Source organism: Pseudomonas lutea, assembly GCF_000759445.1.
Classification (GTDB): domain Bacteria; phylum Pseudomonadota; class Gammaproteobacteria; order Pseudomonadales; family Pseudomonadaceae; genus Aquipseudomonas; species Aquipseudomonas lutea.
In genome coordinates, this window is record NZ_JRMB01000003.1 from 340,915 (window position 1) to 396,478 (window position 55,564).

Sequence of the window (55,564 nt, forward strand, 5' to 3'; positions counted from 1 at the left end):
GTCCATCACGATGTCGCGGTGGTTGGCCAGGAACAGGTAGGCCACCCCGGACTTGAACTGCTCGACGCCGGTGTAGGTCACACCGTCAGTGGCGCGTTCAATGGTGTGATCGACGTAATGCTCAACCTTGTCCTGCAAGGCGGCGACGGTATCGATACCCGCGAACTGGCGGCGCAGCTTGCGCGCGATGGCGGGTTGCAGGATCCAGCCGAGGGTGCCGGCCAGTCGCGGAAATCGGAAATGCGTGAGGATCGCAAGGAACGCCTTGTCACCCAGCAGCCGGTCAAGCACGGCTTTTACTTCGGTGTCGTCGTACGGTCGGATGGCATCGAATTCGCCCATCATGCTCTCTTGTCGGAAACAGCTAAGGTAAAGGAGGGTCGAGTCCGCTCGCATTGGCCTGGACGAAGGCCCAGAGGCCTGATCCCTGGAAGGCGGCCGCGCAGCAAGACGGCTTCGCTCAAGGTGCAGACAATGCCGATGCCCGGATGTCAGGGATAAAGCTCGACCCGCAAACAAGTCGGCGATTATACGCAAAACTGGGCCCGGAGACTGTGATGCAGGAAATACAGGATTATGAATGCCCTTATTGCGGCGAACCGGTGGAAGCCGTGCTGGACTTGTCGGGTGGCGATCAGGCCTACATTGAAGATTGCCCTGTCTGTTGCAGGCCGATCAATTTCAGCCTGCAAACCGATGGGGAAGACTGGACGCTCGACGTGCGCAGCGAGAACGAGTGATGCGAAAGGTTTATGAGCCCGAGCACCTGATGGAGGGCGAGCTGCTGCAGGCAATGCTTGCCAGCGAAGGTATCGAATCTCACATCACCGGGCGCCATTTGCTCGGCGCCGTCGGGGATCTGCCTGCGTTCGGTTTGCTGGGTCTCACGGTCGACGACGACCGAGCCGAGCAGGCGCGTCAGTTGATCACCGAGTACAATGCCGCTTTTCCGCTGCCCGGCGACGAGCCTGACAGTTACCCCGATGTACTGCTGTGCTGAATCTCCTTTGGTGGCGCTGCATCCGTTTTGATCAAGAGTTGTGCTCAACCCATGTGTGGACGCTATGCCCTGTTTCGTTGGTCACCTGCCTTTGCCGCTTTGCCCGGATTCCCGAGTGACCAGCATGCGCAGTGGAATATTTCTCCAGCCGCTTCGGTCTTGATGGTCAGGGCGGCGGCGGGTCAGAGCGAGGAGGGCGGATCAGGCGTTGGTGAGGAGCCCGGTCGTGAGGTGGCGCGAGCACGCTGGGGGCTGACCCCGCCATGGTTGACCGACATGTCCCGCACACCGGCCCACGCGCGGGCCGAAACCGTGGCCGAACAACCGATGTTCCGCCAGGCTTTTCGTGAACGACGCTGCCTGCTTCCGGCCAACGGCTTTTATGAGTGGCGCGGGACCGTGCGTAAACGACCGTTCTGGTTGACGCCAGCCGAGGGGTCCACCCTGTATTTCGCCGCGATCTGGGAAGCGTACCCCGTCGAGGGCCACACGTACTTGAGCACTGCTGTGATCACCCAATCGGCCATGAGCCAGCGCCGCCCGCTCATCCTCGATGAAGAAGGGCAACGCGCCTGGCTCGACCCGGACTGCCCGTTGATCACGTTGCAGGCAATGCTCGCCGCGCCGCAGCTTCAACTGCGCGAACGACCACTGGCCAATCTGGTGAACGATCCCAAGCTCAATGCGCCGGAATGCCTGACGCCTTTGTAGCTCCCTTTTGCTCGCGTTAAACACGCCGATATTCGCTGCAGGACAGCCCGAATGTTCAGGTGGGGTATTTCTTCGCGAACAAGGTGGAGCGCCACCCCGGTCACTCCCATAGGGACCATGTTTGCTGCGCGACAGCGCGGTGTCTGGACGAGGAGGGGTCTCCTACCGTGATCTGCCAGCGAAGCCTGAGGGCGGCACGAACGATCGCGGAGTTTGTTCGCCCCATTTCGCCTCCCAGACGGCTGGCATCTGGTGCTCAGCCTGCGTATTGCCTAGGATGGCGCGATTGTTTCAATGGAGATACGAAATGCGCAGGATTTTTGCTCTTTGTGGCGTGACAGCAGCTTTGCTGATCGCAGGCTGCCAGGCGGTCAACACCACCACCGGTGACTCGGTGGGTGTCGAGCGCAAGCAATACATGTTCAGCATGCTCTCGACCGATCAGGTCAATCAGATGTACGCCCAGTCGTATCAGCAGACCGTCAGCGAAGCGTCCTCCAAAGGCGTGCTCGACAACAGCAGTGCTGAGGCCAAACGTGTCCAGGCCGTGGCCAAACGGCTTATCGCCCAGGCGCCGAAACTGCGACCCGACGCTGCGCAGTGGCAGTGGGACGTCAACCTCATCAAAAGCGATGAGTTGAACGCCAACTGCGGTCCGGGCGGCAAGATCATCGTGTACAGCGGGCTGATCGACACGCTCAAGCTCAGCGACGACGAGTTGGCTGCGGTCATGGGTCACGAGATCGCCCATGCCTTGCGCGAACACGGGCGTGAAGCCATGTCCAAGGCGTACGGCGTGCAAATGGCGAAGCAGGGCGCCGGTGCGTTACTGGGGCTGGGCCAGGACAGCCTGGCGCTGGCCGACACCGTGGTTGATTACAGCCTGACGCTGCCAAACAGCCGCGCCAACGAAAACGAAGCTGACCTGCTCGGGCTGGAGCTCGCGGCGCGGGCAGGGTACAACCCGAACGCCGCGATCACCCTGTGGCAGAAGATGGAAGCACAAGGCGGCGCGTCGCAGCCAGAATTCATGAGCACCCACCCGGCTTCATCCAACCGGATTGCCTCTTTGCAAGCCGCGATCCCGAAAGTGATGCCGTTGTACCAACAGGCACCAAAGGGCTGATCATCGCCTGATCCCGATAGGTGTGAGCTTGCGCGTTGTTTTTCGGAGCGGGCTGGTGCATGAAACTCTGTAGGAGTGAGCTAGCTCGCGATCATCAACTGTCGTCGCGTATCTGCGGAACGCTTCAAGAGCATCGCGAGCAAGCTCACTCCTACAATGGGTTGCCGTCTGCGGCCTATACCCAGCCGCTGACCTGCATCGCCTTGTAGACGGCAACGATCGCCAGAATGAAAAACGCGCCTGCGGCCAGGCGGCGAATCAAGGTCAGGGGCAGCTTCTCGGCCGCGAAATTACCTGCCAGCACCACCGGTACGTTAGCCAGCAACATGCCCAATGTCGTCCCGATAATCACCAGCCACAGGTAGGAATATTGCGCAGCCAGCATGACCGTGGCGATTTGTGTCTTGTCGCCGATCTCTGCGATGAAGAACGCGATGAGCGTGGTCAGGAAGGGGCCGAACTTGCGTGCGGTATTGGCTTCGTCGTCGTCAAGCTTGTCTGGCACCAGCGTCCACAACGCAGTGGCGGTAAAGCTGGCGGCGAGAATCCAGTGCAGGATGGCGTCGGACAGATAGGTGCTGAACCACGCACCGACGGCGCCGGCTGCGGCATGGTTGGCCAGCGTGGCTGCAACGATACCGGCAATGATTGGCCATGGCTTGCGAAATCGAGCAGCCAGCACGAGCGCGAGGAGTTGGGTCTTGTCACCGATTTCAGCCAGTGCGACGACAGCGGTGGGGACCAACAGGGATTCCAGCATCAGGGTTTTCCTAAGGGGCGGGTCGACACGGCTATGACACGTACAACCTCCCCGCCCCGGGTCAGGATGTTCGTGTCATAGGTCTTGTCAAACCACCGATCCGTCTGAGCGGATCTGGGGTCGCACGCACCATGGTCTGAGGACCAAGTATGTTGATGCGTGCCGGACGAGCGTGGCGCTCGTGGGAGACTACTCCCCTAGGACGGAGCGGATTCTGCCTAGACGTTTGCCTTTCGGCAAGCGCTAATTATCACGCACGTTTAGCGCGGTAAATCCTAAAGCCCTGACCCTCGGCCATCACCGCGCAGGGCCCCAGGTGCGCCTCGATGATCGGCTGATAGCGCAGGAAACTATTCGCCACCAGTCGAAGTTCGCCACCTTTTCGCAGATGTTCTCGCGCTTTTTTCAGCAGATTTTCGGTCGCGGCGTAGTCGGTATGCACGCCGGTATGGAAGGGAGGATTGGTCAGGATCGAGTCCAGATCCTCGGGGGCCGCATCAATGCCGTTACCGGTCAGCACCTCGGCCTCCAGGCCATTGGCTGCAAGGGTGAGGCGGCTGCTGGCGGTGGCGAACGCATCGACATCAAGCATCGTCACGCGCGTTTCGGGGTATCGACGTTTCACTGCCGCACCGAGTAAGCCTGCGCCGCAGCCGAAATCGAGCACGTGGCCGGCGGGGAGTCTGTCGATGTTCTCCAGCAGCAATGCCGAGCCTCTGTCCAGGCGACCATGGCTGAAAACGCCGGGCAGGCTCACTACTTTCAGTGCGCCGCCTTCGATTTCGACGTCGAAGCGTTTGGCCAGGCTGTCGAGCTCAACCTCCTGTGGAGGATTTTCAACGGTGACTTGCCAGAGCTGGCAGTGACGAGCGCTGTCCAGCTTGCGGGTACGGCCCAAGGGGCTGAGCTGGCGGGCGGCGGCTTCGATGCCGCCGCGCTTTTCGCCCACCAGAAACAGTTCTCGGCCCGCCAGGCGCGAAGCCAGCGCGTTAATAAGGTAGTCGGCGAGGTCGCGGGCCTTTGGCAAAAAAAGCACGGCGGCCTCGAAGGGCTCGGCCGGTGCTTCGGTGCCAAAATGCACACGCTCGGCAAAGCGTGTATTGAGTGTGGCGAAGTCGCCGGCATGCCAGCTCCAGCCGCGTGCGTTCGGCAGTGTGCCTAGCAGATCATCGGCCGGGAGGCCGGTCAGCAGCAAAGAGCCTTGAAACAAATCGGCCTGCCGGAGTAACACTTCACTGCGCGGGTCCATCATCGGCTCCTCGAAAAAAAGGGCGAAGTCTAACAGGCCTGCCGGGCCGTGCGCGCCTTGCAAAGCCGCACTCCAGCCGGCGATCGAATGGCTGTCAGCTCACGACCCGAATGGGTTTTCCTGCCTGAAATGCCAAGGCGTTTTCGTTGATCTGGCCGACAATGCGCTGTCGGGCTTCCTGGCTGCCCCATGCGCTGTGCGGCGTGATAATCAAGCGCGGAATATCCCCTGACAGCAGCGGGTTGCCGTTGACCGGTGGCTCGACGGTCAGTACATCGGTGGCCGCACCGGCGAGATGGCCGTTGCGCAGGGCGTCGGCCAGGGCTTGTTCGTTGATCAAGCCGCCACGCGCAGTGTTGATGACGAATGCTTTTGGTTTCAGCAGGCTCAATTCATCGGCGCCAATCATGTCGCGCGTGTGATCGTTGAGCGGGCAGTGCAGGGTCAGGGCATCGACCTGCGGCAGCAGCTCATTCAGGGGTACGCGATCGGGTCGTGCGGGGCGGCCAGGGATCTGGCCCGACAGCACGCGCATGCCGAAGGCTTCGGCCAGCTTCGCGACGGCGCCGCCCAGTTCGCCATGCCCCAGCAGGCCGAGAGTTTTGCCTTCCAGCTCTACGATAGGAAAATCCAGCAGGCAGAACTGCTTCGACTTCTGCCACTGGCCCTGATGAATGGCCTGTTGGTAGTCGGGCAGGCGAGTGGCCATGGCCAGCAGCAGCATTAGCGTGTGCTGAGCAACAGAAGGCGTGCCGTAGCCCTGGCAGTTGCTGACGACCACTCCGTGTTTGCGCGCAGCGTCGAGGTCAATGTTGTTGACCCCGGTTGCGGTGATCAGCACCAGCTTGAGGCTCGGGCAGGCGGCAAACGTGGCGGCATCGATCACGATCTTGTTGGAGATTGCCACTTCGGCGTCCTTCAGACGCTCAGCGACTTGATCCGGTGTGGTGCTGGCGTGCAGCACCAGATCGCTGAACGTCTCACGCCACGGCGAGAGGTCGAGGTCCCCCAGATCCAGAGAGGTGTGATCCAGGAAAACTGCTCGGCATTGACTGGGCATCAGCTGTACCTTTTGCTCGGTGAGTGGGAGGCGTAATGTAACGAGCCTACCAGAGCCTGCCGCTCGCCAATACGCCTGGAGAACCTTCGATGTACTGGACGGAATTTCTAACCGTTGCGCTGATTCACCTGCTGGCGGTCGCCAGCCCCGGCCCGGATTTCGCGGTCGTTGTGCGCGAAAGCGTGACCCACGGGCGCAAGGCCGGCACTTACACGGCCATGGGCGTGGGCACGGCGATATTCCTGCACGTGGGCTATTCGCTATTGGGGATTGGCCTGATCGTTTCGCAGTCCATCGTGCTGTTCAATGCCTTGAAATGGGCCGCCGCCGCATACCTGCTTTACATCGGCTTCAAGGCGTTGCGCGCCAAGCCGGCGAGCGCGTCGGATGCCCCGATCGACATCGCCAAAGGCGAGCGCACCGCCCGAGGTGCCTTTACAGCCGGGTTCGTCACCAATGGGCTCAATCCGAAAGCGACCCTGTTCTTCCTTTCGCTGTTCACCGTTGTGATCAACCCGCACACGCCGATGCTGGTCCAGGCCGGTTATGGCGTTTACCTCGCATTCGCGACCGGCGCATGGTTCTGCATGGTGGCACGCCTGTTCAGCCAACCGCGAGTGCGTGCCGGGTTCGCCCGAATGGGCCACTGGTTTGATCGGGCCATGGGCGGCGTTCTGGTTGCGTTGGGTTTGAAGCTGGCGTTTACGGAAATGCATTGATGTTGGGTTGACGATTTTCTGCACGGCTCCGTTACGTTCGAATGCGATGCCGGAGATTATGAGAATAAATGCAACTCAGCTCAGTTCACTGGACTGAAGCTTGAAAACGGAAACCCGCCGGTAAGGCGGGTTTTTTTTTGCCCAATGCATTTCGGGAAGCCGACGGTTTGATGGTCAGCTCCAAAGTCCGTGTGCGAACGTTCGTCTATAACCCGAGCACCAAAGCGTATGAATTTAAACAGGACGGGGCAGACCGCCCGGCTCTGATCTGGACAGCCGCGGTTAGCCCAGAGAGCAGTTCCACCGTTTTGCCGGCCGATGATTCCAGGGACCCTGAATATTCCGGGGCCGCTATCTCGCCCGTTTCGGAGGAGCTTGGACGTTTCCCGACTTACGACATAGAGGATTTTGAGGACTACATACTCGTCTTTCCGGCGGACTCGGGCCTGCCGCCTGTGTATGTCATGTTCAACAGCCCCAGGTATTTGCCAGGGGTTGTGAGCGGTTTCGGTGGCGATATCGATCCCCAATGGGAGACCAAGGCCTCGGGCGGGCTCGGATCGCCAATACCCGCAGTGGTTGCGGATGCCCTCAGAGGTAACGAGTACGCTCAGTTTCGAAATTTCAAGCGTGCTATCTGGCGGGAGATGTCAAAGCATGCAGAGATTACCCAAGGCATGAGCGAAAGAAATATAAAATTAATCAAACAGGGTAAAGCCCCGATTGCCCCCAATGCGGAGCAAAAAAACGGACGAAGGTGGTATGAAATCCATCACATTTCCTTGATTTCAAAAGGCGGAGATGTCTACGGGATCGATAATTTAGGAATCAACACCCCAGCGCAACACGATAGGATTCATCAAGATATTCGTAAGAATGAGGAACGTCCATGAAAAATCACACGATTGAAGATATGACTGAAGACGAATTTCTGAAATTGGTTAAAAAAGTATGCAGTGGTGATTACAGAACTCAATACCAACATGGTCAAGCGATCGGAGAGTTTCAACGTTTGAGTGAACATCCCGACGGCTCCGATTTGATTTACTACCCCAAACCCGATGCTGATGATTCTCCGGAAGGAATAGTAAAAGAAGTCAAGGCCTGGCGAGCAGCTAATGGTAAAGCTGGTTTCAAGTCGGCGTCTAATTGACTGGCGATCTACAGTAAAACTCGAAATACATCACGTTGTTCCAATCTCACAGGGAGGAGATGTGTACGGCGTTGATAATTTAAGGCTCAACACCCCAGCTAACCACGACGCAATCCACACAGATTTACGTAATGAGGGACGTGACAATGAACGCTGAGACGATTCAAGACATCACCGAAGCAGAGTTTTTAGAGTTCGTTAGAAAAATCTGTGTTATGGACTACAAAACTGAGTATCAGCACACCCAAGCGGTAATGACTTTTGAGGGCCTCGGCGAACACCCCGATGGCTCCGATTTGTTCTACTACCCCAAACCCGATGCTGATAATTCTCCGGAAGGGATAGTAAAAGAAGTCAAGGCCTGGCGAGCAGCTAATGGTAAAGCTGGTTTCAAGTCGGCGTCTGATTGACTACCCATTGGGCATCTTCATATTTATTTAAAAGGAATTTATCAATGGCTCATTACACAGTGTTACTTCAGCAGCTCCCAGGCTCAAGCACTGATTGATCAGCGAGCCCAAGAATCAGCGTTGCGAGAAGCCCGACTGGCGACAGAGCTAGTAGCGGTTACCAGGGAGCCCGTTCCACAAACGCGCTCCGACGCAAGAGGTGAGCCAGAAGATGACCTTGCTGACAGTCAACCGCTTCGCCATTTACTTTTTGTTCCAGGTCCATTGGCGATGGTGGAAGTCGAGCGCGCCACCGTCGTGCTGAAGCAACGGATTGATACTGCTGTGGCTGAATACGCCTCCGCAATCGGGCCTTATCTGACAACGCCGAGCACGTCGGCCAGTCTTGCCACTTGAGGATGTAATGGCCGACTGGCTGCCCCGAAATGACCAAACGCAGATGATCCGTCTGCGTTTGGTCTTGTTTTTATATCCTTTGGCTGACAACCCAATACCGCATGGACGTCGGTGACGTGCGCTGACACGATTCATCCCTTCGGCTGATTTAATCGACGCCCCAAGGCTCTAGAGTGCATAGTTCCAGCCCCCCACTGCACCGTGACAAGGGATTCCTATGCTGCACACCCGCGTGATTCCGCCCGCCGAAGGCGCTTACCAGTACCCTTTGTTGATCAAGCGACTGCTCCTGTCCGGCGCGCGTTACGAAAAGACCCGTGAGATCGTCTACCGGGATCATTCGCGCTTTACCTACCAAATGCTCAACGAGCGCATCTGCAGGCTCGCCGGTGCGCTCACTGCAGCAGGGGTCAAGGCCGGAGACACGGTAGCGGTGATGGACTGGGACAGCCATCGGTACCTGGAATGCATGTTTGCGATCCCGATGATTGGTGCCGTCGTTCACACCGTCAACGTGCGTTTGTCCCCCGAGCAGATCCTGTTCACCATGAACCACGCCGAGGATAAGGTCGTCCTGGTCAACAGCGAATTCGTCCCTCTGTACAACGCCATTGCCGGTCAGCTGACGACGGTGGAAAAAACCGTTCTGCTCACAGACGCCGACGACAAGTCCGCTGACCTGCCTGATCTTTTCGGCGAATACGAGGCCTTGCTGGCTGCGGCGAGTCCGCACTACGAGTTCGAGGACTTCGACGAAAACTCGGTGGCGACCACGTTCTACACCACGGGCACGACCGGAAATCCCAAGGGCGTGTATTTCACCCATCGCCAGTTGGTGCTGCACACCCTGGCGATCGCGACGATTTTGGGCAGCGTGGAGGGCATGCTCGGCGGGGACAAGGTTTATATGCCGATCACGCCCATGTTCCACGTTCACGCGTGGGGCGTGCCCTATGCCGCGACGATGCTCGGGGTCAAGCAGGTCTACCCCGGCCGTTACGATCCCGAATTGCTGGTGGCGCTGTGGCAAAAAGAGAAGGTCACGTTTTCCCACTGCGTGCCGACCATCATGCAGATGGTGCTCAACGCCAGGGCTGCTGAGGGCATGGACTTCACCGGCTGGAACATCATCATCGGCGGCAGCTCGCTCAATCGTTCGCTGTACGAAGCGGCCAAGGCCAGGGGCATTCAGCTGTCGGCGGCTTATGGCATGTCCGAGACCGGGCCTCTGGTCTCGGTGGCGCATATCAACGATGACCTGATGGCCGCAGGTGAAGATGAACGCACCACGTATAGACTCAGGGCCGGGGCACCGGGTGTGCTGGTCGAGGCGGCGATTGTCGATGGCGAAGGTAATTTCCTCCCTTCCGATGGCGAAACCCAGGGTGAGCTGGTATTGCGCGCGCCGTGGTTGAGTGGAGGTTATTTCCGCGAGCCGGAAAAGGGCGCAGAGCTGTGGGCGGGAGGCTGGTTGCACACCGGGGACGTGGCAACGCTGGACAGCATGGGCGGGATCGACATCCGCGACCGCATCAAGGATGTCATCAAAACCGGCGGGGAGTGGGTGTCTTCCCTGCAGCTGGAAGATCTCTGCAGCCGCCATCCCGGAGTGCGTGAAGTCGCGGTGGTGGGCGTGGCCGATCCTCAGTGGGGGGAGCGGCCGTTCGCACTGCTGGTCGTTCGCGAGGGCCATGTTCTTGATGCCCGGACGCTGAAGGAACACCTCAAGCCGTTTGTCGAGCAGGGGCACATCAACAAGTGGGCGATTCCAAGTCAGATCGCCCTTGTTACCGAAATTCCCAAGACCAGTGTCGGCAAGCTCGACAAAAAGCAGATACGCCTGAACATTCTCCAGTGGCAGGCCAGCAACAGCACCTTCCTCTCTACGCTCTGACGCTCCTGCCCGCGGCCATTTTTATCGGCGTCGTCCCATGAAAATGTGCCGCGAAGGCTCTATTCCGGCGTCTTCCTTGCCAATCCTTCTTTTTCGGCCATGCTCCCTACGGGTTGTGAACTGCCAGTGCGCGATCGGCGCGGCAGAAGCGTTGACGCTGTAAATCACACTTTAGAGGGATCAAGCAGTAGCACCTGCTGGCTATAGTCGGCGGTAGGTACCGGAAAAAAGCGCATGGCTCGTTTCGCAGTTGATTGGCTGCCCGACCGGCGTTGACACCAGGCACTGCGGCCCGTCCGCCTGAGTCGTTTCTGAGAGCACCCACTGCCATAAAAATAAAAGCACATGGAGTAGCGTCGATGACATCAGCAAACCTGTTCTGGCGCCGGGCGAAATTGCCCCTGGCCGTCAGCCTCGCTTCCACGCTCGCCGGTCCTGCGTTCGGCGTCAGCTTCAATATCGGGGAAATCGAAGGCAACTTCGACTCGTCGCTCTCTGTAGGGGCTAGCTGGTCCACCGAGAATGCCAACAAGAACCTCATCGGCTCCAACAATGGTGGGCATGGGCTTTCGCAGACGTCAGACGACGGTCACCTGAATTTCAAGAAAGGCGAGACCTTTTCCAAGATCTTCAAGGGCATCCACGATCTCGAGTTGAAGTACGGCGACACTGGCGTGTTCTTGCGAGGCAAGTACTGGTACGACTTTGAACTCAAGGATGAAGGCCGCGAGTTCAAGGACATCAGTGACTCGGGCCGCAAGGAAGGCGCCAAATCTTCAGGTTTCGAACTGCTCGACGCATTCGTGTACCACAACTATTCCATCGCTGATGAGCCGGGTTCGGTGCGTCTCGGCAAGCAAGTCGTCAGTTGGGGTGAAAGTACGTTCATCCAGGGCGGCATCAACAGCATCAACCCGGTCGACGTGTCCGCGTTCCGTCGTCCAGGCTCGGAGATCAAGGAAGGCCTGATCCCGGTCAACATGTTTTACCTGTCGCAAAGTCTGACCGAAAACCTTTCGGCAGAGGGTTTCTACCAGCTGGAATGGGATCAGACTGTCGTCGACAACTGCGGGACTTTCTTCTCGCAGCCGGACGTGATCGCGGATGGCTGCAACAGCAACCTGGCGGTGCTGCGTACCCGCAATAGCCTCAATGGCGCTCTGCCTGCCGCGTTGCGTGGCCCTGTTCAAAGAACGCTGGCAGCGCGCGGCGTGACCTTTGGCAATCCTGACGAGGGTGCGGTGGTCGCTCGCGGCCCTGATCGCGATGCGCGGGACAGTGGCCAGTACGGCCTCGCCATGCACTACAACTTCGAGCCGCTGGACACCGAGTTTGGCGCTTACTACATGAATTACCACAGCCGTCTGCCGATCTTCAGCGGCAAGGGTGGGCCGGCCAGTGCTTACAGCGCAGCGGGCCTGGTCGGAGGTTTGGCAAGCAACGGAGTCCCTCGCGGTGTTGCGGCGAGTCTTGCTCCGACCCTGCTGCCTGTGGTGGTCGCCGGCAACTCTAGTTACTACGTCGAATACCCGGAAGACATCCACCTGTTCGGCCTGAGCTTCTCCACCACCTTGCCCACCGGCACGGCCTGGAGCGGCGAACTCAGCTACCGCCCGAACGCACCGGTGCAGCTGAACACCACCGACATTCTCTTCTCCGGGCTCACGCCGTTGAATCCGAACGTTGCGCTGCTGCAAGGCGCGCCAGGCCAGGATCAGAAAGGCTATCGCCGCAAGGAGATCAGCCAGGCGCAGACAACCTTCACGCACTTCTTCGATCAGGTGATGGGCGCCGAACGGCTGACCGTGGTGGGTGAGGTGGGCTGGACCCACGTCGGTGGTCTGGAAAGCACTTCCAAGCTGCGTTATGGCCGCGACCCGAGTTACGGGCCTGGTCCGCTGCCGGGTGGGCAGTGCACAACCCTCAACGCCAGCACCCTGGGCACTGCCGCGCAGAACAACCTCAGTCGTTACTGCGAGAACGAAGGCTTTACTACCACCGATTCGTGGGGTTATCGCGCCCGTGCCATCTGGGATTACAACAACGTCTTCGCCGGCGTAAACCTGCGCCCGAGTGTGGCGTGGTCCCACGACGTCGACGGCTACTCGCCGGGCCCCGGCGGTAACTTCGAGGAAGGTCGCAAAGCGGTCAGTCTGGGCCTCGACGCCGAGTACCAGAACACTTACACCGCGAACCTTTCTTACACCAACTTCTTCGACGGCAAGTACACCACTGTGGATGACCGCGACTTTGTGGCCCTCAGCTTCGGCATGAACTTCTAAGGACAATTATGAAAATGAAAATCACGAAGGGTCTGTTGCAGGTTGGCGTGCTGGGGCTGTCGTTGCTGGCGACCAGCGTGATGGCAGCGGTGTCTGACGCCGAAGCCGCCAAGCTGGGCACCACGCTGACCCCGATGGGAGCCGAGAAGGCCGGGAACGCTGCCAATACCATTCCGGCCTGGAGCCCGATGCCGACCAATGCGGGTGCCGTGGATGCTAAAGGCTTCCTCGCCAATCCCTACGCGAACGAGAAGCCGCTGTTCACCATCACCGCGCAGAACGTGGACCAGTACAAGGACAAGCTTGCCCCGGGCCAGTACGCGATGTTCAAGCGTTACCCGGACACCTTCAAAATGCCGGTTTACCCTTCCCATCGCGGCGCGACCGTGCCGGCCGAGGTGTTCGCCTCGATAAAGAAGAACGCCACCAACAGTAAGCTGGTCGGCGGCGGCAACGGGCTGGAGAACTTCGAGACTGCGGTGCCGTTTCCGATTCCAAAAGACGGCCTCGAAGTGATCTGGAACCACATCACGCGCTATCGTGGCGGCAGCGTCTCCCGGCTGGTGACCCAGGCGACGCCGCAGACCAACGGCTCGTTCAACCCGGTGTATTTCCACGACGAGTTCGTGTTCCGCGACAAGATGAAGGATTTCGATCCGAAGAATCCGGGCAACATCCTGTTCTACTTCAAGCAGGAAGTGACTGCGCCGGCGCGTCTGGCGGGGTCCGTGCTGCTGGTTCACGAAACTCTTGATCAGGTCAAAGAGCCTCGTGCGGCCTGGGTGTACAACGCCGGTCAACGTCGGGTGCGCCGCGCCCCTCAGGTGTCGTACGACGGGCCGGGTACTGCCGCCGATGGGCTGCGCACCTCCGACAACCTCGACATGTTCAACGGCGCGCCTGACCGCTACGACTGGAAGCTGATCGGCAAGCAGGAGCTGTACATCGCGTCCGACAGCTACAAGCTCGACGATCCGAAGTTGAAATACGCCGACATCATCAAGGCTGGCCATATCAATCAGGATCTGGCGCGCTATGAACTGCGACGCGTGTGGCACGTCACCGCCACGCTGAAAGAAGGCCAACGCCACATCTACGCCAAGCGTGATTTCTTCATCGACGAAGACACCTGGCAGGCGTCGGTCATTGATCACTACGACGGTCGTGGCCAACTGTGGCGCGTGGCGGAAGCTCATGCCGAGAACTACTACGACAAACAAGTGCCGTGGTATGCCCTGGAAACCCTGTACGACCTGCAGTCGGGTCGCTATCTGGCGCTGGGCATGAAGAACGAGGAGAAGAAAGCCTACGACTTCGGTTTCACGGCCACCGCCAGCGACTTCTCGCCCAACGCACTGCGCCAGGACGGCGTGCGCTAAGGGCTGACTGAATGAGCGGAGAGCGTGCAATGTTGATCACAGCTGCAGCGCACTGAAGTCCTCCGCTGTTTCACCCTATGGCTGAACCCCATGGAGCAGAAAGGAAACACCCCAACCGGTCGGGGTGTTTTTTAATCCGCCCACCGCGCTGCCCCTCTACCCCCGCCATCGCAAACACCCGCCCTCAGACATATAAACCGACATTCGCCCTGTTGATTGGATATGTTTTCTTACAGTCTTTCGTCTAACACTGTTCTAAAGGCTGTCCATAGCCGCTAGTCTCCCGACATCTGAACGCCGAACAACAAGCACTCCAACAAGAGCCGGCCATGACTGATCTGTCGCGTTTGCAAGGATTCGCAAATCACGCAGTCACTGCGTTGGAAGGCCGTTTCTTCCGTCCGCCGCTGCCTGAAGGCTACGTATCGAGGCCTCGATTGTGCGAGCGGCTGAGTGCCGGTTTGTCAGGGCGGTTGTTGCTGATCAGTGCGCCGGCCGGGTTCGGCAAAAGCTCGCTGGCGGTGGAGTTTTGCGAGAGTCTGCCCGCTCAGTGGCAGAATCTCTGGCTCGGCCTGAGCCATCGAGACAGCGACCCGGGCCGGTTTCTTGAACGGCTTCTCAGTGGTCTGCAGCAGTTTTTTCCTCAGTTGGGTGGCCAGGCCCTCGGCCTTCTCAAAATGCGTCAGCGCCATCAGCCTTTTGCCTTTGAAGAATGGCTGGACGGTTTGCTGGATGAGCTGGCGATGCACCTGATGTTGAGCAAGCCGCTGTTGCTGGTGCTCGATGACTATCATCTGGTACAGGGCCCGGTCCTGGACCGTTGCTTGCAGTTTCTCCTCAATCACCTGCCTGCGGGCATGAACATTTTAGTCACCAGCCGTCAGCGGCCTGAGTGGCACCTCGCGCGTCTGCGCCTGTCACGTCAATTGCTTGAACTGTCCGAGCAGGATCTGCGGCTGACCGACGATGAATCGCTGGCCGTGCTGGATCAGCAGCGAAATTCTCTGAGCGATGAGGCATTGCGCGCACTGCTTCAACGCAGCGAAGGCTGGGTGGCCGGCTTGCGATTCTGGCTGCTGGCGGCGCACGAGGCCGGCAGCAACGCGCTGACTCAGGAGCTTAATGGCGGCGAGGGACTGATCCGTGACTACCTTCTCGAGGAAGTAATCGACTGTCTACCGGCAGACGTTCAGGCATTTCTTTATGAAACCGCCTGCCTTGAGCGCTTCAGCAGTGCCTTGTGCGATGCAGCGCGGGACAGCCACGACAGCGTCCAGATGTTGGATTACCTGAAAGCGCATCAGGTCTTTTTAGTCCCGCTGGACGAGCACGGTCGCTGGTTCCGCTATCACCACCTGTTCTCCGATTTGCTGCGCGCGCGTGCCGGAAACAACGTGACACCACAGCAACGCAGGGTGCATCTGAACGCCTGCCGCTGGTTTAGCGAACAGGGTTTGCTTGATGAGGCCATCGAGCAGGCGCTGCGTGCAGGGCATCTGGATGTGGCGGCCAATCTGGTGCAGAACCTTTCCGAAGAGCAACTGCTGGCCGAACAGAACGTCGGCATGCTGTTGCGCTGGAAAATGGATTTGCCCGACAGCCTGCTGGTCAGTACGCCGCGTCTGATCGTGCTGTATGCCTGGGCGCTGGGTCTGGCGTGTCAGTTGGATGCGGCCGAGGAGCTGGGCAATCATCTCAGTCGCTTCCTGCCAGCGCCGTCTGCGACGGCTCAAAACTCCATGCTGGCGCAATGGCTGGCGCTGAGCGGCATCATCGCCCGGGGCCGCGGTGACAGCGAAAAAGCCCGTCGATACTGCGGCGAAGCGCTGGCCAGTCTGCCTCCCAGGCGTTATGGCCAACGGCTGCTGTGTCTTTCGACGCTGGCCAATCTGGCCATCGCCGAAGGAGATTCATGGGGCGCCAGGGCGCTGAACCGTGACGCACTGGAGCTGGCGCAGCGGGTGGCGAATCCGCTGTTCGAGGCACTGGCGCACTATGATCGTGCCCGCACCTTGCAGGCTCGGGGCGAGACGCTTCGTTCGATGGAGGAAGTGCGCCAGGGCTTGCGCCGTCTCAACGGTTTGTCCACTCAGCGGCTGTACGCCGTACGCGCCAGGCTGACGTTGTACGAAGGTTATCTGCTGGTGCAGTTTCTTCAGCCAGAAGCGGGGCGCGAGCGGCTTGATGCCGGGCTGGCCGAAGCGCGCGCCTGCCGAGACATCAGTGTGCTGATCGGGCATTGCGTGATTGCCGGCATGGAAGGGCGCGAGGGGCGATATGCGCAGGCTTTCGCCGAGCTGGCCGAGGCCGAACGGCTGATGCACATCTGGGACGTCCCGCCGGTTTACTACCTGGCAATGATTACCTTGGCCAAATGTGAGCTCTGGCTGGCTCAGGGCCGCATCGACCTTGCCGATGCCTGGCTGCTGCGATTGGGCCAAACCTATGGCGGTAACCAACCCGCCGCGGCGCCCGAATGCTCGCCGCAATTGCCGCAACAGATCGAGACGCTTCGGGCCGTTCTCGACCACATTCAAGGGCGCACGGACGAAGCCATCGCACGACTTCAGACACTTCGGCAGTATGCCGAAGGGGTTGGCGCCGGGTTGCTCGGCCTTAATGCCCTCAGCCAACACCTCCTGCTGTTGCTTGACTCATCACGCGCGCCTGAGGCCGAGGCCCTCTTCGTGCAAAGTCTCCAACTCGCAACGGGCGGGGCAGTCTTGCCATTCCAGCGATTGATTAGCCGTCACCCCGAGTGGCTGCGCGAGCAATTGTGCAAACGGCCATCGTGCCGCCTGGTCGACTACCTGCTCCAGCAACTTCCTCTTTCCGCTCACGGCGATGGCCCACTGTGCCTTGGGGTCATCAGTGAGCCGGGAACCTGCCACGGCAGCGACAGCCTGAGCGCCCGGGAGCTTGGCGTGCTGCAGCTGATCGCGCAGGGGTGTTCGAATCAGGAAATCAGCGAGCGCCTGTTTATCTCCTTGCACACCGTCAAAACCCACGCCAGCCACATCAACAGCAAACTCGGCGTGGAACGACGGACTCAGGCAGTGGCACGGGCACAGGAGATGGGATTATTGAATTGAGAATTCGGCATTAAATTGCCGAAGAACTTCGTTTCTCGGTGTTTTTAGGCATTAAATTGCCTTTTTCGTTATTAGGTCCTATTGTTTAGGCATTAAATTGCCGAGCAGCTTTTATGCAGCTGACCCTCCAACTCCACCTGGCAGGCCACTGGCATGACGCGATGCGTATCGATGTCGATAAGCCTGAGGCCGGGCTGGACAGCCCGTGCAGCTTTGCCTACGAGCAGGCGTTTCTGGTGGACCACCTGAATGCCCTTGCGCGTCCGACTTCGCCCTCTGTGAGCGCTCGAGTACCACTGGGCTGGGATCTATTCAGAACTGCTGGATTGCCGGCCTTCCTGCACGACATTATTCCTGCGGGCGCGGCCCGCCGTTTTTTGCTGGCGCGTCTTGCGTTGCCGGGCGGTGAAAATTACCCGGCCGATCTGGTGCTGTTACAGCGCTGTACGCCAGCGCCCGTCGGGCATATGCGCATCAAGGAATCTTTCGAAGCCCTGTCTCAGGCCAGCAGCATCGGTTTTGACCGGGCCGAAGTGGTCGCTCGGGACAGCCGCTTTCTGGAATATGCGTACGAACAAGGCGCAGCCGTGGGGGGGGCAACGGGAGCAGGGGGTGAGGCGCCCAAACTGCTGCTGGTGGAGGACTCAGAAGGGCGGCTGCACCCGGATGCAGCGCTCCCGGACAGCGACGTCCGCCAGCACTGGTTCGTGAAGTTTTCGCGAAATAAGGGCAACGATACCGATCGCACCATTCTTAGAAGCGAGTTTTGCTACTACCAGGCGCTGCAGCGCTTGGGTGAGCGGACCGTACCGTGCGAAGGCATGACGCTTGAAGAAGCCCGCAAGCCCAGCCTGTGGATGCAGCGCTTTGATCGCAGCTTGGTCGGGGGCGGCGTGCAAAGGCTGGCGGTGGAGTCGGTTTACTCCCTGGCAGATATCACCCGTCCCGGTGCATACATGACACACGTTCAGGCGGTGAGTGTGCTGGCTGATGCCTGGTCAGCAAACGGTCAGCAAAAGGATATTCCGCAACTGGTGGTGGAGTACCTGCGCCGCGACCTGGTCAATCAGATTCTGGGGAACAGCGACAACCACGGGCGCAATACGTCGATCCTGCGCGATCAGCAGCGCCTTTCCCTGGCGCCCATTTATGATTTGGCGCCCATGGTCATGGACGATGAAGGCGTAACTCGTACCACCAAATGGCCCAGCCCTATCGAACGCGCCGGTGAAGTGGACTGGCGCGAAGCGTGCCGGGCATTGTCCGCCTGGGTCGACCCGGAGGAACTGTTTGAAGGACTCCGGGATGACTGCCAACGTTTACGGGCATTGCCTGATCTGCTGAGTGAAATCGGATTGCCGCAGAAGACATTCAATCACCCACGCGTCATGCTGGCGCGGCTCGATGCAACCCTCAAGCAGTGGGGTTTGCTGTGAGCGACGATATACGCCAACGCGGACTCATCCTTGATGAGCTTCGGGCCCAGCTTCTGGACGGGACTGTCTCGATGGGCCACGCAGTGAAACGGCTTCGAACCGAAATAACCGGGTTGCGTCAGGAGCAGTTCGCTCAAATGTGCAAGATATCCCTCCGCACTCTGCGCCAGCTGGAGCAGGACGAGGGCAATCCCACCTTACAGACACTCAATGCGGTGTTCACGCCCTTCGGCATGCAGGTCGGCATCATCCCTCTGCGACGCAGGCCTGCGCCTACCGTTCCCTGACGTGGAGGTACGCCGGCGGCGTCGGCCCGCGGATCAGGCTGCGGGCTGACCCGCCCACATGCTGTTGACGTCCAGCAGGCCCCAGTCTTCAGCCAGCTCGAATTTGACGATGCCGTCCTGGACTGCCGGACTGGCCAGATTGATGATCTCAGGCTCAAAGGGCATCCTGGTCCGGGTGGATAAAAACACCTTCACTTTTGGGTGCAACAGGGAGGTTTCGTCCTGTTCGACCACCACGCCCAGGCGTTCGCTTTTCAGCCGAACCAGCGCGCCGACGGGGTAAATTCCCACGGTTTTGACGAAGTGCTGAAAAATCGTCACGTCAAAGTGGCCTTTCCAGGAGGCCATTTCGCGTACGGAGTGCGCTGCGTCCCAGCCCTTTTTATAGGGCCGGTCCGACGTTACGGCGTCATATACGTCACAGATCGCGCCCATCTTGGCGAGCAAACTGATCTCGTCGCCTTTCAGGCCATGGGGATAACCGCTTCCGTCGACCTTTTCGTGATGATGAAGGCACACGTCCATTACCAGTCGCGTCACGCGCTCGCAGCCCTGAAGAATCTCCAGGCCGGCCTGAGGGTGGTGTTTCATGACCTCGTACTCTTCGTAGGTCAGGCGATCCGGCTTATTGAGAATGGCCGAATCGATCATCATTTTGCCGACGTCATGCATTAGCCCGGCGACCCCTGCCTCACGTACCTGGTCTTCATCCAGGTCCATCTGCCGAGCCAGCGCCACCATCAGTGCGCACACCGCCACTGAGTGCATGTAGGTGTACTCATCGGTTGTCTTGAGGCGCGACAGGCTGATGAGCGCGTGGGGGTGACGCATGACGGATGTCGAAATCTCCTCGACCAACAAATCGACATCCTCGGTGTTCATCGCCCGGCCCATACGGGCGTCGCTGAACATTGTCATCACGGCTGCCTTTGCGCGGCCACAGATCAGGCGCGCGCGGGCCATCTCCACTTCCAGGCTGCACGGAGCAGTACTGACAGGGTCGGGACATTCATCCACGACCTGTTCAGCCTGCTGGCTGGCGACGGGGCTTTTGCCCAGTCGGGTGTCGATCCAGACCTCACGGGTCGATGCCTGTATCTGCCGCAGTACGGCATCGTCATCAAGTTCGCGCTCGACGTGCGCGGTCCAGAAAGGATCATTGACGCGAGGACGGCAGAACTCGTGGATGTACATGCCCAGCGTGAGGTCCGATACCGGGATTTTTCTTAGCATAAATTGAGCTCTTGCGCGTAAGGACTGCGCTGCCTTGCTTGAAAGTGAGAGCATATTTTGTGGGTTGCTTTATCACTGCGCTCTCCTGTGCTTGCGCAACGCCAGTATAGGAAAGGACGGGATAAATAAAACCACCCGGTAGCAGGTGGTAATGGCGGCTCACTTGGGTGGATAGTGATGGAAATCAGGGTGTTACTGAAGTAACTCAAGCGGATGAGACTATTCGCCAATCGAAAAATGCGATGAACAGCACATTAAATAGGGCTATATATTTTTCAATTATTAACTAAAGAAAATATTGTTCCGGCCGTGCGCTCTGCGGTTCAGCCCGTGTTAAGGAATTTTTGACCTGGACCGTGCTCTAATCGGCGAAATCATCGGCCTTTGTTGTTGGCCGTAGAAAAGCAAAACAGGAGCTCTCCTTGATGTTTACCTTTCGCCGTTTGATCATTGCTGCCACCGCATTTACCGTGCTTTCTGGCTGCGCAACGCAGAACCCTTATGACAACCAGGGGCAGGCGCAGAACTCGGGTGGCGTGAGCAAGACCGCCAAGTACGGTGGGCTGGGTGCACTGGCGGGCGCCGTTGCCGGTGCTGCCATTGACCATAACCACCGTGGCAAAGGTGCATTGATCGGCGCCGCCGTAGTGGGTGCTGCTTCGGCCGGTTACGGCTATTACGCTGATAAACAGGAAGCCGCGCTGCGCGCCAGCATGGCCAACACCGGCGTTGAAGTTCAGCGTGAAGGCGACAACATCAAACTGGTGATGCCGGGCAACATCACGTTTGCCACCGACTCTTCAGCCATCGCCAGCAGCTTCTACTCGCCGCTCAATAATCTCGCGGGCTCGCTGAAGCAGTACAACCAGAACATGATCGAAATCGTCGGCTACACCGACAGCACCGGCAGCCGCCAGCACAACATGGACCTGTCACAGCAGCGCGCTCAGAGCGTAGCGACGTATCTGACATCCCAAGGGGTTGATGCGGCTCACTTGTCGGTGCGCGGCGCCGGTCCCGACTCGCCCATCGCCAGCAACGCTGACGTCAATGGACGTGCCCAGAACCGTCGCGTCGAGGTCAACCTCAAGCCGATTCCAGGCCAGCAATACCAGCAACAGCAGTAAGTGTTAACGCAGCATCAAAAAACCCCGGCCATTGCGCCGGGGTTTTTGTTTTAAGTGTTAACGGGCCTGACCCGGATACTGCGCGTGCATCTGCGTGAGCAGGGCATCTTTCTCTTCCCACAGCGCGTTGATCCACTGCTGGAATTCCAGGCGATAGGCATCGTCCTGATCGTAGCTTTTGCCAATGAACTGCGGCGGAATCTGCACCTCCTCGAAATGGGCAACCACTTCTCGAACGTTGCCGCACAGCAAGTCCCAGTACCCTGGCCGACCGGCCGGGTAATGAATGGTCACGTTGACGATGGATTCCAGTTGTTCGCCCATGGCGTCCAGCACGAAAGCGATGCCGCCCGCCTTGGGCTTGAGCAGGTGGCGGAAAGGCGAGTTCTGCTGCGCATGTTTGCCTGCGGTAAAACGGGTGCCCTCAACGAAGTTGAAAATGCCCACCGGATTGTTGCGGAACTTCGCGCACGTGCGTCGCGTGGTCGCCAGGTCCTTGCCCTTCTTTTCGGGGTGTTTGGCCAGGTACGCCTTGCTGTATCGCTTCATGAACGGAAAGCCCAGCGCCCACCAGGCGAGTCCGATCACCGGTACCCAGATCAACTCTTGTTTGAGAAAGAATTTGAGCGGGCGAATGCGTCGGTTCAGCACGTACTGGAGCACCATGATGTCGACCCAGCTTTGGTGATTGCTCGTCACCAGGTACGAATGCTGATAATCCAGCTTCTCCAGTCCGCTCAAGTGCCAGCGGGTATGACCGAGCAGGTTCATCCAGGCATTGTTGTTGCTGATCCACGCCTCGTGGATGTGGCTCATCATCCAGTCCGTGACTTTTTGCGCGCCCGGGAAGGGCAGGCAGAGTTTGAAGATGGCCACGATGAACAACGGTGTACAGCAAAGAATCGTGTTGAGCGCCAACAGCAGGGAGGCAATGACGCCGCGCAAAGGGGCGGGCAGGAAATCCATGTAAATCGAACTCCGGGTGGGGTCGGCCACCGGTGGGATCCGGCGGGTTGATTATGGGCAAACGATATTGCAGCGCGGCGTCATTGCGGCAGGGTGGCCGCCTGGATCGCCGTGAGCGCGATGGTATAGACGATATCGTCAACCAGAGCGCCACGCGGCAGATCGTTGACTGGCTTGCGCAAGCCTTGCAGCATCGGACCGAGACTGACGCAATCCGCGCTGCGCTGCACCGCCTTGTAGGTCGTGTTGCCGGTGTTCAGGTCGGGAAACACGAACACGTTGGCGCGACCCGCCACCGGGCTGTCCGGGGCCAGTTGCCGGGCCACGTTTTCGTTGGCTGCGGCGTCGTACTGCAACGGCCCGTCGATCAACAGACCGCGCTGGGTCTCCCGCGCCAGCTGCGTAGCTTCGCGGACTTTTTCCACTTCTTCGCCACTGGCCGAATTACCGCTGGAGTAGCTGATCATCGCCACCCGCGGCGACAGACCGAACGCGACAGCGGAGTCGGCGCTCTGCACGGCAATCTCCGCCAGTTCGGTGGCTGTCGGGTGCGGGTTCATGATGCAGTCGCCATACACCAGCACCTGCTCGGGAAACAGCATGAAGAAGACCGACGACACCAGCGTGCAGCCCGGCGCTGTCTTGATCAGTTGCAGGGCCGGTCGAATGGTATTGGCGGTGGAATGAACAACCCCTGACACCAGCCCGTCCACTTCGTCGAGGGCCAGCATCATGGTGCCGATGACTACCGGGTCTTCCAGTTGCTGTTCAGCCATCGGCGCATTGAGGTTTTTGCTGCGGCGCAGCTCGACCATCGGCGCCACATAACGCTCGCGTATCTGGTCCGGATCGAGAATTTCAAGGCCTTGGGGCAGCTCGATACCGTGGGCCCGGGCGACTGCGTTCACCTCTTCAGGCTTGGCCAGCAGCACGCATCGCGCAATGCCACGGGCCTGACAGATCGCTGCAGCCTGTACGGTCAAAGGCTCGGCACCTTCGGGCAGCACGATCCGCTTGTTAGCCGCTTGGGCGCGCTGTATCAACTGATAGCGGAACACCGCCGGCGACAGGCGCATTTCCCGCGGCGTCCCGCAGCGCTGATGCAGCCAGTTGGCATCCAGATGGCTGGCCACGAAATCGGTGATGATCTCCGCGCGCTCGCGGTCATCGATGGGGATTTCCTTGTTCAGCTGGTTGAGCTGCGTTGCGGTGTCATAGGAGCCCGTGCTCACCGAGAGCACCGGCAGACCTGCCTGCAACGCGCCCCGGCACAGATCCATGATTCTTGGGTCAGGCAGGGTATCGCTGGTCAGCAACAGCCCGGCCAGAGGGACGCCATTGAGCGTCGCCAGACTCACGGCCAGAATGATGTCGTCGCGATCGCCCGGCGTTACCACGAGCACGCCGGGCTTGAGCAGCTGCAGCGTGTTAAGCACCGTACGTGCGCAAATGATGATCTTGGACATCCGGCGCTGTTCATAATCGCCGGCATTGATGACCTGAGCCCCAAGCAGATCCGCCACATCGCGGGTGCGCGGTGCGTTCAGGTCCGCCTGAAACGGAATGCAGCCGAGTAGGCGGAAGTCGCCGCTGCGCAACAGCGGCGAGTGCTCCTTGAGCCGCGCCGAAAAGGTTTCCATGCTTTCATCTGTGCGCACCTTGTTCAGGATCACACCGAGCACTTTAGGGTCCTTCGGTCCGCCAAACATCTGCGCCTGAAGCTCGACGCGTCCGGAGAGCTCGGTCAGCACCTCGTTTTCCGGGGCTGACACCAGGATGACTTCCGCATCCAGCGCCTTGGCCATGTGCAGGTTGACCCGTGCCGCGTAGCTCGCGCTGCGTGTCGGCACCATGCCTTCGACGATCAATACATCCCGACCGATCGAGGCTTCCTGATACAGCTTGATGATCTCTTCGAGCAGCTCGTCGAGCTGGCCCTCGCCAAGTCGGCGCTCGACGTGAGCAAGCCCTAATGGCTTGGGCGGCTTGAGTCCGTGCGTGCGGGCAATCAGCTCGGTCGAGCGCTCCGGGCCCAGATCGCCTGGATGAGGCTGGGCAATCGGCTTGAAAAAACCGACCTTGAGTCCGGCGCGCTCCAGGGTGCGAACCAGCCCCAGGCTGATGGACGTCAAGCCCACACCAAAGTCTGTGGGCGCGATAAAGAAAGTCTGCATGCGGGCTTCTCGAAAATGAGCAGTGCAAAGGGCGTGGCGCTATGAGTTCAGCCATCGGACCGGATAAACCAGGACGCTGTTCAGTCGCAGCGTCTCATCGGGGCACAAGGTTATCGTTAACCGGGCCTGGCGCGCACCAGCCGCAGCGAAAGCATTGACCGATAGTTGCCAGACGCTGCTCGGCATCAAGCACCCAGGGGCGGGATTGCCATGGCGGGTCGTGGCGTAAATGCTGGGTGTGACCGCAGGACAGTTCGACGACCCAATGGCCGTCCAGGTCCTGATGAAACCCGGTAATAGTTGGTTGGGCGGAGGGGGCTTTGAGGGATTCCAATCGGGGCCGTCCGTCTGAGTTGCGTTCGCTTTCGCGCGATTGCTTGGTTAGACTTGTTCGCTCATCTCTATTTGCAAAAGGTCTCGCCCCATGCCGATCGCCGCCAACAAGGCTGTCTCCATTGACTATACCCTGACCAATGACGCTGGTGAGGTCATCGACAGTTCTGCCGGCGGCGCGCCGCTGGTTTACCTGCAAGGCGCAGGCAACATCATCCCGGGTCTGGAAAAGGCGCTGGATGGCAAGGATGTCGGCGACGAACTGAAAGTGTCCATCGAGCCGGAAGACGCCTACGGCGAGTACTCCGCCGAACTGGTCAGCACGCTTAACCGCAGCATGTTCGAAGGTGTCGACGAGCTGGAAGTCGGCATGCAGTTTCACGCTTCCGCGCCCGACGGCCAGATGCAGATCGTGACTATCCGCGATCTGGACGGCGACGATGTGACAGTCGATGGCAACCACCCATTGGCCGGCCAACGCCTGAACTTCGATGTCAAAATCGTTGCCATCCGTGATGCAAGCGAAGAAGAACTGGCCCACGGTCACGTGCATGGCGAAGGTGGTCACCACCACTGATTGTCCTGCTAAGCTGATTGAGCTGGCCAGGCGTCCTCGCGGTCTTGTGAAAACAGCGGTTTTCGCAGTCTGTCAGGGCGCTTTTTTTGGTAAACAGGTTCCAGGGGAGTTTTCATGAGTGTATTTCACGAGCTGAAGTTGAAAGCTCTGGATGGCCAGGAGCTACCCCTCGCGCCGCTAAAGGGCAAAGTGGTTCTGGTGGTGAATGTCGCCTCCAAATGCGGCCTTACGCCTCAATATGCAGCGCTCGAAGTCCTGTACCAGAAATACAAGGACCGAGGCTTCAGCGTTCTCGGGCTTCCGTGCAACCAGTTCGCTGGTCAGGAGCCTGGCACTCAGGAGGAGATTCAGACGTTTTGCTCCCTGAACTATGGCGTAACGTTCCCTTTGGGTGACAAGGTTGATGTCAACGGTCCTCACCGCGATCGTCTGTATCAAATGCTGGCGGGGGAAGGTGCGGAGTTTCCGGGTGATATCACATGGAATTTCGAGAAATTTCTGGTAGGCCAGGACGGCCGGGTGCTTGCCCGTTTCTCTCCTCGCACGACGCCTGATGATCCCAAGGTCATCGCTGCCATCGAAAAAGCACTGCCCTGATCGGGCATTGCGTCCCTCTTTTGAACCTTAATCACCCCAGTCAATAGTGCTTCGTATCTGCGGCAGTTCGGCCCATCCTGTATGACCTTCATCATATTTTCGGACGCCGAGGAAGCCCGCATGCCCGTTCAAGCCCTCTTCAAACCCTTCCATCTGGGCAGCCTTGAGCTGCCGACGCGCGTCGTGATGGCGCCGATGACTCGCTCGTTTTCACCGGGCGGGGTGCCCAATTCAAAGGTGATCGATTACTACCGCCGTCGCGCGGCTGCGGGTGTGGGTTTGATCATCACCGAGGGCACGACGGTAGGGCACAAGGCGTCGAATGGCTACCCCAACGTGCCAAGGTTCTTTGGCGCGGATGCACTCGATGGCTGGCGCAAAGTGGTCGAGGCCGTCCATGAGGAGGGAGGCAAGATAGTGCCTCAGCTCTGGCACGTGGGCGCTGTACGTCGCCTTGGCACCGAGCCCGACGGAGCGGTGCCCGCCTATGGTCCGACCGAGAAGCTCAAGGATGGAAAGGTCGTTGTTCACGGCATGAACAAAGAAGACATCACCGAGGTCATCTCGGCGTTCGCCCAAGCGGCAAAGGATGCCAGGGCCATCGGCATGGACGGGGTGGAAATTCACGGCGCCCATGGCTATCTGGTCGATCAGTTCTTTTGGGAGGGCTCTAATCAGCGCACCGACGAGTATGGGGGTGATCTTGCCCATCGCTCGCGCTTCGCCATTGAGCTGATCCAGGCCGTGCGCGAAGCCGTCGGGCCGGATTACCCGATCATCTTTCGCTATTCGCAATGGAAGCAGCAGGACTACAGCGCACGTCTGGTGCAAACCGTGGAGGAGCTCGACGCGTTCCTCAAGCCGCTGTCTGAGGCGGGCGTCGATATATTCCACTGTTCTACACGGCGTTTCTGGGAGCCCGAATTTGAAGGCTCGGAGCTTAATCTCGCTGGCTGGACGCGCAAGCTCACGGGCAAACCGACCATCACCGTGGGCAGCGTAGGCCTGGATGGAGAGTTTCTGCAGTTCATGGTCAACACCGACAAGGTCGCACAGCCAGCGAGCTTGGAAAATCTGCTCAAGCGTCTGGGCGACGAGGAATTTGATTTGGTAGCGGTGGGCCGGGCGCTGCTGGTCGACCCGGACTGGGCTTTAAAGGTAAGAGAAGGGCGCGAGCACGACATCCTGCCGTTCAGTCGTGAGGCGTTGACTCGACTGGACTGAGGGTCGGTGCCCAACCGGTCCGGTGTTGCTTAAGAGAGTCATCGGCATCGGACCTTGCCGTGGGAGTGAGCGAGATCACTCCCACCTGTATCACGCAGAGCACACGGTGGACGATCAAACGCCCAAAATTACTCCATGCGGAGTCTCGCACGCCACTCGCAGGTAGTTTTCGAAAGCGTCGATAATCCCGGCCCAACCCTGGCGGCTGGCATGCTGGCGGGCGTTGAGCCTAACCCGACGCAAGGTTTCGTCATCCTCCAGCATCCATCGGGCCGCATCAATGAAGCCTTCCTCATCGCCCGGCATCGCCACCGCGCCGTTATGGCCGTGGTGGATGTGCTGCGCCGCTGCGGCCTCGTCGTAGGCCACCACGCCCAGGCCGGACGCCAGGGCCTCCAGCACCACGTTGCCGAACGTCTCGGTCAGACTGGGAAACAGAAAAAGGTCGCACGATGCGTAGTGGGCCGCCAGCGCATCGCCGCGCTGTGTGCCGCAAAAGATGGCATCGGGGAGCTGGCCCTCCAGCATTGACCTGACCGGTCCGTCGCCGACGATCACCAGCTTGAGATTCTTCTCGGGGTAAGTGCTGACCAGAGCGTCGAAGGTGGGCTTCAGCAGGCCGAGATTCTTTTCCGCAGCCAGCCGACCCACGTGCAGCACCGCCGTATCCCCCGTTTCCAGTCCCCAGCTTTCGCGCAGGGCGCTCGAACGTTTCGAGGGGTGAAACAATTGGCAGTCCACACCGCGCGACAGCAATTCAAGGCGTTCAAAGCCCCGTCGTTCAAGCTCGGTCTTCTGGGTAAAGCTGGGCACCAGTGTTGCGCTGGAGCGGTTGTGAAACCATCGCAAATAGGTGGTCATCAGCCGGGTCAGGAAACTCAGCCCGTACTGCCGCGTATATTGCTGGAAATTGGTATGGAAGCCGCTGACGATGGCAATCCCAAGCCGGCGTGCCGCCCGCAGCGCCGAAAGCCCCAGCGGCCCTTCCGTCGCGATATACAGCACGTCGGGGCGATTGCGCTGCCAGCGGCGCAGCAACTTGTGCATCGACGACTGTCCCCACTGCAGCCCCGGATACCCGGGTATGGGCCAGCCGCGGCACAGCATCAAATCGGCTTCCGCCGCGCGTAGCCCATCGTCGTTTTGCCGCGGCCGGATCACCTCGACCCGATGCCCGCGCACGCGCAAGCCATCGCACAGGCGACTGAGCGTGTTGGCCACGCCGTTGATCTCGGGCGCATAGGTCTCGGTGATCAGAGTGATGTGCAGGGATTTACTCATGCCAGCAGTTTCCGAGCACAGCATTGCGCTTGTGTGGCCGTTGGGTGATGGATTTGTGACCGCAAATGACCAACCAGAAGCAATATGGCTTCGCTCGAGCCTGACCATTTGATAAGACGATCCAGAGCGGTCGGGTTCGAGCAAGGCTGCGGGCTACCGGACGTGTCACTCGCCGACGGTGAATGGCACCAGCCGTGACCCACCGATGCGCTCGAAGGCGGCCGGCGCTGGCTCGTAATGGGTCTGCACCGGGTTCAGGCTGATGAGTTGCAGGGGCGAGCGGGGCTCGCTGGGCCTGGCAAGGTTCGCGGCTTCAGCCTTGAGGGTCTGTGAAACGAACGGCTGGGTGGCCTGAGCCAGTGCTTGCATGAAGGCGGGGGCATTGGGTTCCGGCTTCGTGCGCCTGTCCATCAGGGAGGAGCCAGGGCTGGTGATTGTTTTGATCGGAGTGCTCGGTGTGGATTCCATGGGCGTGTAACTCCTCGGGATGGTTATGCCGATTGGTACAAAAGGGTCGGCAAATGCTCGCCCGGAGTGGGCATGTCCATGGTTAAACAGGAAGGCTGTGGGACGTGGCGAATACCGTCGTAGGAATCGTCCTGATTTTTCCCGGGTTGATTAAAAGAGTGTTTCCACCTTTAGCATGCGTCGCCTCAACTTCTGGAGGAAACGCTGTGTCCGAGCAATTCAATGCGCCACCTGCTGCCGACCTGACGGCTTTGCCTACAAGCGGCCCGCCGTTTTATACCGTGTCGCTGATCAAGCTGACGGTGATGATGCTGATCACCTGCGGGCTGTATGGGCTCTACTGGTATTACAAAAACTGGTCGCGTTACAAAGCGTATTCGGCGAAACCGATCTGGCCGGTCCCGCGTGCGATTTTCTCGTTGTTTTTTGTGCCGTCCATGTTTGGCAAAGTGGACGCGTTGCTTAAAGAAAAAGGGCAGCGAGGGGTGCCTTATTGGGGCGCGCTTGCGGCAGCCATGATTCTCCTCGCGCTGGCGCCGTCCCTTGTCGTGTTTGTCCATGGCATCGCAGCAGGCTTGCGAGGTGGCGCTTCGGCAGGCCTAGGACTTATCCCGTTAGGGATATCCGTCATTTCGACGTTCGCACAGTTCCTGATCATGCTCAGAGTGCAGTCGTTCATTAACCAGCTGAACCGCGACGCCGAAGGAAGCTGCAAGTGTGGTTCTACCTTCGGTGAAGGTATATGGGCGATGCTGGGCTTAATGTGCTGGGCAGTTGTGATAATTATCGTTGTGATGATTGAATCTATCAGAATGTATTTCTCCAGCCGTGGCCTTTAGCCAGATGAGCGAGTAGCTACACTGGTAGATCCTGCACTCACACAGAAAAGGCCTCCATCGAGGCCTTTTCTCTGCATCAGCGAATGCGCTCTGCCAGTGTCTCCGCACCGCGTTCCCTCACCCAGAATAACGTCGCGCCCGCCACCGCAGCTGGCATCATCAGGATGTTGACCACCGGGATCAGCAGCACCAGATAAACGATCCCGCCAAAACTCATGCTTTGCCAACGCTTGGCGCGAAGCCAGGCAAGCATGTCCTGCCAGCTCATCTTGTGGTTGTCGGCGGGGTAGTCGATGTACTGGATCGCCATCATCCAGACGCCGAACATCAGCCACAGCGGCGCAGCGATCAAGTTCACCACCGGAATCCACGAGAGGATGAACAGCCCGATGGCACGGGGCAGAAAGTAGCCAAGCTTGCGCATTTCACGGCTCAGGGTGCGCGGGATCATTTCGATTAGTTCGCCCCAGCTGAACGCCGGGAAGTCGTCCGTCCCGCGCAAGACCACTTCTACCTTTTCAGACAGGAATCCGTTGAACGGCGCGGCAATAATGTTGGCGATCATGGTGAAGGTGAAGAACACCATCAAGGCCACAAGCACGACGAATAACGGCCACAGGATGTAGTTCAGAAAGCTGAGCCAGCCGGGAAGGGTGGGCATGAAGGAGTCCACCCACAGCCTGAACTCATGGCCGGCGAAGTAGATCATGGCGCTGAACAGCACCAGATTGATCGCCAGTGGCAGCAGGACGAACAGTCGCAGGCCGGGGCTGAGCACCAGCTTCAGACCTTCGCGCAGGTATTGAGGGCCGGAAAGGGCGGGTGCAGGCATGGGTGCCTCCAGTCAATGATGTCGCGCCGACCTTACCGGCTTTGCCTCGCGGGCGGAAGCACAGCGGGTCCGGCGACACTCACTGAAACACTCCTGCGGCGGCAGGGTCTGAGCATAATCATCGCCGCTGTGAAGCCAGCGCGCATAGCGCTGGCCTATGGGCTGGATTGTGAAACGATATTTCCTTAATCTTCCTCGCCCCGATAAGCTTGCGGGCAAGTTTTGTCGCATCGTGTCTCACGTTGCGAGTGCATTTTCAGGATGAGCGGGTGCCTTACACGGGTGGCCCCGCCAAGCCAACCCTTCCAACCGGTACGCCGGTTCAGTTCAAGTGACTCCGACCACACGTAACGATGGCCGGTCAATAGGAGTGTGTCATGTCTGATGTACGTCATTCGCGAGTGATTATCCTTGGCTCCGGCCCAGCCGGTTACAGCGCTGCGGTCTACGCCGCTCGCGCCAACCTCAAGCCGCTGTTGATCACCGGGATGCAGGCAGGTGGTCAGCTGACGACCACCACCGAAGTCGACAACTGGCCGGGCGACCCCCATGGCCTCACAGGCCCGGCACTGATGGAGCGGATGCGCGAACACGCAGAGCGCTTCGAGACAGAGATCGTTTTCGACCACATCAACGCTGTGGACCTGGCCGGCAAGCCGTTCAGCCTGAAAGGCGACAATGCGACCTACACCTGCGACGCGCTGATCATCGCTACCGGGGCAAGCGCTCGTTACCTCGGCCTGCCTTCCGAAGAAGCGTTCATGGGCAAAGGCGTTTCGGCCTGCGCAACCTGCGACGGTTTCTTCTATCGCAACAAGCCGGTCGCCGTTGTCGGTGGCGGCAACACGGCCGTCGAGGAAGCGCTGTACCTCGCCAATATCGCCAGCAAGGTGACTCTGATTCACCGTCGCGAGACCTTCCGCGCCGAGAAAATCCTCATCGACAAGCTGCATGCGCGCGTGGCCGAAGGCAAGATCGAGCTCAAGCTCAATTCTACTCTCGACGAAGTTCTGGGCGACACCATGGGCGTGACCGGTGCGCGTCTGAAAAACAACGACGGCAGCTATGACGAAGTGAAGGTCGACGGCGTATTTATTGCCATTGGCCATACGCCGAACACGTCGCTATTCGAGGGCCAGTTGGCGCTCAAGGACGGCTACATGGTTGTTCAAGGTGGCCGTGAGGGTAACGCGACGGCTACCAGCGTTGATGGTGTGTTTGCCGCCGGGGATGTGGCAGATCACGTCTACCGTCAAGCCATCACCTCGGCAGGTGCAGGCTGCATGGCTGCACTGGACGTCGAGCGCTACCTGGACGGCTTGGCCAACGTCTCGTTCTGATCAGGCATTCAGGCACAAAAAAACCGGCTCATTGAGCCGGTTTTTTTATGTCCTGCAAGCGCGCTTTTGTAGGGCAGGGCAATCAGACCTTACGCTTGAGAGGCTCGGCCGAGAATTGCACGCCTGCCAGTCCGTTAGCGATCAACGCCCGAATGTTTCCATGGTCCGACCCCCCGGGGGTTGCGAGCACGGCGCGATAATGTTCGCCAAACGCCAGCAGCGCTTCCTCATCGCTCAGGCCTTCCAGCAGTGCCATGCCAAGTGTCTTGCAAGAGCCTTCGTTCTGACCCGCTGCGTTTTCCACCGGGCCGTTGCTGAAGGCCTGAGGCTGGTAATCGTAATGCGCGGCCACAAACGCGAGCGTGTCGGCAAAAAGGTGATTGCCGCTGGCAAGGCTGGCACGCAGTGCGCTCAGGTCAGTCATGCTTCGGTTCCTTGGCGAAAGCGGCCTGTTGCTCCGGGCTGGCTTCTTTCTGGTAGGTGGATTTCCACTCGCTGTAAGGCATGCCGTAAACCACTTCGCGGGCGTCATCAAGTGTGATCTCGATGTGCTTCTCGTCAGCGGCGGCCTTGTACCACTTGGACAGGCAGTTGCGACAAAAACCGGAGAGGTTCATCAGATCGATGTTCTGCACGTCCTTGCGGCTGTCCAGGTGCGCTACCAGACGGCGGAAAGCGGCGGCTTCAAGTTCAAGACGTTGTTGCTCGGTCATGGCGGGCTCTGTAGATGAATAACGTGGGACGATGATAAAAGCGGCAGTAGGGGTGGGCAAGCGCGCCAGAGTGACGGCGCGAAGGCTCAGCGCGCCGCCGCGAGCGTGATCGATACCGATTCGGCGAAACGCAGCGCGTGAGGCTTATCCACCTCGACCTCGGCGTACTGAACCGCTTCATGGCTCATCACAAGGTCAAGCACCTCCTGCGTCAGGCGCTCGAGCAAGGCAAAGCGATTGCTTTCCACGTGCTGGATGATCGCCTTGGTGATGGTGCGGTAATTAAGCGCATGGTCGATATCGTTGTCGCGCACCGCTTCCTGCGCCGCGTACTGGATCGTGAGATTGATCAGCACATCTTGCTTGTTGAGAATCTCATCTTCGTTGATGCCGATAAACGTACGCAGGCACAGGTCTTTGACCCTGATGCGTGCTGTGCCGGGTTCGAGTCTTGCCATGGACTACTTGCTCCGTCCGATCAATTGCAAAAATTCCATTCGGGTGGTGGTCGACTCGCGGAAGGCGCCGAGCATCACCGAAGTGTTCATGGTCGAGTTCTGCTTTTCAACACCGCGCATCATCATGCACATGTGCTGGGCCTCGATCACCACCGCCACGCCTGCTGCCTTGGTGACATCCTGGATGGCATCGGCGATCTGTCGCGTCAGGTTTTCCTGAATTTGCAGGCGCCGCGCGAACATGTCGACGATGCGGGCGATCTTCGACAGCCCCAGGACCTTTCCGGTGGGGATATAGGCAACATGAGCCTTGCCGATGAAGGGCAGCAGGTGATGCTCGCACAGCGAGTACAACTCGATATCCTTGACGATGACCATCTCGTCGCTCTCGGATGCAAACAGTGCACCGTTGACGATCTCTTCCAGGGTTTGCTCGTAGCCATGACAAAGATACTGCATGGCCTTGGCTGCGCGCTTGGGTGTATCCAGCAACCCTTCGCGTTCAGGATCTTCACCCAGGCCGACGAGGATTTCACGGTAATGCTGTGGCAGTGACAGGGTCATCAATGATTCCTCGGGGCGACTTACTTTAGGTGCCGTCCGCCGTTTAAGGTCAGCGTGGTGCCGGTGACGTAGGGGTTATCCAGCAGGTAGCGCACGCTCTGGTAAATCACCTCGGCACCAGGCTCGATTCCGAGGGCCGATTTATCCAGCGTGCGCAGGCGATAGGCTGCATCGTCGTCGGGTTGGAACATCAGCATGGCCGGGGCGATGCCGTTGACCTTGATATGGGGGGCAAACTTTGCTGCGAAGGACAGCGTCAGGTTTTCCAGCCCCGCTTTGCTGGCGCTGTAGGCGACATGCTTGCTGCTGCCTTTGCGGGTGACGTCGTCGCTGATGTGAACAATGTCGGCTTTCTCGCATCGCCGCAGCAAATCGGCGCAATGGAGGTTGATCAGATAAGGCGCCAGCATATGGACGCTGAACATGCGCGTGAACACATCCGCCTCGTCATGTGTGCTCTCGGCCAGCCAGTCTGATGCGTTGTGAACGATCGCCCTGAGGCAGTCTGTACGATCTTTCAGGCGTGCAATGAAATCCAGCACGCTGGCCTCGCAGGAGAAGTCCGCCTGCAGGACGACTGCGCCGAGGTCTTCGAGCTGTCGCACACCTGGGCGGTCGCTGCGGTACGTGATGATGACGGGCTGGCCCTCCGCCAAAAGGCGCTCGGCGCAATACAGGCCGACGCGCTGGCTGGCGCCAGTTATCAGGACAGGAGCAGGGGAGCAGGCCATGATTGTCACGCATCAAAAAAACAGGGAGGGGAGGTCGGTCGAGAAGCGGAGATCGTTGCATTAACTGCCATGAAGTCGCCGTCAGGGTAGACCGTAAGGCAAGTTAACCCAACGGCCGCTTCTTGTACAACCGGCAGATGGCTGTACATGTTTTGTCAGGGGCGATGCCCGGAACGCTGAGCGCCGCACGCGGCAGGCCACTTCGCGCGAGGCCGCTACTGCGTTTCAGCGAGTGGACGCTGATTCCGTACCGTTGACCTGAGCGGGCGCATTGCTGTGCAGCCACCCTGCCAGCAGATGGGTCGACAGCGGGATGAACCAGAACACCATCAGCGGAGTGAGGATGAGTGTGCTGATCATGATGCGCGGCAAGAGCTCCAGTTGGCCAAGCAGCGGACCCAGTACGAAGTTGAATATCAGCGACACCGGGAAAAAGGCCAGCCAGATGGCGACCGCCTGCTTCCACCGGGGCGGGCGCTGGCCTGCGGCACCAAACCAGCCGTCGATACCACTGACGCGGTGTACCGAGTCTTTGGCAAACAGACCGCTGCCGCGCACCAGCCAGGAGCGTCGGGATGCAGAATGCTCCCATGCGTGCATGGTGGCCTCGTCTGCAAAGCGGAAAATAATCTGGAATTCGTCATCCCCTGGCGGCGGTGCAAGCACGCCTGAGCCGAGATAGCCGGGGAAGTCAGTGGCAAGTTGTTCGCCTTCGTGCAGCCAGGCGATCAATTCCTGGTAGCGGCCATGGGCGACGCGACGGGCAACCATCAGCGTGACGGGAGAGGTAGACATTGTGTATCTCCGATAAACAAGTGAGCTTCCCGGGTAGGGAAACCACGTGACACTGCGCCGGGGTGGTGGCACTGCGTCAGCTTCGCTGGAAAAAGCAAGCAAGGATTATTCCTGAATCTTGCGATAAAGCCAGAGGTGTTTGTCGGCGGACAGCGAAAGGCAGCGGAGCCCGATGGGCCAGTAGCCTCAGAGGTGCATAGAAGGATGAATCTTGCGGTGCTCTTGAAGGATGTACTGGCGCAGGCGCTCCGTATCTTCCTTGCTGTTCTGACTCAGGCGATACGCGGCAAGCCCATGTTGGGTCAAGCGCTCAAAGGTACCGCGCAGTGCGATGGGAGCGTCGCCCAACGGCGTGAAAAAGGCAGCAAAGGACTTTGGCGGTTTGGTTTGCTTGCGTATCTCCAGCAGAATGCCCTTGAAGGAAATCTCATGAACCCACAGCGCTGTCGGTGAGCCTTTCTCGGTTTCAAGCGGCACCGGCTCGGGCAGGGTCAGGCGCCAGGGGCGAATCCGCGGGCCTTCTTCGAAGATGCTCGGTGCGCCCAACTCCAGGTGCAGCGCATGAAATTCGTCTTCCACCAAGTGGAGGGGAAAGGTCATTTGCTGATTGTCGAACTGAGCCTGGATCGTGACTTGCTCATGCGCCGCCAGGCGAGTGAGCAGATCCTGGATCTGCACGCCGCCATTCACCACCAGACTGCTGGATTTGTCCCGCAAATTCAGCGTCGGGTTGTGCTGCATCTTCTGGATGAACTCCAGTTCATCAGGCGTGAGGAGATTGTCGCGCTGCATGGCCAGGCTCGATTAACCGGTTATTGAGAAAGCAGACAGATCGTTCGCAGTTTGGTTGCGACCGCTCGTCAGTTGCTGAATGTTACCCCTTCAGGATTCGCATCTCCAGCCGAGCTTGCGCCACTTTGCTGCATAACTCGACCCCTTTGCGCCGGGCTGCATAACGTCGTCGCCGAATGAGCGAAGCCGGCATGGAAGGAGCCTGACTGATGGAGATTGGACAGGTGCTCACTGCTATCGTTGAAAATCATTTCTGGTAGCAGTTCGCTGGCGGTGCCCGATTGCTGCCAGACGGGTGATTCACAAAATCGCAATGCGAAATTCGGGACCCTGCTGCGGCATAATGTCTGAAATTCTTACGTCACAGGATGAACAATGAAGGTCGCGATCATTGCAGGCTCGGTCTACGGCGCGGCGGAAGAAGTGGCTCGGCATGCGCAACAGATCATTAAATATGCAGGGTATGAGGTGTTGTTCAACCCGCGCGCCACGCTTGCCGAGTTGCAGGCGTTTGCGCCAGGCGCTCTTCTGGCGGTGAGTTCAACGACCGGAATGGGCGAGCTGCCGGACAACATCCAGCCGCTCTACCATCAGATCCGTGATGCCCTGCCCGCTGACTGGCGTGGGCTGCCCGGTGGAGTGATCGCATTGGGCGATGCGAGTTACGGCGATACCTTTTGTGCGGGCGGAGAATTGATGCGTGAGCTGTTCGGCGAACTGGGTATACGCGAGGTGCGGGAGATGCTGCGTCTGGATGCCAGCGAAACCGTCACGCCTGAAAGCGATGCCGAGCCTTGGCTTGCCGAGTTCATCAGGCACCTGAACGCCTGATGCCTGACTGATGCTGCTGTATGACGCGGCCGCTTGACGCTCTTGCCATGGCGGCTTGCGACGACCCATTACCAGCGTGAGTATGGGCTCATCCATCCTTGGGCGTTATCGGCCATTATTCAGCGCGCCCCCTATTGATTGTGACCTGACAGCGAGTCGTTGACACTCGCTGACAGTTCGCCCGCTTATGCTGGTACTGACGCCTGACGGGCTCAGGACCCAGGATAGAGCCGGCATCATCATCAGGGGGAGCGACATGAGTGAGTCCATGGATTTCGAAGGCAAGGTAGTGATCGTCACCGGTGCGGGTGGCGGGCTCGGGCGCGCGCATGCCTTGCTGTTTGCGCGACACGGCGCGCGCGTGATCGTAAACGACCTCGGCGGTTCGGCCCACGGCGAAGGTGCCAATGCCTCGGCGGCGGATCGAGTGGTCGCGGAAATCCTCGATGAGGGCGGCGAAGCAGTCGCCAATCACGACTCGGTCACCGATGGCGACAAGATCGTTCAGAATGCGCTCGACACCTATGGCCGGGTGGACGTAGTGGTCAACAACGCAGGCATCCTGCGTGACAAAAGCTTCGCCAAAATGGAAGACACCGACTGGGACCTGGTTTACCGCGTTCACGTCGAAGGCGCCTACAAGGTTACCCGCGCTGCCTGGCCCCATCTGCGAGAACAGAACTATGGACGCATCATCTTCACGTCGTCCACGTCTGGCATCTATGGCAATTTTGGACAGGCCAACTACGGCATGGCCAAGCTTGGCCTCTACGGGTTGACGCGCACGCTCGCCATTGAAGGGCGCAAGAACAACATTCTGGTCAACGCCATCGCTCCGACCGGCGGGACTCGTATGACCGAAGGCTTGATCCCGGCCAGCGTGTTCGATCTGCTGAAGCCTGAGTTGGTCAGCCCGCTGGTGGTTTTTTTGGGCAGCGAGCAGTGCCCTGACAGCGGCGGGTTGTATGAAGTGGGTGGCGGCTGGATGGGCAAGGTCCGCTGGGAGCGTAGCCTGGGTGCCGGCTTTGACCCGCATGCAGGCTTTTCACCGCAAGATGTCGCGGCGCAATGGGCATCCATCAGTGACTTCAGCAACGCTGTGCATCCGGCGGACAGCGCCGAAGCTCTTAAAGAGATGATGGCGAATCTGCAGAGGTTCGGCTGATCAGTCGTTCGAATATACAAAGGCCAACTCGAGAGATCGATTTGGCCTTTTTTGTAGGAGCATTATTTGCGGCGATGTAGGACAGGTCTCTAAATAAGGCAATGATCCCGTCTTTGGCTTTTCAGCCTAAACCCAGCCTTCGATTACCCGACACCTCCTGAGAACAAGCGAATTTCAGGAGGTTTCATGATTGGCAATTTGATTAAGGTACAGGAGCGGTTAAGTGTTTATGTGGCCATACCGGACCAGCGATTCAAAGTCAGGTCCGGCCTCAGCCCCGAGGAGGAAGCGGTCAAGCAGAAGGTGCGTCAGTACTGGGCGGACGAGAACATTCCAGGCATCAAAAAACTGGAGGGGCTGAACATCAGCCTGAGCGGATTTGACCCGCGCAGGACCAGCAACAAAGAGCTGATGGAACTGGGCGTTCTGCTTGCCGAGCGAGGGATAATAGATGGGGATCTTATTGGTGCCATGTCGAGCATTGATGTCGAGTTCGACTCGATGGGGAATGAAATCAACATGGGTAAGGAGGTCAATGTATATGAGTTTTTCAGCAAGCAGCTTAGTCAGTTGCAGGAATCCATCAGAGACGGCAATGAGCATGCTCGAGGCGCCCTGGTTGAGCTAAAAACTTCTTTGTCTGTGGTGATGGCGTTGGAGGAATATATGAAGCGTCCTCGCGAGCGGTCATTGGTCAATATCCGCGCCTAAACGAGGGATAACGTCTGGGGCCATATCCAGCTAGCCCCAGGCGCTTGGTTATTACATGGGAACGACAAAGGCCCCGGTATAGCTGACTGACGTGTTGCTCTGTCGGTTATCGATTACCAGCCGAAATATGCCGGCTCCGAAACGGCCTGAAGGGTCGTACGTCGCTGCAGTGATGGAAGCCCAGCCGCCGTTTTTCAACTGCTGGACGATAACGGGGACTTGTCCTGACGCACCTTTCACGTTGAAATGATGGGAAGTAGTCCCGCACGTCACCTTATACGGCCCGTAGATCACCTTTTCTTGCTGTGCCCCTACGTGACCCGACGAAGTTGACCCGGACTTTTTCGTGCAGAAGTTGAAGGTATTTGCTGCAGGTTGCGCAGTTGCCGCACCGGCGAGCGACGTCAGGCATGCCGCCAGGGTCAGCGTAATCATTTTTTTTGTAAACATCGTGAAGCTCCATTAGTCATTCATTGAGTTATCAGGGTGGGTGTTCTCACCTCACTGTGATGACTAATGTTTAAACAGAAGTTTGAGTAGGAATGTTGCTTAATATGCTGTGGGATTTCTCTGAGCTTCTACATCTACCGAAATAATCGGCGTAGAAACTCTAAAAAACAGCCGCTGCAATCGTGTCCGCTAAATACGGCGACATTTGTTCAAATCAAAGTGCACCCAATGTGGGACCCCCGGATGACGAAAGCAATTCGATTCCATCCCGGCTCTTACTGACATCGCAACAGTAGGACAAGACTCTCGGCGGCCTTCCACCAGGTTTATTTCCTGCAAACCGCGTCGGTTCAACATCGTCAGCCAAGCAATATGTACCGCTTTCGATGCTCAGCAAAGGTCTGAAATGGAGCTCTCGAATGGTTTACGTTGTACTCATCGGCTGGATGCTGGTGGGCGTGGCCGTTCCTAATCGGAGCTGTATCCATGAATGATCTATCTGCTGTAATTCACTCCAACAGTACAGGTGCTGCTCAACAGCACACCGCTACTCAGCACCTTCTCGCCTTTACGACCGCCTGCTCGCAATGCACCTCGGTACTGGAAGACCTCCCTTCGCTTCGGGACGTCGCGTTCGACCGCCTTTCAGGTTTCCTGCGCGGGCGTGTACAGGTGTGGAACCCGGACATTATTTTTCTGAACGGTCCATCCGCGCCCCAAACGGCGCAAGGTTCGTGCTCGCTTACTGATGCACTAATTCAGGCAATGACGTCGGGAGCTAAAGCGTTCGATCCGAAAATCCAGGCTTTGTATTACCACCACGAGAGCGCCGAGGCGCAGCATCGGGTGGCAGAAAAAGACTTCATCACGATCAAGAGTGTTTTTAGTCAGGTCCTGGCGAAGTTTCCCGGGGCCTATCACGGGGCGCTCGCCTTGGCATGGGATAGCCATGAGACGTCACCGGCTGAAGGGAAAAGTGCAGCCCGCCACCAAGTCATCAGCAGGCATCATCAATCGGCACTCAATCACGACATCGAGTTTCAATTCACTGAGCAACGACTCAACAAGGAGGAGAAAAACCGCCTCGTACACGTACTCAGCCATCAACCCACTGGCGGGCTTTTCAAGATATCCCTGCGCCTGCCGGGTGAAATGACAGCACCACTGCTTTCGGTCTTCGCGGTCACACAGGACGAAAATGCTGCAGATGCGCGTCATACGTCCGGCCCATGCTATCTGCTCATGGCCGCAGGCGGGGTTGAACGGTATGAGTCCTTTTCTGAACTCAACAGCCAATTGGCTCGGCGACTGTCCGGCACATCGGGCCAAGACCCGTTGCTGAAAACCCTGTGTTTATCGGACTTGGCGCGGTTGCCTGAAAACCACGTCGTCGGCAACGATGACCTCGATTACGAGCCTTGTGTAGAGCCAATGCTGCACTGCCATGTGGCGGGCCTTCGTAACAAACAGGCCAGGGATTTCGATTTTCTGGTGCAACAGGCCAAAGCGAGCAGCGACAGCTACCCGGCTTTTTTGAAAAAGGTCAGTGAAGTGCAGGTGTGTGCTCATGTCGATGAGGCGATGGGGCATCGATTCAAGAGCCTTTCTGTACGTGCCGAGGACCTTGCTCAGCCGCAATGGCTGAAATACGCAGAGCCTGCGGATCGCGAGCTCTATGCGAAGCTCGATCGCCAATACACCGAGCGCAAGCAGGCCGTTGATGCCCTGATGGACGGGCTGGAATCGCTGGAGGTATTTGCTCGTAATGAGATTGGCCGCTATGTGCGCAAGCATCTGGGTTACTCGGTTGACGTGCAGCAGGTGATGATCAGCTTGTCGGACGAATTCGATATCCAGAGCGGTGCGTTCTCGATCCAAAACTGCAAATCACTGATTGAGTTCGCTATGCTCGGCCTGCCCACAGTTTCAGGCGACGGCGAGGTGATTCTCCCTGCGGTACATGCGAACCCTGCGTTCACATTCGGTTTTGTGAAGACAATGCTCAATGAACTGGATGTCCAGCGCCGCTACCGACAGCAGCTTAGAGCGCGGCTAACCCATGAGCGGACCCTGCGCGCCCTGACCCATAGGCGGGACGCTGCTCTGGCACTTAGCACCATGGCTGCTTTGCTGCAAGGACACCTGGTGGGCGAGCGAAGCCTGGATCTGATTCATGGTGTGCGCGCGGACATTGTCCAAGACGATGTGGTGATGACCCTGGGGAGCCTGAAACTGGCCGTCAATGGCGTACGCTTCAAAGATATTCTGGTATTCCGTAGCCGGGATGCGGCAGGCGACGATCATTACGCGCTCTATGCCCCCGGTGCGCCAGGCGGCCAGGACCTGTTTGGATTCAACTCATGGCGCCAGTTGTCCATTGAAGTCGGCCGCTGGCTGGCGGCCGATGCGGGCGCCCGCTATTTGCTCGACCAAAGCGCCATAACCACTGAGCCTGACCATTCCGACTTCCTGGAAAAAGTGCGTCGCAAGGGCACATTGTGGAGTGAGTCCAGTGTGGTGTTCCACGAGCTGGACGGCGACAACTTCGAGGAGCGCCTCTCAGATGCCACTAGCCACAAAATCGAGCGGGCATTGACGCGCGATGAATCTGCTTTGGTGGGGTTCACTCACGAAACCACCTACGCTAACCGTGGCGCCCTGGCGTTGCTGGAAAATCGGATCAACGAGTTGGACAAGGCTTTCGTACACACAACTCAGGCAATGGTGTCATTTGAACAATTTGCCAGGCGCGAAGGCAGCAAGCTGCTCAACGATTACATCAGCAGCCAGGGCGTGGGCGAACGCGTCGATACCGACACGATCTTCGTGGATCTGGACAACGCCGATTACGTCGCAACCCCGGACTTCACCGAGTACTCCCGGCTCAGGTCCCTGACTAGCTTGTTTATGGAAGGGTTTTCGGATCAGTACGCGTTCACTTCCAAGGCACCTATGTATTCATCGGTGGGACAGGACTTGAGGGCACTGCCCCTTTACTTTGCCCAGCGAGTGGACAAGGCGCTGCGTGAGGCGGCGTTGGGTGAGCGCTACATCCAATGGATCCGGCAGGAGTTTTTGAACTCATCTCACGAGCAGTACCACTATCGCCGAGCACTGTTCGGCAGGCGTCTACAGTTCGATATGCGCCTGGCAGCAATGCGGGAGTTTTTAAAAGGTCATTTATCAACCGCGCAGTACCAGTGGCTAGTGCAGCTCATTGTTTCGCTGGATAAACAGGTGCTCGAGCAAAACAAAGGGCTGCAAGACCGTATCAAGCGCAGTAGCGCAGCTATGTTCCGCTTCGCCGGTTACACCGTACAAGGCGTGTATATGCTTCGCGATTTCAGCTCCCCAGACGGCGACTTCAATTTGTTATATACGCCCGATGCTCCGGACGGCATCAGTTTCAGAAAACTGACTAACTATGTGGAACTCTTGGGTTCGCCTGACATGCGCCGCTATTACTACCTTCGTGTTCCGTACAAGGGACAACCCACTGTCGGGTCTCTCTTTGATGCAATGGACCGCAACCTCCCGGGGCGGTGGATTACCATTGAAAACCCGGAGCATCAGAACACCGATCGGGTCACGGACATCCACGATCTTTACGACGAACAGATCAGTCGGATCGTTGCCGATGTCGATGCCCAGACCAGGAGTACGACGGAGCGCTGGATTGAAAAGACTTATTCTATTGTAAGGTTGCTTGGGGCCGCGCTGCTGATGCCGTTCCCTGGCGCAGCCCTCGCATGGACGGGGCTTCACCTGACCATCGATATGCAACGGGGTTTGCTCGCCTATCACGACGGCGACCGCGCGACCGCGTCCTGGTTTTTTGGGGCCGCAGTCTATGGAGCACTAATGGGAGGCGCCGGCGTCAAGACAGTCGTTACCCACGATAAGGCGCTGATTGTAAAGGTCGGCCAGTGGGCAGTGAAAAAACTGGCCGCCCAGACCGGTTAATGAATAGCGCGCCCGCTGGGCAGCGATTGCAAGCGCTGGGTGAGGCGCAGTTTCTGCACCGGATCTTCACTCAACATTAATGCATGCTCCAGATCGAAGCGTTCGGCCTGCGGGCAATCCAGATGCTGGTACAGGCTGGCGCGAGCGAGATAATCGCTGGTGTTGGCCTGACCCAGTTCCATCACCCGCGTTGCATCCTTGAGTGCCGCGATCAAGTCGTCGTTTAACTGGTGCAAATAGCGCAGGTTTCGCGACAAGCGTTGAAGCATTGCCGCAGGGGTTGCGGTTGTCATGTGCTCGGCCATCAATGGCACGTTCGGGCCGAATTGACGCAGCAGCAACTCCCGGCAGTCCTTTGGGTACAGCCTGCGCCCGCCGCAGGGGTCAAGCGAATGATCGGCACGTGGCACACGCAGCAGAAAGTGCCCCGGGAAATTGACCCCTTCAAGTGGAATATCGAGACGCTTGGCAATGTGAAGTGCAACCAATGCCAGCCCCAGCGGCTGGCCTCGACGCCGCTCAATGATCTTGTGAAGCATCGCCGCTTGAGGCTTGGGTTGAGCGGCATCGTCCTGTTGGAAACCCAGTGCCGCCAGTTGCCGCAGCAAAGGCTGAGCGAGTTCAGTCGCCGGCAGCATGGGAAGCGCAGCGCCGATGCTGCGCTCCAGCGTGGCCAGTTGGTCGTGGAAGGCCTGGAAATCAACCTGTTCATCGTGTTCTGCCGCAATCCACAAGGCCGCTTCAAACGTGGACGGCGGATTCTGCTGCAGACAGGCAAGGCATTGCTGGCGCGGACTCATCGACTTCTCCGGCGGTATCGGGCGACGCGAAAACTTAACCATTGGCTCTGTTTTATCCCCTGACTGGCGCCTTCGTCCAGCGATGATTCGTGGCCGGGGCCCAGTAACTGTCCCTCGTCAGGATGCCGCGGCAGGTGCCTTCCTTTTTTCATCCAGCGCCTATACTCGCCAGTACGAAAAAGGGAGCATTGCCCATGTTCGCTCTCATGCAAAGCTCACGCGTGCAATCACTGCACATGATGGTCGAGCCCGGTACCGGCTTGAAGGCGGTGATCGCGATTCACAGCAGCCGAAAAGGCCCAGCGCTCGGCGGCTGTCGCTACCTGTCCTATCCAACTGAAGAGAGCGCTGTAGAAGACGCCATTCAACTGGCCAGGAACATGAGCTACAAGGCTGTCCTTGCCGGGTTATCTCTGGGCGGAGGGACGGCAGTGATCATGCGTCCGGCTCATGTACCGGACAGGGCTGCCTTGTTTGAGGCCTTCGGGCGTTTTGTCGAAAGCCTGGACGGCCGGTACATCACGGCCATGGACAGCGGTACATCGAGGGAGGATATGGATTGCATTGCGCAATGCACTCGACACGTCACCAGCACCACCGCGGTGGGCGACCCCTCGGCACATACCGCGCTGGGGTTATATACGGGGATTCGCACCACTGCGATGGCCCGGCTGGGCAGCGATAACCTGGAAGGCTTGCGGGTAGCGATACAGGGCTTGGGGCATGTGGGATATGCGCTGGCTGAACAGCTGCATGCGGCGGGCGCCGAGCTCTTGGTTGCAGATCTGGACAGCGGCAAAGTCCAGCTCGCCATGGAGCAATTCGGTGCTAAACCGATTGCCAGTGAGGCGTTGCTCAGCACGCCCTGCGACATTCTCGCGCCCTGCGGGCTGGGCGGGGTCCTGAACAGTCACAGCGTTGCCAAGTTGCGTTGCGCTGCTGTCGCGGGTGGCGCGAATAACCAGCTCAGCTGTGCCGCCATTGCCGATCAGTTGGAAGCGCGCGGCATTCTGTACGCCCCGGACTATGTCATCAACTCCGGAGGCCTCATCTATGTGGCGCTTCAGCACCAGGGGGCAACTGACGGAACGATCACTGCACATCTCTCTCAGATCGGCACACGGCTGACTGAAGTATTTGCCCATGCCCAGGCTGAAAAGCGCTCCCCCGCGCGCGTCGCAGATGCGCTGGCAGAGCGGCTACTCGATCAGGAGTGAACCGCAGCGTCTTGCCCCGCAATCTCAACCCCTGCGATTACTCTGCCTCTTGCTCCGTGGGTGTCAGCTCATTGAGGGCCAAGGCGTTGTTCTTGAAAGCCGCAGCGAAAACCGCGCGGTTTTTGGCCATGAAGATACTGGCATCTTCGGCGTGTTTTTCGGTAAGACCGGCAACATTCTTCATCAACACGTCGGTAAGCAGTTCTGCCAGTTCCAGCATCTGATCATGGGCATCGGCGAGTTTGCGGTCCACGAACGTAGTCTCCAAATCACGCGTACTGCGGTAAAGGGTTTCAACAGCCATTGTCGGCCTCGTCGTCATTTCCAGAGTTGTTAGGGATCAGCTCGCGCGGTTGGCGCACATGGCCGAAAGGTGATGCAAGACAGCACGCGCTGTCTTTTTACTGTCTATTTATACAGTGCGCAGCATAGGTGAATCATTAGAGCTTGGGTAGGGGCCGCCTTCACTTTTTGCCGATCATCCGGTTGCGACATCCGGTCACGTTCCCAGCACAGGCTAATGGCCCTATTAATGCTAGCTACTGTCGAGCCGCGCGCGAGCGGATGTCACGTGCGCGCCCTACGCTTCATCTGAACTGCTCAAGGAATTACGTCGTGAAAACTGGCTCGGCTCAACGTCAGCGCTTTTTGGCATGCGGGTGCGCCGCAAGGCGTCGCTTCACCAACAGTTCTGGCTTATGGACGGGAGGCGCGCGATGGGCAGCGTGAAGTGGGCAGACCGGATGCGGGCTAAGCTCCATGGCGGCGCCAACAGCCTGGGTAACCTTGCGGTTGAGGCGTTTCATTATCTGGCTCTGTTCGGCATCGGCGCGGTCACTGCGTATGCAGCGATAAAGGCATTTATCGGCATGCTTGGGCAGGAGTACATCGCCGTGGATGACATCCTGCTGTTGTTCATCTACCTGGAATTGGGTGCGATGGTCGGCATCTATTTCAAAACCAACCACATGCCCCTGCGGTTCCTTCTCTACATTGGGGTCACAGCGCTTATCCGTTTGCTGATCAGCGACGTCTCGCATCACAAGGCGCCGGACATGGGCATCATTTACGTGTGTGGCGGGGTGCTGTTGCTGGCGTTTTCAATCCTGGTGGTGAGGTACTCGTCGTCGAGGTATCCCTCGGTTCAGGAGAAAGTGGAGTAGGGCGCGCGCGACTGGGCGCATTCCAATGGGCCCGCTTCACGTGCGAGCCCTCTGGGACCGCCTTCCTCAAACCCGAGCAGTCTGCTTCTCGGTAGTTTCGGCCGGCGAGGCGTCGGCGAAGTGGTTGACCTGACGCAACGCTTTGAAACCGACCATCCAGGCACCGACAACCCCCAAGGTACATAGCCCGCCGATGATCGCCGCAGGAACGGCGCCCCAGAGCGCGGCACTGCTGCCGGCGCGGAACTCGCCCAGTTCGTTGGACGAGCCGATGAACAGCATATTCACCGCATTCACCCGTCCGCGCATGTCGTCCGGCGTCGAAAACTGCACCAGCGTGGAGCGGATATAGACGCTGACCATGTCCGCCGCACCGGCGATCATCAGGGCCAGCAGCGACAGCCAGAACAGCGTCGACAGCGCGAACACCAGATTGGCCACTCCAAAGACCGCAACGGCAATGAACATGACCAGGCCGACATGCCGGTCAAAAGGTCGAAAACTCAGGTACAGACCGGTGGCGACCTCGCCGAGGCTCATGGCACTGCGCAGCGCACCCAGCCCCTGCGGACCGAGGTGCAACACTTCATGAGCGTAGATGGGCAATAGCGCTACCACGCCGCCGAGCAGCACGGCGAACAGGTCAAGCGAAATGGTCCCGAGGATGATCGGCCGCGAGCGAATAAAGGCGATGCCTGCGGTGAACCGCTTCCAGGCTGTTGATTCCAGGATCTGCTTCTTGCCGGCATAAAGCACCGGTACACGGATGAGCAACAACACGCCGGCGATAAAGCTGGCCATGCACACCGAGTAGGTGAGCCCGCCGCCACCGGCAGCATACAAACCGCCGCCGACCAGAGGCCCGGCGATGGTAGCGATGCGCATGATCATGCTATTGGTGGCGATCGCCGAGGCGAGTTTTTCACGGGGCACCACCTGTGGCAGCAGGCTCTGCAATGCGGGACCTGTGAAGGCTCGTGCGCAGCCGAACAGCGCCAAAGTGGCGTAAATCAGTCGAGTGTCCTGATGGTGCGTGACCGAAAACAGCATCAGCATCAGGCTGCACACCGCCTGAACCGACCAACTTATGGTCAGGATCAGCTTGCGATCATAACGGTCAATAAGGTCGCCAGCGGGCATCAACAGCAGCAGCATCGGAATGAACTGCGCCAGGCCCACGTAGGCGAGCGAGATCGGGCTGCGGGTCATGTCGTAGACCTGCCAGGCGACGACTACCGCTTGAATCTGCATGGCAAATACAGCCGCGAGACGCGCGGTCAGAAAAGCGAAAAAGCCGGGCAGACGCAGGGCGCTTTTGGCAGACGATTCGGAAGATGAAGCGGGCGGTTCGGAACTCAAGGCGGGGCATCCATCGCAGTAAAAGACGGCTGACTGTTATACACCGGTAAGCGTGTGTATGCCTGTAGCTGTCAGAACTTTAATGGAGTAACGACGTGCAAACGGCAGCCGAAGACCGTCGGCTGCCGAGCCTTTACCGTTAACCTTTCACTGGAACCAGATCGAAATTGTTGTCCTGGTACTGGAACAACAGACAATCTTCGCCGGCTGCGCAGCCGCTTTCATGGACTTGCCTGGCAGGCAGATTATAAAAAGAGCCAGCCGGGTACTCGGTGCGCTTGCCGTCGATGACCGCATAGAAAGTACCGGCCATCACAACGGTGGGGAGTGCCTGGCTGTGGAGGTGCAGACCATTGTCGGTACCGGCCTTGAAGGTCACGAAGGCGGAGTAGAAGCCTTTGCCTTTGCTCAGAATGTCGCCTTCGGTATTGGCATAACCCACGGCGCCTTGAGTTCCTGGAACCTCTTGCCACTTCAACTGAGCGACGCGTAGTGAGACCACCGAGTCGGGCGCATTATTTGCGGCAATAGCCGCTGTAGCGATCACCAACAAGGCGAGACTTGCGCTGGTCATTTTCTTCAGATGTTTCATGGTGGAGCCCTCTATGGTTTGGAATAGTGGGCGATGTTAGGGCGCAGAACGGTGCGCATATACGGCATCAATCAAGCATGACCTGTGCAATAACAGCACAGGCTTCTTCTTGAAGCATGATCAGCTTACCCACCGGGGCACGGCGTAATATTGCTGGGCGTAATCCAGAAAGACTCGCACTTTGGGCGCCACATACCGACTCTGCGGATACAGTGCGTACAACGAGCGCGAACGTAGCGTCCATTGCGGCAGCACGTGCGTCAGGCGGCCGTCCGCCAGAGCATCGTGGACAATGAAGCGGTCGAAGCTGGCGATCCCCACCCCCGCAATCGCGGCGGCTCGAAGCGCCATGGGCGAGTTGGCGCTGAGCCGGGCAGGCATGTTTATCTCAAGCTGCTGAGCATCCGGACCTGTCAACTGCAGCAGATTTGGCTGGGTCAGGCGGCTGTAGACCAGAAGCGGATGCTGGCTCAGCGTTTCAGTCGTCAGCGCCGACACCTGACGCTTTAGATAGGCGGGTGCTGCCACCAGAATGACTTCACTCAAACTGAGTCGCCGAGCCACCAGGCTGGAGTCGGGCAGATAATCCGTCACGCGCAGGCACAGATCGACGCCTTCAGCGAGCAAATCCACAAGTTGATCCGTGCAGGTCAGTTCAATATTCAGATGTGGGTAGAGTTCGACAAATCCTGCCAGCCAGCGCCCCAATTCAAGTTCTCCGAACGCCGTACCCACATTCAAGCGCAAAGTGCCACTGGGCTGCTCGTGATGCTCGGACAGCTGCAACGCCATGCTGTCCATCTGTTCGAGAATGTGCGCGCAATGGCGATAGAAGAGCCCGCCCGCCTCAGTCAGTTGCAGGCGGCGGGTGGTTCGGTGCAGCAGCTGAGTGCCAAACTGGCGTTCGAGGTTTTTGACCTGCCGAGACAATACCGTGTGCGACTGCCCGGTGAGCTGGGCCGCCGCACTGAACCCACCGCTGTCCACCACCCGGCGGAACGCTTGCATCGCGCTGAGGGTGTCCATTCCCTTGGTTCTCCTGATGGGCAGTAAGGTCAGCGGCGAACCAGCAGCACGCCTGATTCCATGTGATGGGTGTAGGGGAATTGATCAAACAGCGCACACCGTTCGACCCTGTGGGTGTCATGCAACTGAGCGATATTGGCGGCCAATGTCTCCGGGTTACAGGAGATATACACAATGCGCTCGAAGCGTCGCGTCAGTTCGCAGGTGTCGGTGTCCATGCCTGCGCGGGGTGGGTCGACGAACACGCTGCCAAAATCGTAGCTTTTCAGATCGATACCCGCCAGACGACGAAACGGGCGCACGTCATTCAGGGCCTCGGTCAGCTCTTCGGCCGACAGACGCACCAATGAGACATTATCCACTGCGTTGTCTGCCAGGTTGCTCAGCGCCGCATTCACCGAAGTCTTGCTGATCTCGGTGGCCAGCACCTTGCGCACCCGCGTGGCGAGTGGCAGCGTGAAGTTGCCGTTGCCGCAATACAGCTCGAGCAAATCATCCTCCCGCTCACCGAGCGCGTCGTAGGCCCAAGTCAGCATTTTCTGGTTCACGGTGCCGTTGGGCTGGGTGAACGCGCCTTCCGGCTGACGATAACGGAAGGTCCGCCCGGCGACTTCAAGCTCTTCGGTGACGTAATCCCGACCGATGACCAGACGCTGTCCCTTTGAACGGCCGATCACGCTGACCTTCAAATCGGCCGCCAACTGCTCGGCTTCGCGTTGCCAGGCGTCATCCAGAGGGCGGTGATAGCACAGGGTAATCATGCCGTCACCGGCCAGCGTGGTCAGGAAGTCCACTTGGAATAGCTTGTGGTTGAGCGTCTTGCTGCCTTCCCAGCGATCCCGCAGCACGGGCATCAGCGCGTTGATCTGCTCGCTGGCGATAGGGAAATCATTGATCAGAATCGGCGTGTGCTTATCGCCCGGCGTGAACATGGCGTAATGGCGCTTGCCGTCATCGCGCCACAAACGAAACTCGGCGCGCAGGCGGTAATGCTCGCGTGGCGAATCGAAGACGTGAGGCTCTGGCGCCTCGAACGGCGCCAGCAGCTCGCGCAGGCGTGCGGTCTTCGCATCGAGTTGAGCGGTGTAGCTCGCGGGGTCGAACGTAGAACTCATGGATAAAAGCCCAGCTTGATCACGAACAGAACCGAGAGCACGACCAGTGCCGGATTCAGCTCGCGGCCGCGACCCGCCAACAGCTTGATCACGGTCCAGGAAATGAAGCCAAAAGCGATGCCATTGGCGATTGAATAAGTGAACGGCATGGCCAGCGCGGTGATCACGACCGGAGCTGCTTCAGTGATGTCGTCCCAGTTGATTTCGGCAAGGCCCGAGGTCATCAACACGGCGACGAACAGCAGGGCAGGTGCGGTGGCAAAGGCCGGGACACTGCCTGCCAGTGGCGCGAAAAACAGGGCCAGCAAAAACAGTACGGCAACCACGATGGCGGTCAAGCCCGTCCGCCCGCCGGCGCTTACGCCTGCAGCCGACTCAATGTAACTGGTGGTGGTCGATGTGCCCAACAAGGAACCGGCCATTGCCGCGGTGCTGTCAGCGATCAGCGCACGTCCCATTTTAGGCATGTGCCCGTCCTTGCCCATCAGGCCGGCGCGCTTGGCGACGCCGATCAAGGTGCCGGAGTTGTCGAACAGATCCACAAACAGGAACGAGAAAATTACGCTGACCAGACCGATGTTCAGCGCGCCCGGGATGTCCAGTTGAAGGAAGGTCGGTGCCAGGGACGGTGGCATCGACATCACGCCGCCAAACGGCGAGTAGCCCAGGCCAATCGACACGATGGTCACCGCCAAAATGCCGATGAGTACGGCGCCGCGCACTTTCAGGGCTTCCAGGCCAACGATCAGGGCAAAGCCCAGTGCCGCGAGGATTGGCGCCGGTTTGGCCAGATCGCCAAGGCCGACCATGGTGGCCGGATTGCTGACCACGATGCCTGCGTTGTGCAGCGCGATCAGCGCCAGAAACAGGCCGATGCCGGCTGCAATGGCCGAGCGCAGCGGCAATGGGATGCTGTTGATGATCCATTCGCGGATGCGGAAGATCGACAGCAGGAAAAACATCACCGCCGAGATGAACACCGCGCCCAGCGCTACCTGCCACGTGTGGCCCATGTGCAGGACCACGGTGTAAGTGAAGAAGGCGTTCAGGCCCATCCCCGGCGCAAGGGCGATCGGGTAGTTGGCGATCAGGCCCATTACGGTGGAACCGATGGCCGCCGCCAGGCAGGTCGCAACGAAAATCGCGCCCTTGTCCATGCCGGTTTCGCCAAGGATGCTCGGGTTCACGAACAGGATGTAGGCCATCGCGAGAAAGGTCGTGATCCCGGCCAGAATTTCGGTGCGCACATTGGTGTTATGTGCCCTGAGTTGAAACAACCGCTCCAGCATTTAAGGCTCCCCGGTGACGCCTCGCGTCATTTATGTAGTCGACTGAAACAGCAAAGCACAGCTCACCGAAACGGCTTGCACAAATTCTGCCAGTTGCAAAAAGCCGCGCATCATACCAGCAGCTCCGGGCGATGGGGCCCGGCGCTTGTCGTCGAATTGCAAAAGTCCGAATCGCCGTTGGCAACAAGAGGGCGACGCTGCGGCAAAACGCCCGTCATAAACCCTGAACGTTTACGAAACCGCACAAGTCGTACCCCTTAAGACGCAGATCACTGCGCTGATCGAGTACCTACCGTGAGGCTTTCCATGAGTGCAACCAATCAAGCGGCCACCGCAGGGCATTCCATCGCTCTGACGTTGAACGGCCAGACCCGACAAGTGGACGTGCAGCCCTGGACCACCCTGCTGGATCTGCTGCGTGAGCAGCTGGATCTGGTCGGCACCAAAAAAGGCTGCGACCACGGCCAATGCGGTGCATGCACCGTGCTGCGCGACGGCAAGCGCATCAATGCCTGCCTGACCCTGGCGATCATGTGTGACGGCGCAGAGCTGACCACGATCGAAGGACTCGCCGATGGCGATACCTTGCACCCGATGCAGCAAGCGTTCATCAAGCACGACGCGTTTCAGTGCGGCTACTGCACGCCGGGGCAGATTTGCTCGGCGGTGGGCCTGGCCAATGAAGGCCGCGCCAGCACCGATGATGAAGTGAAAGAACTCATGAGCGGCAACCTGTGCCGTTGCGGCGCCTACAACAACATCCGTGCGGCAGTGGTCGAAGTGCTGCCCTCCATGGCGGCGGCACCCGATCAAGGAGGGCGCGGCCAATGAATCCTTTTAGTTACAGCAAACCTTCGGACATCGCTCAGGCGGTCAATCTCACTGGCCCCACCAGCCGGTTCATTGCTGGTGGCACCAACCTGCTGGATTTGATGAAGGAAAACGTCGCGCGCCCCGAGCACCTTATCGACATCACGGGCCTGCCGATGAAGGACGTGCGTGCCACGGACAGCGGCGGCGTGATGATCGGCGCGCTGGTGAGCAATGCCGATCTGGCGTGGCACCCACTGATCGAACGTGACTATCCGCTGCTGTCCCAGGCCATTCTGGCCGGTGCTTCGCCGCAGCTGCGCAACATGGCGAGCACCGGGGGCAACCTCCTGCAACGCACTCGCTGCTACTACTTTTACGATACCAATACGCCGTGCAACAAGCGCGAGCCGGGCACCGGGTGCCCCGCCAAAGACGGTTTGAACCGCATCCACGCGATCCTCGGTGCAAGCGACGCTTGTGTCGCCACGCACCCGTCGGACATGTGCGTTGCCCTGGCAGCGCTTGAAGCACGGGTTCACGTTCAAGGCCGTGCCGGTGCCCGGGTGATCGAGTTCGCCGACTTCCACCGCTTGCCCGGTGATGCGCCGGAACGTGACAACCAGCTCGCCGACGATGAGTTGATCACTGCCGTCGAATTGCCCGCACCGCGTTTCCAGCAGCATAGCCACTACCTCAAGATTCGCGACCGCGCTTCTTATGCCTTCGCATTGGTGTCGGTAGCGGCAGCGGTAGAGCTGGACGGCGACGTGATCCGGGATGTGCGCATCGCGCTGGGCGGCGTGGCTCACAAGCCTTGGCGCGATACGGCCGTGGAGCAGTCCCTCAAGGGCCAGCCGGTCTCTCGTGAAAACTTCGTCGCCGCCGCCGACGCGATGCTGCGCAATGCCCAGCCGCTGGCGCACAACGCCTTCAAGATCAAGCTGGCCCGTCGCGCAATCGTACGCGCTCTGAGCGACGCCACCTTGGGAGGAAATGCTTAATGAACGCCAAGATACCTACTTCGGCAACGGGCTCCGCACTCGGGCAACCCATGGACCGCGTCGATGGACGACTGAAAGTGACAGGCCAGGCCCGTTATGCCGGCGAGTACCCGGAAGCCGGCCTGCTGCATGGCAGCGTGGTTTCCAGCAGCATCGCCAGCGGTCGCGTCGTGCGCATCGATGCCTCGCAAGCACTTGCAGTTCCGGGCGTGATCGCGGTCATCGACCACACCAACCGCCCTCATATCGCCAGCTACGACGAAGACTATCAGGACGCAGACGCGGCCGAAGGCTCGCCGTTCCGTCCGTTCTACAACGACCGTGTCCTGTACAGCGGTCAGCCGTTGGCGTTGGTGGTAGCAGAGAGTCTTGAGCTGGCACGCCACGCTGGCTCGCTGGTTCGCATCGAATATGAAACCCAGCCGCACCAGACCGATCTCAGCGTTGGCCAAAGCGACGCACACACAGCTCCGGCCGAAACGCCGGAGCCGCGCGGTGATTTTCAGGGCGCCTTCGCCCAGGCCGCGGTGTCCGTCGATGCGCACTACAGCACGCCGAACGAGCATCACAATCCGATGGAGCCGCATGCGTCCACGGTGTTTTATCAGGCTGACGGCAGCCTCGAGATTCACGATAAAACCCAGGGCACGCAGAACTGCCAGGACTACCTGCACAACGTCTTCGGTCTGGAAAAGGATAAGATCCGCGTGCTTGCTGCCTTCGTCGGTGGGGCATTCGGTTCCGGGTTGCGTCCTCAGTATCAGCTGCCGCTGGCCGTCATGGCGGCGCTCAAGCTCAAGCGTTCGGTACGCCTGACGCTGACTCGCCAGCAGATGTTCACGTTCGGCTACCGGCCGCACACCCTGCAGCACATGCGCCTTGGCGCTCAGAAGGACGGCAAATTGGTGGCGGTCTCTCATGAGGTCGTTGGCCAGACATCGCGTTTCGAAGACTTCACCGAGCATGTCGTGGAATGGAGCGGCATGCTTTACCAGTGCGATAACGTGCAGTTGACTTACAAGCTCGCCCCACTGGACGTCTACACGCCGCTGGACATGCGAGCGCCCGGCGCTGCCTCCGGCATGGTCGGGCTTGAGTGCGCAATGGATGAATTGGCCGTTGCTGCGGGCATCGACCCGGTACAGCTGCGGGTGGCCAACTTTGCAGCCAGCAATGGCAACGAAGGCAAGCCTTACTCCAGCAAGGAGCTGTTGGCCTGCTATCAACAGGGCGCAGAGCGTTTTGGATGGAGTAAGCGCAACCCTGAGCCGCGCAGCATGCGTCAGGGTCGTCAGCTTGTGGGTTGGGGCATGGCCGGTGGTGTGTGGGAAGCCATGCAGATGCCAGCCAGCGCCAAGGCCAGTATCGACAGCACTGGCAAGATCACCGTCAGCAGCGCCACCACCGACATCGGCACTGGCACTTACACGGTCATGACTCAGATCGCCGCCGAGGCGGCCGGCGTCAACCCTGAAGACATCACGTTCGTGCTGGGCGATTCGTCGCTGCCGACAGCGCCGCTGCAGGGCGGGTCTTTCACGGTTTCGTCTGTCGGGACAGCGGTCCAGCAGGCGTGCCGTGCCTTGCGCGCCAAGCTGCTCGACGCCGTGCGCATGGCCCACCCGCAATACGCGGTGGTGGACATGGACGATGTGGGATATGGCGACGGTTACCTGCTCATCGATGACCAGCGCTTTGCTTACGCCGACATCGTGCGCGAATCGTCCCATGACGCCCTTGAAGTGCAGATCGACGCCAAGCCTGACGAGAAGCGTGACGCGTATTCAACAGCCACTCACTCGGCGGTGTTCGTCGAAGTGCTGGTGGATGAGGACCTGGGCAGTGTTCGCGTCAACCGCGTGGTCAACGCGGTGGCCGCGGGTCGAGTGGTCAACTCTAAAACCGCGCGCAGCCAGATTCTCGGCGGCGTGGTCTGGGGCATCGGTCAGGCCTTGCAGGAAGAGACCCAGACGGATCACAACCTTGGGCGCTTCATGAATCACAGCCTGGCGGAGTATCACATCCCGGTGAACGCTGACATCGGCGAGATCGACGTGTTGTTTGTCGAAGA

The 55,564-nt window shown here is 59.0% G+C and carries 55 protein-coding genes, 1 pseudogene and 1 riboswitch (2 of these 57 running past the window's edge); of the genes and pseudogenes, 30 read left to right on the plus strand and 26 right to left on the minus strand.

The window, feature by feature from the left end; genetic code table 11:
- Window positions 1–342: the beginning of a 1-acyl-sn-glycerol-3-phosphate acyltransferase gene (locus tag LT42_RS22330; RefSeq protein ID WP_037018307.1), read on the minus strand. Its footprint begins 822 nt before the window's first position; 342 of the gene's 1,164 nt are visible here — the first part of the coding sequence; it begins with the start codon at window positions 340–342; the stop codon falls past the left edge of the window.
- Between the two features lie 215 nt (window positions 343–557).
- On the opposite strand from LT42_RS22330, the gene LT42_RS22335 reads away from it, so the two are divergent.
- From LT42_RS22335 to LT42_RS22350, 4 genes are all read left to right on the plus strand, one after another.
- Window positions 558–740 carry a CPXCG motif-containing cysteine-rich protein gene (locus LT42_RS22335; protein WP_037018309.1) on the plus strand — a complete coding sequence of 61 codons (183 nt, stop codon included), beginning with the start codon at window positions 558–560 and terminating at the stop codon, window positions 738–740.
- Window positions 740–1,000 carry a putative signal transducing protein gene (locus LT42_RS22340; RefSeq protein ID WP_037018311.1) on the plus strand — a complete coding sequence of 87 codons (261 nt, stop codon included), beginning with the start codon at window positions 740–742 and terminating at the stop codon, window positions 998–1,000. Before LT42_RS22335 ends, LT42_RS22340 begins: the two co-directional genes overlap by 1 nt.
- Before the next feature lie 51 nt (window positions 1,001–1,051).
- Window positions 1,052–1,711 carry an SOS response-associated peptidase gene (locus LT42_RS22345; protein ID WP_037018314.1) on the plus strand — a complete coding sequence of 220 codons (660 nt, stop codon included), beginning with the start codon at window positions 1,052–1,054 and terminating at the stop codon, window positions 1,709–1,711.
- Between the two features lie 307 nt (window positions 1,712–2,018).
- Window positions 2,019–2,837 carry a M48 family metallopeptidase gene (locus tag LT42_RS22350; protein WP_037018316.1) on the plus strand — a complete coding sequence of 273 codons (819 nt, stop codon included), beginning with the start codon at window positions 2,019–2,021 and terminating at the stop codon, window positions 2,835–2,837.
- 175 nt (window positions 2,838–3,012) lie between these two features.
- Here LT42_RS22350 and LT42_RS22355 read toward each other — a convergent pair whose 3' ends face one another.
- From LT42_RS22355 to LT42_RS22365, 3 genes are all read right to left on the minus strand, one after another.
- A complete protein-coding gene (locus LT42_RS22355) occupies window positions 3,013–3,597 on the minus strand; it encodes a TMEM165/GDT1 family protein (RefSeq protein WP_037018318.1) in 585 nt (194 codons plus the stop codon).
- Window positions 3,598–3,686: 89 nt separating this feature from the next.
- Window positions 3,687–3,808: riboswitch (yybP-ykoY riboswitch) on the minus strand.
- A gap of 39 nt (window positions 3,809–3,847) precedes the next feature.
- Window positions 3,848–4,846, minus strand: coding sequence for a class I SAM-dependent methyltransferase (locus LT42_RS22360; protein ID WP_037018579.1), 999 nt, complete (start codon window positions 4,844–4,846; stop codon window positions 3,848–3,850).
- Between the two features lie 94 nt (window positions 4,847–4,940).
- Entirely contained in the window at window positions 4,941–5,906 is a 966-nt protein-coding gene (locus tag LT42_RS22365; RefSeq protein ID WP_037018320.1) for a 2-hydroxyacid dehydrogenase, read from the minus strand.
- A gap of 89 nt (window positions 5,907–5,995) precedes the next feature.
- On the opposite strand from LT42_RS22365, the gene LT42_RS22370 reads away from it, so the two are divergent.
- The 11 genes from LT42_RS22370 (at window position 5,996) to LT42_RS22415 (ending at window position 18,954) form a co-directional block, all read left to right on the plus strand.
- Entirely contained in the window at window positions 5,996–6,625 is a 630-nt protein-coding gene (locus LT42_RS22370; RefSeq protein ID WP_037018323.1) for a LysE family translocator, read from the plus strand.
- A 137-nt stretch (window positions 6,626–6,762) separates the two neighbouring features.
- The gene (locus LT42_RS22375; RefSeq protein ID WP_152597725.1) at window positions 6,763–7,518 is read left to right on the plus strand and encodes an S-type pyocin domain-containing protein; all 756 of its coding nucleotides are present in this window, start codon (window positions 6,763–6,765) and stop codon (window positions 7,516–7,518) included.
- A complete protein-coding gene (locus LT42_RS22380) occupies window positions 7,515–7,778 on the plus strand; it encodes a bacteriocin immunity protein (protein ID WP_037018326.1) in 264 nt (87 codons plus the stop codon). Before LT42_RS22375 ends, LT42_RS22380 begins: the two co-directional genes overlap by 4 nt.
- Window positions 7,744–7,935, plus strand: a complete 192-nt coding sequence (locus LT42_RS26355) for an HNH endonuclease family protein (protein WP_152597726.1) — start codon at window positions 7,744–7,746, stop codon at window positions 7,933–7,935. Before LT42_RS22380 ends, LT42_RS26355 begins: the two co-directional genes overlap by 35 nt.
- Window positions 7,925–8,188, plus strand: a complete 264-nt coding sequence (locus tag LT42_RS22385) for a bacteriocin immunity protein (protein ID WP_037018328.1) — start codon at window positions 7,925–7,927, stop codon at window positions 8,186–8,188. Before LT42_RS26355 ends, LT42_RS22385 begins: the two co-directional genes overlap by 11 nt.
- Window positions 8,189–8,801: 613 nt before the next feature.
- Entirely contained in the window at window positions 8,802–10,478 is a 1,677-nt protein-coding gene (locus tag LT42_RS22390; protein WP_037018330.1) for a fatty acid--CoA ligase, read from the plus strand.
- Window positions 10,479–10,837: 359 nt separating this feature from the next.
- Complete coding sequence (locus tag LT42_RS22395) at window positions 10,838–12,760, plus strand: DUF1302 domain-containing protein (protein WP_037018333.1); 1,923 nt, start codon at window positions 10,838–10,840, stop codon at window positions 12,758–12,760.
- A 14-nt stretch (window positions 12,761–12,774) separates the two neighbouring features.
- Window positions 12,775–14,139, plus strand: coding sequence for a DUF1329 domain-containing protein (locus tag LT42_RS22400; RefSeq protein WP_037018583.1), 1,365 nt, complete (start codon window positions 12,775–12,777; stop codon window positions 14,137–14,139).
- A gap of 329 nt (window positions 14,140–14,468) precedes the next feature.
- Window positions 14,469–17,231: a winged helix-turn-helix domain-containing protein gene (locus LT42_RS22405; protein WP_037018336.1), complete on the plus strand. Its 2,763-nt coding sequence runs from the start codon at window positions 14,469–14,471 to the stop codon at window positions 17,229–17,231.
- A gap of 113 nt (window positions 17,232–17,344) precedes the next feature.
- Complete coding sequence (locus tag LT42_RS22410) at window positions 17,345–18,667, plus strand: type II toxin-antitoxin system HipA family toxin (protein ID WP_037018338.1); 1,323 nt, start codon at window positions 17,345–17,347, stop codon at window positions 18,665–18,667.
- Window positions 18,664–18,954 (plus strand): helix-turn-helix transcriptional regulator, encoded by a 291-nt coding sequence (locus LT42_RS22415; RefSeq protein ID WP_037018341.1) that lies wholly within the window; start codon window positions 18,664–18,666, stop codon window positions 18,952–18,954. The genes LT42_RS22410 and LT42_RS22415 overlap by 4 nt, the downstream gene beginning before the upstream one ends.
- A 33-nt stretch (window positions 18,955–18,987) precedes the next feature.
- Here the strand turns inward: LT42_RS22415 and LT42_RS22420 are convergent, their stop codons facing one another.
- Complete coding sequence (locus tag LT42_RS22420) at window positions 18,988–20,187, minus strand: cyclic di-GMP phosphodiesterase (RefSeq protein WP_037018343.1); 1,200 nt, start codon at window positions 20,185–20,187, stop codon at window positions 18,988–18,990.
- A gap of 425 nt (window positions 20,188–20,612) precedes the next feature.
- On the opposite strand from LT42_RS22420, the gene LT42_RS22425 reads away from it, so the two are divergent.
- The gene (locus tag LT42_RS22425; RefSeq protein ID WP_037018345.1) at window positions 20,613–21,314 is read left to right on the plus strand and encodes a YiaD family glycine zipper/OmpA-like lipoprotein; all 702 of its coding nucleotides are present in this window, start codon (window positions 20,613–20,615) and stop codon (window positions 21,312–21,314) included.
- A gap of 57 nt (window positions 21,315–21,371) precedes the next feature.
- Here LT42_RS22425 and LT42_RS22430 read toward each other — a convergent pair whose 3' ends face one another.
- The 3 genes and pseudogenes from LT42_RS22430 to LT42_RS25480 form a co-directional block, all read right to left on the minus strand.
- Window positions 21,372–22,280, minus strand: coding sequence for an acyltransferase (locus LT42_RS22430; RefSeq protein WP_037018347.1), 909 nt, complete (start codon window positions 22,278–22,280; stop codon window positions 21,372–21,374).
- 80 nt (window positions 22,281–22,360) lie between these two features.
- The gene (gene pta / locus LT42_RS22435; protein ID WP_037018349.1) at window positions 22,361–24,454 is read right to left on the minus strand and encodes a phosphate acetyltransferase; all 2,094 of its coding nucleotides are present in this window, start codon (window positions 24,452–24,454) and stop codon (window positions 22,361–22,363) included.
- Window positions 24,455–24,548: 94 nt separating this feature from the next.
- Window positions 24,549–24,910, minus strand: a pseudogene (locus tag LT42_RS25480) (DUF3565 domain-containing protein).
- Between LT42_RS25480 and LT42_RS22440 the strand changes: the two are divergent.
- The 3 genes from LT42_RS22440 (at window position 24,879) to LT42_RS22450 (ending at window position 27,185) form a co-directional block, all read left to right on the plus strand.
- Complete coding sequence (locus LT42_RS22440) at window positions 24,879–25,364, plus strand: FKBP-type peptidyl-prolyl cis-trans isomerase (protein ID WP_037018350.1); 486 nt, start codon at window positions 24,879–24,881, stop codon at window positions 25,362–25,364. The pseudogene LT42_RS25480 and the gene LT42_RS22440 sit on opposite strands and share 32 nt — an antisense overlap.
- 114 nt (window positions 25,365–25,478) lie before the next feature.
- On the plus strand, window positions 25,479–25,961 hold the full coding sequence (locus tag LT42_RS22445) for a glutathione peroxidase (protein ID WP_037018353.1): 483 nt from the start codon (window positions 25,479–25,481) through the stop codon (window positions 25,959–25,961).
- Between the two features lie 120 nt (window positions 25,962–26,081).
- A complete protein-coding gene (locus LT42_RS22450) occupies window positions 26,082–27,185 on the plus strand; it encodes an NADH:flavin oxidoreductase (protein ID WP_037018355.1) in 1,104 nt (367 codons plus the stop codon).
- A gap of 114 nt (window positions 27,186–27,299) precedes the next feature.
- Here the strand turns inward: LT42_RS22450 and LT42_RS22455 are convergent, their stop codons facing one another.
- Complete coding sequence (locus LT42_RS22455) at window positions 27,300–28,466, minus strand: glycosyltransferase family 4 protein (RefSeq protein WP_037018358.1); 1,167 nt, start codon at window positions 28,464–28,466, stop codon at window positions 27,300–27,302.
- Between the two features lie 165 nt (window positions 28,467–28,631).
- A complete protein-coding gene (locus tag LT42_RS22460) occupies window positions 28,632–28,934 on the minus strand; it encodes a hypothetical protein (protein WP_037018361.1) in 303 nt (100 codons plus the stop codon).
- A 206-nt stretch (window positions 28,935–29,140) separates the two neighbouring features.
- On the opposite strand from LT42_RS22460, the gene LT42_RS22465 reads away from it, so the two are divergent.
- Window positions 29,141–29,773, plus strand: a complete 633-nt coding sequence (locus tag LT42_RS22465; RefSeq protein ID WP_037018363.1) for a DUF4234 domain-containing protein — start codon at window positions 29,141–29,143, stop codon at window positions 29,771–29,773.
- A 76-nt stretch (window positions 29,774–29,849) separates the two neighbouring features.
- Here the strand turns inward: LT42_RS22465 and cysZ are convergent, their stop codons facing one another.
- A complete protein-coding gene (cysZ, locus tag LT42_RS22470) occupies window positions 29,850–30,605 on the minus strand; it encodes a sulfate transporter CysZ (protein ID WP_037018365.1) in 756 nt (251 codons plus the stop codon).
- Window positions 30,606–30,982: 377 nt separating this feature from the next.
- Between cysZ and trxB the strand changes: the two genes are divergently transcribed.
- A complete protein-coding gene (trxB, locus tag LT42_RS22475) occupies window positions 30,983–31,945 on the plus strand; it encodes a thioredoxin-disulfide reductase (RefSeq protein WP_037018368.1) in 963 nt (320 codons plus the stop codon).
- A gap of 82 nt (window positions 31,946–32,027) precedes the next feature.
- On the opposite strand, the gene LT42_RS22480 is transcribed toward trxB, so the two are convergent.
- From LT42_RS22480 to LT42_RS22510, 7 genes are all read right to left on the minus strand, one after another.
- On the minus strand, window positions 32,028–32,369 hold the full coding sequence (locus LT42_RS22480; RefSeq protein ID WP_037018370.1) for a HopJ type III effector protein: 342 nt from the start codon (window positions 32,367–32,369) through the stop codon (window positions 32,028–32,030).
- Window positions 32,362–32,658 carry a DUF1244 domain-containing protein gene (locus LT42_RS22485; RefSeq protein ID WP_037018373.1) on the minus strand — a complete coding sequence of 99 codons (297 nt, stop codon included), beginning with the start codon at window positions 32,656–32,658 and terminating at the stop codon, window positions 32,362–32,364. Before LT42_RS22485 ends, LT42_RS22480 begins: the two co-directional genes overlap by 8 nt.
- 86 nt (window positions 32,659–32,744) lie before the next feature.
- Window positions 32,745–33,116 carry a dihydroneopterin triphosphate 2'-epimerase gene (folX, locus tag LT42_RS22490; protein ID WP_037018375.1) on the minus strand — a complete coding sequence of 124 codons (372 nt, stop codon included), beginning with the start codon at window positions 33,114–33,116 and terminating at the stop codon, window positions 32,745–32,747.
- A 3-nt stretch (window positions 33,117–33,119) separates the two neighbouring features.
- Complete coding sequence (gene folE / locus LT42_RS22495; protein ID WP_037018378.1) at window positions 33,120–33,680, minus strand: GTP cyclohydrolase I FolE; 561 nt, start codon at window positions 33,678–33,680, stop codon at window positions 33,120–33,122.
- Window positions 33,681–33,700: 20 nt separating this feature from the next.
- Entirely contained in the window at window positions 33,701–34,411 is a 711-nt protein-coding gene (gene folM / locus LT42_RS22500) for a dihydromonapterin reductase (protein WP_037018380.1), read from the minus strand.
- 225 nt (window positions 34,412–34,636) lie between these two features.
- A complete protein-coding gene (locus tag LT42_RS22505; protein ID WP_037018382.1) occupies window positions 34,637–35,206 on the minus strand; it encodes an antibiotic biosynthesis monooxygenase in 570 nt (189 codons plus the stop codon).
- Between the two features lie 186 nt (window positions 35,207–35,392).
- Entirely contained in the window at window positions 35,393–35,998 is a 606-nt protein-coding gene (locus LT42_RS22510) for a hypothetical protein (RefSeq protein WP_037018386.1), read from the minus strand.
- Window positions 35,999–36,373: 375 nt separating this feature from the next.
- Between LT42_RS22510 and LT42_RS22515 the strand changes: the two genes are divergently transcribed.
- The 3 genes from LT42_RS22515 (at window position 36,374) to LT42_RS22525 (ending at window position 38,705) form a co-directional block, all read left to right on the plus strand.
- Window positions 36,374–36,829 (plus strand): flavodoxin, encoded by a 456-nt coding sequence (locus LT42_RS22515; protein ID WP_037018388.1) that lies wholly within the window; start codon window positions 36,374–36,376, stop codon window positions 36,827–36,829.
- A 256-nt stretch (window positions 36,830–37,085) separates the two neighbouring features.
- Window positions 37,086–37,994, plus strand: a complete 909-nt coding sequence (locus LT42_RS22520; RefSeq protein ID WP_037018391.1) for an SDR family oxidoreductase — start codon at window positions 37,086–37,088, stop codon at window positions 37,992–37,994.
- A 186-nt stretch (window positions 37,995–38,180) separates the two neighbouring features.
- Complete coding sequence (locus LT42_RS22525) at window positions 38,181–38,705, plus strand: hypothetical protein (protein WP_037018393.1); 525 nt, start codon at window positions 38,181–38,183, stop codon at window positions 38,703–38,705.
- 51 nt (window positions 38,706–38,756) lie between these two features.
- Here the strand turns inward: LT42_RS22525 and LT42_RS22530 are convergent, their stop codons facing one another.
- Window positions 38,757–39,155: a hypothetical protein gene (locus tag LT42_RS22530; RefSeq protein ID WP_037018395.1), complete on the minus strand. Its 399-nt coding sequence runs from the start codon at window positions 39,153–39,155 to the stop codon at window positions 38,757–38,759.
- Between the two features lie 486 nt (window positions 39,156–39,641).
- Here LT42_RS22530 and LT42_RS22535 point away from each other — a divergent pair, with 486 nt between their 5' ends.
- Complete coding sequence (locus LT42_RS22535; protein ID WP_152597728.1) at window positions 39,642–43,118, plus strand: dermonecrotic toxin domain-containing protein; 3,477 nt, start codon at window positions 39,642–39,644, stop codon at window positions 43,116–43,118.
- Here LT42_RS22535 and LT42_RS22540 read toward each other — a convergent pair.
- Window positions 43,115–43,918, minus strand: coding sequence for a SirB1 family protein (locus LT42_RS22540; protein WP_037018400.1), 804 nt, complete (start codon window positions 43,916–43,918; stop codon window positions 43,115–43,117). The genes LT42_RS22535 and LT42_RS22540 overlap by 4 nt on opposite strands.
- Before the next feature lie 194 nt (window positions 43,919–44,112).
- Here LT42_RS22540 and LT42_RS22545 point away from each other — a divergent pair, with 194 nt between their 5' ends.
- The gene (locus tag LT42_RS22545) at window positions 44,113–45,135 is read left to right on the plus strand and encodes a Glu/Leu/Phe/Val dehydrogenase family protein (protein WP_037018403.1); all 1,023 of its coding nucleotides are present in this window, start codon (window positions 44,113–44,115) and stop codon (window positions 45,133–45,135) included.
- A 37-nt stretch (window positions 45,136–45,172) separates the two neighbouring features.
- Here LT42_RS22545 and LT42_RS22550 read toward each other — a convergent pair whose 3' ends face one another.
- A complete protein-coding gene (locus LT42_RS22550) occupies window positions 45,173–45,439 on the minus strand; it encodes a YebG family protein (RefSeq protein WP_037018406.1) in 267 nt (88 codons plus the stop codon).
- A gap of 412 nt (window positions 45,440–45,851) precedes the next feature.
- Here LT42_RS22550 and LT42_RS22555 point away from each other — a divergent pair, with 412 nt between their 5' ends.
- Window positions 45,852–46,298 (plus strand): phosphate-starvation-inducible protein PsiE, encoded by a 447-nt coding sequence (locus tag LT42_RS22555; protein ID WP_037018408.1) that lies wholly within the window; start codon window positions 45,852–45,854, stop codon window positions 46,296–46,298.
- Window positions 46,299–46,364: 66 nt separating this feature from the next.
- Here LT42_RS22555 and LT42_RS22560 read toward each other — a convergent pair whose 3' ends face one another.
- The 5 genes from LT42_RS22560 to LT42_RS22580 all read right to left on the minus strand — a co-directional run bounded on the left by LT42_RS22560 (window position 46,365) and on the right by LT42_RS22580 (window position 51,679).
- A complete protein-coding gene (locus LT42_RS22560; protein WP_037018410.1) occupies window positions 46,365–47,657 on the minus strand; it encodes an MFS transporter in 1,293 nt (430 codons plus the stop codon).
- A gap of 139 nt (window positions 47,658–47,796) precedes the next feature.
- Complete coding sequence (locus LT42_RS22565; RefSeq protein WP_037018413.1) at window positions 47,797–48,249, minus strand: cupin domain-containing protein; 453 nt, start codon at window positions 48,247–48,249, stop codon at window positions 47,797–47,799.
- Window positions 48,250–48,369: 120 nt separating this feature from the next.
- A complete protein-coding gene (locus LT42_RS22570; RefSeq protein WP_037018415.1) occupies window positions 48,370–49,275 on the minus strand; it encodes a LysR family transcriptional regulator in 906 nt (301 codons plus the stop codon).
- A gap of 29 nt (window positions 49,276–49,304) precedes the next feature.
- Entirely contained in the window at window positions 49,305–50,390 is a 1,086-nt protein-coding gene (gene trmA / locus LT42_RS22575; protein WP_037018418.1) for a tRNA (uridine(54)-C5)-methyltransferase TrmA, read from the minus strand.
- Window positions 50,387–51,679 carry an NCS2 family permease gene (locus LT42_RS22580; protein WP_037018421.1) on the minus strand — a complete coding sequence of 431 codons (1,293 nt, stop codon included), beginning with the start codon at window positions 51,677–51,679 and terminating at the stop codon, window positions 50,387–50,389. The genes trmA and LT42_RS22580 overlap by 4 nt, the downstream gene beginning before the upstream one ends.
- A gap of 306 nt (window positions 51,680–51,985) precedes the next feature.
- On the opposite strand from LT42_RS22580, the gene LT42_RS22585 reads away from it, so the two are divergent.
- The 3 genes in view from LT42_RS22585 to LT42_RS22595 are tightly spaced (each overlapping or abutting the next) and all read left to right on the plus strand, a layout consistent with a single transcriptional unit that may run on beyond the window.
- A complete protein-coding gene (locus LT42_RS22585) occupies window positions 51,986–52,510 on the plus strand; it encodes a (2Fe-2S)-binding protein (RefSeq protein WP_037018424.1) in 525 nt (174 codons plus the stop codon).
- On the plus strand, window positions 52,507–53,493 hold the full coding sequence (locus LT42_RS22590; protein WP_037018426.1) for an FAD binding domain-containing protein: 987 nt from the start codon (window positions 52,507–52,509) through the stop codon (window positions 53,491–53,493). Before LT42_RS22585 ends, LT42_RS22590 begins: the two co-directional genes overlap by 4 nt.
- A protein-coding gene (locus tag LT42_RS22595; RefSeq protein ID WP_037018428.1) for a xanthine dehydrogenase family protein molybdopterin-binding subunit crosses the window boundary here: on the plus strand, window positions 53,493–55,564 show its 5' portion. The gene runs 148 nt beyond the window's last position; only the first 2,072 of its 2,220 coding nucleotides appear in the window; the start codon lies at window positions 53,493–53,495; its stop codon lies beyond the right edge, outside the window. Before LT42_RS22590 ends, LT42_RS22595 begins: the two co-directional genes overlap by 1 nt.

What these genes read in the sequence shown, in the direction of transcription:
- LT42_RS22395 (WP_037018333.1), top strand. Translation starts at nt 10,838, where the DNA reads ATGACATCAGCAAACCTGTTCTGGCGCCGGGCGAAATTGCCCCTGGCC.
- LT42_RS22550 (WP_037018406.1), bottom strand. Translation starts at nt 45,439, where the DNA reads ATGGCTGTTGAAACCCTTTACCGCAGTACGCGTGATTTGGAGACTACG.
- LT42_RS22480 (WP_037018370.1), bottom strand. Translation starts at nt 32,369, where the DNA reads ATGACTGACCTGAGCGCACTGCGTGCCAGCCTTGCCAGCGGCAATCAC.
- LT42_RS22400 (WP_037018583.1), top strand. Translation starts at nt 12,775, where the DNA reads ATGAAAATCACGAAGGGTCTGTTGCAGGTTGGCGTGCTGGGGCTGTCG.
- LT42_RS22530 (WP_037018395.1), bottom strand. Translation starts at nt 39,155, where the DNA reads ATGTTTACAAAAAAAATGATTACGCTGACCCTGGCGGCATGCCTGACG.
- LT42_RS22545 (WP_037018403.1), top strand. Translation starts at nt 44,113, where the DNA reads ATGTTCGCTCTCATGCAAAGCTCACGCGTGCAATCACTGCACATGATG.
- LT42_RS22425 (WP_037018345.1), top strand. Translation starts at nt 20,613, where the DNA reads ATGTTTACCTTTCGCCGTTTGATCATTGCTGCCACCGCATTTACCGTG.
- LT42_RS26355 (WP_152597726.1), top strand. Translation starts at nt 7,744, where the DNA reads ATGGTAAAGCTGGTTTCAAGTCGGCGTCTAATTGACTGGCGATCTACA.
- LT42_RS22345 (WP_037018314.1), top strand. Translation starts at nt 1,052, where the DNA reads ATGTGTGGACGCTATGCCCTGTTTCGTTGGTCACCTGCCTTTGCCGCT.
- LT42_RS22360 (WP_037018579.1), bottom strand. Translation starts at nt 4,846, where the DNA reads ATGGACCCGCGCAGTGAAGTGTTACTCCGGCAGGCCGATTTGTTTCAA.
- LT42_RS22440 (WP_037018350.1), top strand. Translation starts at nt 24,879, where the DNA reads ATGCCGATCGCCGCCAACAAGGCTGTCTCCATTGACTATACCCTGACC.
- LT42_RS22555 (WP_037018408.1), top strand. Translation starts at nt 45,852, where the DNA reads ATGGGCAGCGTGAAGTGGGCAGACCGGATGCGGGCTAAGCTCCATGGC.
- LT42_RS22420 (WP_037018343.1), bottom strand. Translation starts at nt 20,187, where the DNA reads ATGCTAAGAAAAATCCCGGTATCGGACCTCACGCTGGGCATGTACATC.
- LT42_RS22460 (WP_037018361.1), bottom strand. Translation starts at nt 28,934, where the DNA reads ATGGAATCCACACCGAGCACTCCGATCAAAACAATCACCAGCCCTGGC.
- LT42_RS22585 (WP_037018424.1), top strand. Translation starts at nt 51,986, where the DNA reads ATGAGTGCAACCAATCAAGCGGCCACCGCAGGGCATTCCATCGCTCTG.
- LT42_RS22535 (WP_152597728.1), top strand. Translation starts at nt 39,642, where the DNA reads ATGAATGATCTATCTGCTGTAATTCACTCCAACAGTACAGGTGCTGCT.
- LT42_RS22350 (WP_037018316.1), top strand. Translation starts at nt 2,019, where the DNA reads ATGCGCAGGATTTTTGCTCTTTGTGGCGTGACAGCAGCTTTGCTGATC.
- pta (WP_037018349.1), bottom strand. Translation starts at nt 24,454, where the DNA reads ATGCAGACTTTCTTTATCGCGCCCACAGACTTTGGTGTGGGCTTGACG.
- LT42_RS22390 (WP_037018330.1), top strand. Translation starts at nt 8,802, where the DNA reads ATGCTGCACACCCGCGTGATTCCGCCCGCCGAAGGCGCTTACCAGTAC.
- LT42_RS22385 (WP_037018328.1), top strand. Translation starts at nt 7,925, where the DNA reads ATGAACGCTGAGACGATTCAAGACATCACCGAAGCAGAGTTTTTAGAG.
- LT42_RS22370 (WP_037018323.1), top strand. Translation starts at nt 5,996, where the DNA reads ATGTACTGGACGGAATTTCTAACCGTTGCGCTGATTCACCTGCTGGCG.
- LT42_RS22365 (WP_037018320.1), bottom strand. Translation starts at nt 5,906, where the DNA reads ATGCCCAGTCAATGCCGAGCAGTTTTCCTGGATCACACCTCTCTGGAT.
- LT42_RS22525 (WP_037018393.1), top strand. Translation starts at nt 38,181, where the DNA reads ATGATTGGCAATTTGATTAAGGTACAGGAGCGGTTAAGTGTTTATGTG.
- LT42_RS22380 (WP_037018326.1), top strand. Translation starts at nt 7,515, where the DNA reads ATGAAAAATCACACGATTGAAGATATGACTGAAGACGAATTTCTGAAA.
- LT42_RS22450 (WP_037018355.1), top strand. Translation starts at nt 26,082, where the DNA reads ATGCCCGTTCAAGCCCTCTTCAAACCCTTCCATCTGGGCAGCCTTGAG.
- LT42_RS22405 (WP_037018336.1), top strand. Translation starts at nt 14,469, where the DNA reads ATGACTGATCTGTCGCGTTTGCAAGGATTCGCAAATCACGCAGTCACT.
- LT42_RS22335 (WP_037018309.1), top strand. Translation starts at nt 558, where the DNA reads ATGCAGGAAATACAGGATTATGAATGCCCTTATTGCGGCGAACCGGTG.
- folE (WP_037018378.1), bottom strand. Translation starts at nt 33,680, where the DNA reads ATGACCCTGTCACTGCCACAGCATTACCGTGAAATCCTCGTCGGCCTG.
- LT42_RS22570 (WP_037018415.1), bottom strand. Translation starts at nt 49,275, where the DNA reads ATGGACACCCTCAGCGCGATGCAAGCGTTCCGCCGGGTGGTGGACAGC.
- trmA (WP_037018418.1), bottom strand. Translation starts at nt 50,390, where the DNA reads ATGAGTTCTACGTTCGACCCCGCGAGCTACACCGCTCAACTCGATGCG.
- LT42_RS22590 (WP_037018426.1), top strand. Translation starts at nt 52,507, where the DNA reads ATGAATCCTTTTAGTTACAGCAAACCTTCGGACATCGCTCAGGCGGTC.
- LT42_RS22485 (WP_037018373.1), bottom strand. Translation starts at nt 32,658, where the DNA reads ATGACCGAGCAACAACGTCTTGAACTTGAAGCCGCCGCTTTCCGCCGT.
- LT42_RS22445 (WP_037018353.1), top strand. Translation starts at nt 25,479, where the DNA reads ATGAGTGTATTTCACGAGCTGAAGTTGAAAGCTCTGGATGGCCAGGAG.
- LT42_RS22430 (WP_037018347.1), bottom strand. Translation starts at nt 22,280, where the DNA reads ATGGATTTCCTGCCCGCCCCTTTGCGCGGCGTCATTGCCTCCCTGCTG.
- LT42_RS22520 (WP_037018391.1), top strand. Translation starts at nt 37,086, where the DNA reads ATGAGTGAGTCCATGGATTTCGAAGGCAAGGTAGTGATCGTCACCGGT.
- folM (WP_037018380.1), bottom strand. Translation starts at nt 34,411, where the DNA reads ATGGCCTGCTCCCCTGCTCCTGTCCTGATAACTGGCGCCAGCCAGCGC.
- LT42_RS22455 (WP_037018358.1), bottom strand. Translation starts at nt 28,466, where the DNA reads ATGAGTAAATCCCTGCACATCACTCTGATCACCGAGACCTATGCGCCC.
- LT42_RS22565 (WP_037018413.1), bottom strand. Translation starts at nt 48,249, where the DNA reads ATGAAACATCTGAAGAAAATGACCAGCGCAAGTCTCGCCTTGTTGGTG.
- LT42_RS22515 (WP_037018388.1), top strand. Translation starts at nt 36,374, where the DNA reads ATGAAGGTCGCGATCATTGCAGGCTCGGTCTACGGCGCGGCGGAAGAA.
- LT42_RS22580 (WP_037018421.1), bottom strand. Translation starts at nt 51,679, where the DNA reads ATGCTGGAGCGGTTGTTTCAACTCAGGGCACATAACACCAATGTGCGC.
- LT42_RS22510 (WP_037018386.1), bottom strand. Translation starts at nt 35,998, where the DNA reads ATGCAGCGCGACAATCTCCTCACGCCTGATGAACTGGAGTTCATCCAG.
- LT42_RS22410 (WP_037018338.1), top strand. Translation starts at nt 17,345, where the DNA reads ATGCAGCTGACCCTCCAACTCCACCTGGCAGGCCACTGGCATGACGCG.
- LT42_RS22505 (WP_037018382.1), bottom strand. Translation starts at nt 35,206, where the DNA reads ATGTCTACCTCTCCCGTCACGCTGATGGTTGCCCGTCGCGTCGCCCAT.
- LT42_RS22540 (WP_037018400.1), bottom strand. Translation starts at nt 43,918, where the DNA reads ATGAGTCCGCGCCAGCAATGCCTTGCCTGTCTGCAGCAGAATCCGCCG.
- cysZ (WP_037018365.1), bottom strand. Translation starts at nt 30,605, where the DNA reads ATGCCTGCACCCGCCCTTTCCGGCCCTCAATACCTGCGCGAAGGTCTG.
- LT42_RS22340 (WP_037018311.1), top strand. Translation starts at nt 740, where the DNA reads ATGCGAAAGGTTTATGAGCCCGAGCACCTGATGGAGGGCGAGCTGCTG.
- trxB (WP_037018368.1), top strand. Translation starts at nt 30,983, where the DNA reads ATGTCTGATGTACGTCATTCGCGAGTGATTATCCTTGGCTCCGGCCCA.
- folX (WP_037018375.1), bottom strand. Translation starts at nt 33,116, where the DNA reads ATGGCAAGACTCGAACCCGGCACAGCACGCATCAGGGTCAAAGACCTG.
- LT42_RS22355 (WP_037018318.1), bottom strand. Translation starts at nt 3,597, where the DNA reads ATGCTGGAATCCCTGTTGGTCCCCACCGCTGTCGTCGCACTGGCTGAA.